60 protein-coding genes (2 of these 60 running past the window's edge) are annotated in these 55,391 nt (G+C 56.9%); 26 read left to right on the forward strand and 34 right to left on the reverse strand.

Annotated features, from left to right (window positions below):
• The 12 genes from AC2FNR_RS16290 to AC2FNR_RS16345 form a co-directional block, all read right to left on the reverse strand.
• On the reverse strand, positions 1-1,028 hold the 5' portion of the coding sequence (locus tag AC2FNR_RS16290; protein WP_496850092.1) for an SU10 major capsid protein. The gene continues 13 nt to the left of window position 1, outside the view; 1,028 of the gene's 1,041 nt are visible here — the first part of the coding sequence; it begins with the start codon at positions 1,026-1,028; the stop codon falls past the left edge of the window.
• Entirely contained in the window at positions 1,028-2,005 is a 978-nt protein-coding gene (locus AC2FNR_RS16295; protein ID WP_496850094.1) for a hypothetical protein, read from the reverse strand. Before AC2FNR_RS16295 ends, AC2FNR_RS16290 begins: the two co-directional genes overlap by 1 nt.
• Positions 2,002-4,047: a portal protein gene (locus tag AC2FNR_RS16300; protein ID WP_496850095.1), complete on the reverse strand. Its 2,046-nt coding sequence runs from the start codon at positions 4,045-4,047 to the stop codon at positions 2,002-2,004. The genes AC2FNR_RS16295 and AC2FNR_RS16300 overlap by 4 nt, the downstream gene beginning before the upstream one ends.
• A gap of 1 nt (position 4,048) precedes the next feature.
• Positions 4,049-5,320: a terminase large subunit domain-containing protein gene (locus tag AC2FNR_RS16305; protein WP_496850097.1), complete on the reverse strand. Its 1,272-nt coding sequence runs from the start codon at positions 5,318-5,320 to the stop codon at positions 4,049-4,051.
• Positions 5,321-5,934: 614 nt separating this feature from the next.
• On the reverse strand, positions 5,935-7,272 hold the full coding sequence (locus AC2FNR_RS16310; RefSeq protein WP_496850099.1) for an AAA family ATPase: 1,338 nt from the start codon (positions 7,270-7,272) through the stop codon (positions 5,935-5,937).
• Positions 7,273-7,914: 642 nt separating this feature from the next.
• Positions 7,915-8,217, reverse strand: a complete 303-nt coding sequence (locus tag AC2FNR_RS16315; RefSeq protein WP_496850101.1) for a hypothetical protein — start codon at positions 8,215-8,217, stop codon at positions 7,915-7,917.
• On the reverse strand, positions 8,214-8,675 hold the full coding sequence (locus tag AC2FNR_RS16320) for a hypothetical protein (protein ID WP_496850103.1): 462 nt from the start codon (positions 8,673-8,675) through the stop codon (positions 8,214-8,216). The genes AC2FNR_RS16315 and AC2FNR_RS16320 overlap by 4 nt, the downstream gene beginning before the upstream one ends.
• A gap of 1 nt (position 8,676) precedes the next feature.
• A complete protein-coding gene (locus tag AC2FNR_RS16325; RefSeq protein WP_496850105.1) occupies positions 8,677-8,967 on the reverse strand; it encodes a hypothetical protein in 291 nt (96 codons plus the stop codon).
• Between the two features lie 470 nt (positions 8,968-9,437).
• Positions 9,438-10,157, reverse strand: coding sequence for a helix-turn-helix transcriptional regulator (locus tag AC2FNR_RS16330; protein WP_496850107.1), 720 nt, complete (start codon positions 10,155-10,157; stop codon positions 9,438-9,440).
• Positions 10,096-10,314, reverse strand: coding sequence for a hypothetical protein (locus AC2FNR_RS16335; RefSeq protein ID WP_170772339.1), 219 nt, complete (start codon positions 10,312-10,314; stop codon positions 10,096-10,098). The genes AC2FNR_RS16330 and AC2FNR_RS16335 overlap by 62 nt, the downstream gene beginning before the upstream one ends.
• A gap of 206 nt (positions 10,315-10,520) precedes the next feature.
• A complete protein-coding gene (gene ccrA, locus AC2FNR_RS16340; protein WP_496850109.1) occupies positions 10,521-11,807 on the reverse strand; it encodes a crotonyl-CoA carboxylase/reductase in 1,287 nt (428 codons plus the stop codon).
• A 112-nt stretch (positions 11,808-11,919) separates the two neighbouring features.
• The gene (locus AC2FNR_RS16345) at positions 11,920-13,308 is read right to left on the reverse strand and encodes a 1-acyl-sn-glycerol-3-phosphate acyltransferase (RefSeq protein ID WP_496850110.1); all 1,389 of its coding nucleotides are present in this window, start codon (positions 13,306-13,308) and stop codon (positions 11,920-11,922) included.
• Positions 13,309-13,451: 143 nt separating this feature from the next.
• On the opposite strand from AC2FNR_RS16345, the gene AC2FNR_RS16350 reads away from it, so the two are divergent.
• The 3 genes from AC2FNR_RS16350 (at position 13,452) to deoD (ending at position 16,587) form a co-directional block, all read left to right on the forward strand.
• Entirely contained in the window at positions 13,452-15,416 is a 1,965-nt protein-coding gene (locus AC2FNR_RS16350) for a methylmalonyl-CoA mutase family protein (RefSeq protein ID WP_496850111.1), read from the forward strand.
• Between the two features lie 125 nt (positions 15,417-15,541).
• Positions 15,542-15,859: an H-NS histone family protein gene (locus AC2FNR_RS16355; RefSeq protein WP_170353506.1), complete on the forward strand. Its 318-nt coding sequence runs from the start codon at positions 15,542-15,544 to the stop codon at positions 15,857-15,859.
• Positions 15,860-15,876: 17 nt separating this feature from the next.
• Positions 15,877-16,587, forward strand: coding sequence for a purine-nucleoside phosphorylase (deoD, locus tag AC2FNR_RS16360; RefSeq protein ID WP_496850113.1), 711 nt, complete (start codon positions 15,877-15,879; stop codon positions 16,585-16,587).
• A 249-nt stretch (positions 16,588-16,836) separates the two neighbouring features.
• Here the strand turns inward: deoD and AC2FNR_RS16365 are convergent, their stop codons facing one another.
• From AC2FNR_RS16365 to AC2FNR_RS16375, 3 genes are all read right to left on the reverse strand, one after another.
• Positions 16,837-16,983 carry a hypothetical protein gene (locus tag AC2FNR_RS16365; RefSeq protein WP_496850115.1) on the reverse strand — a complete coding sequence of 49 codons (147 nt, stop codon included), beginning with the start codon at positions 16,981-16,983 and terminating at the stop codon, positions 16,837-16,839.
• 152 nt (positions 16,984-17,135) lie between these two features.
• Complete coding sequence (locus AC2FNR_RS16370; RefSeq protein WP_496850117.1) at positions 17,136-17,384, reverse strand: hypothetical protein; 249 nt, start codon at positions 17,382-17,384, stop codon at positions 17,136-17,138.
• 88 nt (positions 17,385-17,472) lie between these two features.
• A complete protein-coding gene (locus tag AC2FNR_RS16375) occupies positions 17,473-18,252 on the reverse strand; it encodes a succinate dehydrogenase iron-sulfur subunit (RefSeq protein WP_496850119.1) in 780 nt (259 codons plus the stop codon).
• Positions 18,253-18,415: 163 nt separating this feature from the next.
• Here AC2FNR_RS16375 and AC2FNR_RS16380 point away from each other — a divergent pair, with 163 nt between their 5' ends.
• On the forward strand, positions 18,416-19,471 hold the full coding sequence (locus tag AC2FNR_RS16380; protein ID WP_496850121.1) for a glycosyltransferase family 4 protein: 1,056 nt from the start codon (positions 18,416-18,418) through the stop codon (positions 19,469-19,471).
• 68 nt (positions 19,472-19,539) lie between these two features.
• On the opposite strand, the gene sdhA is transcribed toward AC2FNR_RS16380, so the two are convergent.
• The 8 genes from sdhA to AC2FNR_RS16420 all read right to left on the reverse strand — a co-directional run bounded on the left by sdhA (position 19,540) and on the right by AC2FNR_RS16420 (position 25,714).
• On the reverse strand, positions 19,540-21,345 hold the full coding sequence (sdhA, locus tag AC2FNR_RS16385; RefSeq protein ID WP_496850123.1) for a succinate dehydrogenase flavoprotein subunit: 1,806 nt from the start codon (positions 21,343-21,345) through the stop codon (positions 19,540-19,542).
• An 18-nt stretch (positions 21,346-21,363) separates the two neighbouring features.
• Positions 21,364-21,735 carry a succinate dehydrogenase, hydrophobic membrane anchor protein gene (gene sdhD, locus AC2FNR_RS16390; protein ID WP_170353513.1) on the reverse strand — a complete coding sequence of 124 codons (372 nt, stop codon included), beginning with the start codon at positions 21,733-21,735 and terminating at the stop codon, positions 21,364-21,366.
• A gap of 12 nt (positions 21,736-21,747) precedes the next feature.
• Positions 21,748-22,134: a succinate dehydrogenase, cytochrome b556 subunit gene (gene sdhC, locus AC2FNR_RS16395; protein ID WP_353391213.1), complete on the reverse strand. Its 387-nt coding sequence runs from the start codon at positions 22,132-22,134 to the stop codon at positions 21,748-21,750.
• A gap of 198 nt (positions 22,135-22,332) precedes the next feature.
• Entirely contained in the window at positions 22,333-22,995 is a 663-nt protein-coding gene (locus tag AC2FNR_RS16400) for a DUF1194 domain-containing protein (protein WP_170353515.1), read from the reverse strand.
• A gap of 55 nt (positions 22,996-23,050) precedes the next feature.
• Positions 23,051-24,079 carry a MaoC family dehydratase gene (locus AC2FNR_RS16405; RefSeq protein WP_480866863.1) on the reverse strand — a complete coding sequence of 343 codons (1,029 nt, stop codon included), beginning with the start codon at positions 24,077-24,079 and terminating at the stop codon, positions 23,051-23,053.
• Positions 24,079-24,285, reverse strand: coding sequence for a DUF1737 domain-containing protein (locus tag AC2FNR_RS16410; protein WP_170751789.1), 207 nt, complete (start codon positions 24,283-24,285; stop codon positions 24,079-24,081). The genes AC2FNR_RS16405 and AC2FNR_RS16410 overlap by 1 nt, the downstream gene beginning before the upstream one ends.
• A 10-nt stretch (positions 24,286-24,295) precedes the next feature.
• Positions 24,296-24,850 carry an NnrU family protein gene (locus tag AC2FNR_RS16415; RefSeq protein ID WP_496850126.1) on the reverse strand — a complete coding sequence of 185 codons (555 nt, stop codon included), beginning with the start codon at positions 24,848-24,850 and terminating at the stop codon, positions 24,296-24,298.
• A gap of 6 nt (positions 24,851-24,856) precedes the next feature.
• Positions 24,857-25,714 carry an HpcH/HpaI aldolase/citrate lyase family protein gene (locus AC2FNR_RS16420; RefSeq protein ID WP_496850128.1) on the reverse strand — a complete coding sequence of 286 codons (858 nt, stop codon included), beginning with the start codon at positions 25,712-25,714 and terminating at the stop codon, positions 24,857-24,859.
• A gap of 171 nt (positions 25,715-25,885) precedes the next feature.
• Here AC2FNR_RS16420 and AC2FNR_RS16425 point away from each other — a divergent pair, with 171 nt between their 5' ends.
• On the forward strand, positions 25,886-26,185 hold the full coding sequence (locus AC2FNR_RS16425; RefSeq protein WP_170353520.1) for a hypothetical protein: 300 nt from the start codon (positions 25,886-25,888) through the stop codon (positions 26,183-26,185).
• Here AC2FNR_RS16425 and AC2FNR_RS16430 read toward each other — a convergent pair.
• A complete protein-coding gene (locus tag AC2FNR_RS16430) occupies positions 26,182-26,937 on the reverse strand; it encodes a sulfite exporter TauE/SafE family protein (RefSeq protein ID WP_170751795.1) in 756 nt (251 codons plus the stop codon). The two genes, AC2FNR_RS16425 and AC2FNR_RS16430, sit on opposite strands and share 4 nt — an antisense overlap.
• Before the next feature lie 146 nt (positions 26,938-27,083).
• Between AC2FNR_RS16430 and mdh the strand changes: the two genes are divergently transcribed.
• From mdh to lpdA, 11 genes are all read left to right on the forward strand, one after another.
• Entirely contained in the window at positions 27,084-28,046 is a 963-nt protein-coding gene (gene mdh, locus AC2FNR_RS16435; RefSeq protein ID WP_170353522.1) for a malate dehydrogenase, read from the forward strand.
• 318 nt (positions 28,047-28,364) lie between these two features.
• On the forward strand, positions 28,365-29,558 hold the full coding sequence (gene sucC / locus AC2FNR_RS16440) for an ADP-forming succinate--CoA ligase subunit beta (RefSeq protein ID WP_170353523.1): 1,194 nt from the start codon (positions 28,365-28,367) through the stop codon (positions 29,556-29,558).
• A gap of 82 nt (positions 29,559-29,640) precedes the next feature.
• Positions 29,641-30,522, forward strand: a complete 882-nt coding sequence (sucD, locus tag AC2FNR_RS16445) for a succinate--CoA ligase subunit alpha (protein WP_170353524.1) — start codon at positions 29,641-29,643, stop codon at positions 30,520-30,522.
• A 1-nt stretch (position 30,523) separates the two neighbouring features.
• Positions 30,524-30,949 carry a hypothetical protein gene (locus AC2FNR_RS16450; RefSeq protein ID WP_496850130.1) on the forward strand — a complete coding sequence of 142 codons (426 nt, stop codon included), beginning with the start codon at positions 30,524-30,526 and terminating at the stop codon, positions 30,947-30,949.
• Between the two features lie 24 nt (positions 30,950-30,973).
• The gene (locus tag AC2FNR_RS16455) at positions 30,974-31,516 is read left to right on the forward strand and encodes a DUF805 domain-containing protein (protein ID WP_170751803.1); all 543 of its coding nucleotides are present in this window, start codon (positions 30,974-30,976) and stop codon (positions 31,514-31,516) included.
• A complete protein-coding gene (locus AC2FNR_RS16460) occupies positions 31,513-34,470 on the forward strand; it encodes a 2-oxoglutarate dehydrogenase E1 component (protein ID WP_496850131.1) in 2,958 nt (985 codons plus the stop codon). Before AC2FNR_RS16455 ends, AC2FNR_RS16460 begins: the two co-directional genes overlap by 4 nt.
• Positions 34,471-34,472: 2 nt before the next feature.
• Positions 34,473-35,978, forward strand: coding sequence for a 2-oxoglutarate dehydrogenase complex dihydrolipoyllysine-residue succinyltransferase (odhB, locus tag AC2FNR_RS16465; protein WP_496850133.1), 1,506 nt, complete (start codon positions 34,473-34,475; stop codon positions 35,976-35,978).
• Positions 35,979-35,980: 2 nt separating this feature from the next.
• The gene (locus AC2FNR_RS16470) at positions 35,981-36,250 is read left to right on the forward strand and encodes a hypothetical protein (protein ID WP_170751809.1); all 270 of its coding nucleotides are present in this window, start codon (positions 35,981-35,983) and stop codon (positions 36,248-36,250) included.
• Positions 36,251-36,379: 129 nt separating this feature from the next.
• Positions 36,380-36,772, forward strand: coding sequence for an MAPEG family protein (locus AC2FNR_RS16475; RefSeq protein ID WP_209195342.1), 393 nt, complete (start codon positions 36,380-36,382; stop codon positions 36,770-36,772).
• A gap of 87 nt (positions 36,773-36,859) precedes the next feature.
• Entirely contained in the window at positions 36,860-37,249 is a 390-nt protein-coding gene (locus AC2FNR_RS16480) for an MAPEG family protein (RefSeq protein WP_496850135.1), read from the forward strand.
• Positions 37,250-37,328: 79 nt separating this feature from the next.
• Positions 37,329-38,717 (forward strand): dihydrolipoyl dehydrogenase, encoded by a 1,389-nt coding sequence (gene lpdA / locus AC2FNR_RS16485; protein ID WP_496850137.1) that lies wholly within the window; start codon positions 37,329-37,331, stop codon positions 38,715-38,717.
• Between the two features lie 18 nt (positions 38,718-38,735).
• On the opposite strand, the gene AC2FNR_RS16490 is transcribed toward lpdA, so the two are convergent.
• Complete coding sequence (locus AC2FNR_RS16490) at positions 38,736-39,302, reverse strand: TetR/AcrR family transcriptional regulator (RefSeq protein ID WP_496850138.1); 567 nt, start codon at positions 39,300-39,302, stop codon at positions 38,736-38,738.
• A 101-nt stretch (positions 39,303-39,403) separates the two neighbouring features.
• On the opposite strand from AC2FNR_RS16490, the gene AC2FNR_RS16495 reads away from it, so the two are divergent.
• Positions 39,404-39,997: an NAD(P)H-dependent oxidoreductase gene (locus AC2FNR_RS16495; RefSeq protein ID WP_170353534.1), complete on the forward strand. Its 594-nt coding sequence runs from the start codon at positions 39,404-39,406 to the stop codon at positions 39,995-39,997.
• Between the two features lie 8 nt (positions 39,998-40,005).
• Here the strand turns inward: AC2FNR_RS16495 and AC2FNR_RS16500 are convergent, their stop codons facing one another.
• Genes AC2FNR_RS16500 through AC2FNR_RS16515 form a run of 4 tightly spaced genes read right to left on the reverse strand, consistent with a single transcriptional unit; the run spans position 40,006 to position 42,911 of the window.
• Complete coding sequence (locus AC2FNR_RS16500) at positions 40,006-40,611, reverse strand: pyridoxamine 5'-phosphate oxidase family protein (RefSeq protein WP_170751817.1); 606 nt, start codon at positions 40,609-40,611, stop codon at positions 40,006-40,008.
• Positions 40,598-41,338, reverse strand: coding sequence for a lysophospholipid acyltransferase family protein (locus AC2FNR_RS16505; protein ID WP_496850140.1), 741 nt, complete (start codon positions 41,336-41,338; stop codon positions 40,598-40,600). Before AC2FNR_RS16505 ends, AC2FNR_RS16500 begins: the two co-directional genes overlap by 14 nt.
• On the reverse strand, positions 41,338-42,237 hold the full coding sequence (locus AC2FNR_RS16510) for a cell division protein FtsX (protein ID WP_496850142.1): 900 nt from the start codon (positions 42,235-42,237) through the stop codon (positions 41,338-41,340). Before AC2FNR_RS16510 ends, AC2FNR_RS16505 begins: the two co-directional genes overlap by 1 nt.
• Positions 42,234-42,911, reverse strand: a complete 678-nt coding sequence (locus tag AC2FNR_RS16515; RefSeq protein WP_496850144.1) for a cell division ATP-binding protein FtsE — start codon at positions 42,909-42,911, stop codon at positions 42,234-42,236. The genes AC2FNR_RS16510 and AC2FNR_RS16515 overlap by 4 nt, the downstream gene beginning before the upstream one ends.
• A gap of 183 nt (positions 42,912-43,094) precedes the next feature.
• Between AC2FNR_RS16515 and AC2FNR_RS16520 the strand changes: the two genes are divergently transcribed.
• Positions 43,095-43,841 (forward strand): zinc-ribbon domain-containing protein, encoded by a 747-nt coding sequence (locus AC2FNR_RS16520; RefSeq protein ID WP_496850146.1) that lies wholly within the window; start codon positions 43,095-43,097, stop codon positions 43,839-43,841.
• Positions 43,842-43,849: 8 nt separating this feature from the next.
• Here AC2FNR_RS16520 and AC2FNR_RS16525 read toward each other — a convergent pair whose 3' ends face one another.
• The 5 genes from AC2FNR_RS16525 to argH all read right to left on the reverse strand — a co-directional run bounded on the left by AC2FNR_RS16525 (position 43,850) and on the right by argH (position 49,529).
• Positions 43,850-46,390, reverse strand: coding sequence for a TIGR02302 family protein (locus AC2FNR_RS16525; RefSeq protein ID WP_496850148.1), 2,541 nt, complete (start codon positions 46,388-46,390; stop codon positions 43,850-43,852).
• A gap of 40 nt (positions 46,391-46,430) precedes the next feature.
• Entirely contained in the window at positions 46,431-47,696 is a 1,266-nt protein-coding gene (lysA, locus tag AC2FNR_RS16530) for a diaminopimelate decarboxylase (RefSeq protein ID WP_170751826.1), read from the reverse strand.
• A 65-nt stretch (positions 47,697-47,761) separates the two neighbouring features.
• Positions 47,762-47,911, reverse strand: coding sequence for a hypothetical protein (locus AC2FNR_RS16535; RefSeq protein WP_170751828.1), 150 nt, complete (start codon positions 47,909-47,911; stop codon positions 47,762-47,764).
• 47 nt (positions 47,912-47,958) lie between these two features.
• On the reverse strand, positions 47,959-48,141 hold the full coding sequence (locus AC2FNR_RS16540) for an argininosuccinate lyase (RefSeq protein ID WP_170353542.1): 183 nt from the start codon (positions 48,139-48,141) through the stop codon (positions 47,959-47,961).
• A complete protein-coding gene (argH, locus tag AC2FNR_RS16545) occupies positions 48,141-49,529 on the reverse strand; it encodes an argininosuccinate lyase (RefSeq protein WP_496850151.1) in 1,389 nt (462 codons plus the stop codon). The genes AC2FNR_RS16540 and argH overlap by 1 nt, the downstream gene beginning before the upstream one ends.
• Positions 49,530-49,550: 21 nt before the next feature.
• Here argH and AC2FNR_RS16550 point away from each other — a divergent pair, with 21 nt between their 5' ends.
• From AC2FNR_RS16550 to AC2FNR_RS16585, 8 genes are all read left to right on the forward strand, one after another.
• Positions 49,551-50,117, forward strand: a complete 567-nt coding sequence (locus tag AC2FNR_RS16550) for a TlpA disulfide reductase family protein (RefSeq protein WP_209195353.1) — start codon at positions 49,551-49,553, stop codon at positions 50,115-50,117.
• Between the two features lie 132 nt (positions 50,118-50,249).
• Positions 50,250-50,636, forward strand: coding sequence for a hypothetical protein (locus AC2FNR_RS16555; RefSeq protein ID WP_496850153.1), 387 nt, complete (start codon positions 50,250-50,252; stop codon positions 50,634-50,636).
• The gene (locus AC2FNR_RS16560; RefSeq protein WP_480483079.1) at positions 50,633-51,604 is read left to right on the forward strand and encodes a sterol desaturase family protein; all 972 of its coding nucleotides are present in this window, start codon (positions 50,633-50,635) and stop codon (positions 51,602-51,604) included. Before AC2FNR_RS16555 ends, AC2FNR_RS16560 begins: the two co-directional genes overlap by 4 nt.
• A gap of 90 nt (positions 51,605-51,694) precedes the next feature.
• Positions 51,695-51,883: a hypothetical protein gene (locus tag AC2FNR_RS16565; RefSeq protein ID WP_170751840.1), complete on the forward strand. Its 189-nt coding sequence runs from the start codon at positions 51,695-51,697 to the stop codon at positions 51,881-51,883.
• An 84-nt stretch (positions 51,884-51,967) separates the two neighbouring features.
• Complete coding sequence (locus tag AC2FNR_RS16570) at positions 51,968-52,801, forward strand: EAL domain-containing protein (RefSeq protein WP_496850155.1); 834 nt, start codon at positions 51,968-51,970, stop codon at positions 52,799-52,801.
• Positions 52,802-52,983: 182 nt separating this feature from the next.
• Positions 52,984-54,159 carry an acetyl-CoA C-acetyltransferase gene (locus tag AC2FNR_RS16575; protein ID WP_170751844.1) on the forward strand — a complete coding sequence of 392 codons (1,176 nt, stop codon included), beginning with the start codon at positions 52,984-52,986 and terminating at the stop codon, positions 54,157-54,159.
• A 185-nt stretch (positions 54,160-54,344) separates the two neighbouring features.
• Positions 54,345-55,067 (forward strand): acetoacetyl-CoA reductase, encoded by a 723-nt coding sequence (gene phbB / locus AC2FNR_RS16580; RefSeq protein WP_170353550.1) that lies wholly within the window; start codon positions 54,345-54,347, stop codon positions 55,065-55,067.
• Between the two features lie 297 nt (positions 55,068-55,364).
• On the forward strand, positions 55,365-55,391 hold the 5' portion of the coding sequence (locus AC2FNR_RS16585; RefSeq protein ID WP_496850157.1) for a transcriptional regulator GcvA. The gene runs 921 nt beyond the window's last position; only the first 27 of its 948 coding nucleotides appear in the window; the start codon lies at positions 55,365-55,367; its stop codon lies off the right edge, out of view.

Raw genomic sequence — 55,391 nt, forward strand, 5'->3', positions numbered from 1 at the left:
GCGGCTTCTGGATTGATATCCAGAAGGACACGTCCAGCGTCACGGTTAAGAGCGCATACGGTGCCGTTAGCGTGCATCAGACGCTTATCGGCAAGTCCGGTTTTGGAGAGTTCATCGACGGTGTAGCCAGTCAACCAGCTAATATCGACGTACATCGGATCGAACACGTAGACCGCTGCGGCTACGTCTGTCCCTACGTCTTGGTAGGTCAGTTGCAGACGGTTCGCGATCATGTCCAGAGTGACACCGAAGTCCGTGATAAAGACGTTGACGCTGCCCATTGCTGTACCAGCACCGCCTTTGTCTACGCCGACCGTTTCGCGGGTCAGAGTGGCAATGCGGCTTGAGCTTGTGAACATATATTCACTGAATGCCCTGATCACTGACGGAACAGACATGATAACGTTCGGGTTTGCCCCATCTTCCCACGCCTCTTGGCAAGCATCGCGTACCAGAGTTTCAGTAAGCGGCGTCCGCGTACCGGGAGTGATAGCGGTCCAAGAACCAGCGGCGAAACCACCACCAGTAGCACCGGAACCTGTATCTACCTGGGTCAACTGACAGGCCAAACCAGCGGCTACGCCAGCGGTAACTTGGTCGCCGCTATCTGCGGTGTTGCCCTGAATACCAAGGAAGTTGGCCTCATAGTTGCGGCGAAGTTCTTTTTGGCGCTGCATCACTTGGTAGCCAAGGGACGCAATGTTGCCAATGCTGTTGGCGTCCTGTGCAGCCTGAGATACTTTGACCTCTTTGGTCAGAATACCCGTGTGGTTGCCCAGACGTGTACCAAGTTTGCTGTCGTCTTTGTCGCTGTCGGCACCGTCTGCAACCCAACCACCCGCTACAGGGTCGGCTAGTTTGTCCTCTACCCACTCGTGATAGTGGTTTTCGGCGGTGCTTGAACCGACCAAATCAGTGAACGGAAGCGGGTAATCTGAGATATCCCAGATAGCGTCCATCACGTCTTCGTGGATTGTGCCGTTGAAGTCTACGTTGGCAAAATCCTGATGTGTTGAAGGATTAGGCATTATCTTTTGGCCTCTTGTAAGATGGCGTTAGCGGCTCTGGCCTTGTCTTGCGGCCTGACGCTCTGACGCCCTGTTGCGATTGTCTCGGCCATGTTTGACTGTCGGCGTTTTTTACCCTGCGGCTTGTGCGGCTTTGGCGGCTCTTGGTTCGGCTCAAAGTCCATGAGCTTTTGCAGTTGCCGCTTTGTCTGGATTAAGTCCCTGATCGCTAGCGCAATCCGATGGTCACGAATGACCAATTCGTTAGGACGGAACCCGTAAGCCTGCATCGTTTCCGCCACTTCTGTACGGAACGTATCAAGCTGCGCTGCATCCTTTAGCTCTGGCATGGTTTGCAGCATCATCTGACGCTCTCGCGCCTCTGTATCTGCGGTCCTCTGCTGTAGCTTCTGGATGGTCTGAGGGTTTAGTTTGCCTTTCAGGTCGCCCATGACCTCTTGAAGAAGTTGCATGTTCTGCAACGTCGCGCTCTCGCGCTCACTAATCGCGGTCTCACGTTGCACGATCTCTCGCGTGGCCGCTTCCTGCGTCTGGATACGGTCTTTGACCGCACCAAGCGTCAGGGTTTCCCCGTCTTGGGTTGTAATCTGTATGCTGTCATACAGTTTCTTAGGTGAAGTCCCCAACCGCTCGGCTAGTTCTTTCACAGATAGATCGCCAACGTCCCCGGCAGCGTCGCGTGGCGGCGATTGAGAGCTATCACCGGGGACGTTGGCTTCACCATCACTGGTAGGGCTGGTGAGGCTACCAGTGTCGGTTTCTTGGTCCCCGCCGTTAGGGGAGGAACCATTAGCTAGAAGATCGTTTACCGCTGCCAGCCTGTCTTGCTGGCTCTGGCGTCCCTTTCTCCGGCCCTTTTTCGATTGCGAAGTAGAGGCTTCGGAAGGCTGCGCGGCTTCCGGTGATTTGTTGTCTGAGTTGTTCGGCTGTGTTGGCGTCTGCGCTAGCAAGCCACCGTTCATAGAACTCTCGTTCATGCTGTTCCTCTATCTTCTGGATCGTTGCCGACGCCTCTTTGAGCGCCGTTAAGTGCGATACGTTCACGGGTCTCCCCCTCTAGCTGCACTTTCTCTAGGTCAATCACGCCCTTAGCGGTGATTTCCGCTTCTTTGACTTCGGCGTTGAGGCGGTCTGACCAGTATTTGTAGGCCAGTTCGTCTTGGCTCTCTTTCGCCGCTTGTTGCAGCTTTTGCAGTTCAAGCTGGTAGATAGCTTGCTGGATTTGCTGCTGTGCTTGCTGCTGAGCTTGTGCAGACTTCGCGTTGTTCTGCGCTGCTTGCTGCGCTTGCTGCGAATTGGGATTGATTGAGTAGCTATCAGGCTCATCTAGACCAGCCATCACCGCCCAATCATGGATCGTGTTGTAGACCGTGTTCACGTCAGCAAGCACACCGTTCATGCCTTGCTGCATTGCTTGCATCTGGATTTGAAGCATCTGCGCCAAGGTGCGCTGAATGTGGCTGCGCTCCCCTGCGCTCATTCCCGCTTTCACGTTGCAGCGTATACGCTGCGGCCATTGTGACGGGTCAATCTGTACCCAATCACCGTTGAACTTGAGGCTAATTGGCGCGTTGCTGTACTTGCGCATGTAATGGTGCATGAGCAGGTAAGCGGGTCTGATTAGTGTCTCAGCTAGGTTACGTGCCATGAACGACACGAGCAGTTCACGCTGCCCATACTGACGCTCAATACCGTAGGCGGTTTCGCCCACTAGTTGCGCGTCTGCGCTCATCATGTCCAGTGCTGCACCGCCACGCTCTGTCCGCATCTTGTCTTGGTAAGTCAAGGCGTTCAGGATTGAGCCGCCTATGTCAGTCTCATCAATCCTGAGTGGCGGTCTGGTCGGGTCTTTCGTCTTGATAATCTTACCGCCGTTCATGAAGTCTTTCATGTCAACGGCCATCGGGTCAGCTACCCAGCGTCCTCCGCTCATGTAGCCGATGTTGTCCATCCAGTGACGCAGCAAATAGGTCTTATACACCTGCGTCTGTTGCAAATGGTCATACAGGCTTTCGCCCTGAATGCGGTGACTGCTAATAAACGCTGTCCCGATTGCATAAGGCGTTACGTCTACTTCCTCATAGTCAAGGACATAGCCGCCTACCCCGCCTGCGTAGAGAATGCGCAAGCGCTCTGACACACCGTCACCGTCAATGTCATAGCGTAGATAGACCTCATAGCACTCAATCACTTGCTGATCGTCTGAGTGTGCAAGGTTCGTGGTCTGGTTTGACTTGTTCCGCTTACGCTCAATAAGCTGGTGCGCGTCCACTACGTAACGCAGTTGCGCAACTTCGTTCTTATCAAAGCCCATTTCGACCAGATCAGACCGCGTGTAATACAGGCGTTCAGCTAGGAAACGCAGCTTTTGCACGTCGCTGGTCGTGGCGTTGGCTTCATAGATGATGTTGTCAATCGGCACCGCCTCAAACCTGAATTGACGGTTCGTGGTCGTGACTTTGACGCGCTTACCGACTAACTCGCGCACCTCTAACGGGGATCGTGGCTGCAACAACGCTGCAATCTGCTCTGGTGCTAGCTGCTCCGCTTCTCCCCCATCAGCGGGGACCAGTTCAGTGCGGATATACCGCACGTCTACTTCATCGTCGGTGTAGATTTTGATTGCGGCGTTACGCATCAACAGCGCGTCTTTGATCGCTTCCTCAAGCTCAATAAAGCCTTGGTTGCGTTCCATAATCACGTTGTTGACTGCGTTGCTTTCGGCTCTGGCGTTCTGCTCATCTGCTTTGCCGTTGCTCTCGAATGTGACAAGCGCATCTGTACTGAGCATCGGCGTCAGTTGAGCAAGCACCGCGTTTGTCATATCGGCTACGTCAGTCGATACGATAAAGTCCTCTGCCCCGTCTTCCTCTGGCGCGGGTCGCTTACCATCGTAATAGTCAAGCGCGTCCTGACGGTTCTGATACGTTTCTGACTGATTAGAGTTTTCGCCGTTCGCAATCTCTTGCTGAATGATTGAGCGTAGCTTCTGCTCTTTCTTTGACTGTTTAATAGCCATCTTAGAACCTCACTCGGCTAGGCCGCGCTGTCTGCGGGAAGCTGGACCAGTCAACCATGTGATCCGGCCTGCCTGTCGCGTATGTCTGGATTGCGTCAACGTAGTGGCTGGACCAGTCGTGTACTGGCGATAGCTTCACTACGCGCTTTGTCTCATCGTAGTCAGCGCGGTAGCTGAAACACGCCTCAACGGTTGTGCCGCACTCATCCTTGTCGAACCAGCAATGAGGCAATAGCGCTCTGACTTGCTCAATGCCTTCATGCTTTGACTTGACGCGCGGTGCTACTTTGACGTTGTGACCCATGTTGCGCACAACCTGTTCACGGGTCATGCCGCTTGTTAGCTCGTGCTGCACGGCGTCGTGCGGCATGATCACGGTATCAATGCTGAACGGTAGCTTTTTCCACTCGTTCACAACGTCCGGTAGCTTTGTCTCGGCATATGCTTGGGTAGTCAGGAACCTATGCTCGGTCCCAACTGGCTGTATGAAGTGACAGACCATCAGGTCTGACCACCCAAGGTCCATAGCGCAGTACACGGGCGCTATGGGATCGTACTTGATCTGCGTAATTTGCCCACGCTGATCAAGTGCCATCATTTCTTTGGCGTAGTATGCGCCTCTGATTGCCGCATTGAACGAGCACAGTAGCTCTTGCTCGTACTCTGACTGCGACATTTCCCGCTTCATCGCTTTGACTTCGGAAGCTGGCAATACGTCTGTATCGTTGACTGTCAGTAGATGCCGCGACCAGTCAGGATCGTTACCGCCTGCATACTCGTACAAGTCAAAGAGCAGGTTATGCCTACCCGCTGGCGTACCTTGAATGACTGCGCGTCCGCGCCTGTCTGCCAACATCGGGCGAATAACAGTTGACCAAGCCGCGCTTGGGATAAGCTGCGCCTCATCCAATACAACGTGATCGGCGTACTGTCCCCGCAAGCTGTCGTATGTCTCAGCGCCTAATAGCTGGATACGAGCGCCGTTCTGGAAGTCAACGCGCAACTCCTGCTCATTGAAGCCGACGCCGGGGATATCCCGGCAGAACTGCTTTAAGTAATCCCATGCAATGCGTTTGGCTTGCTTGAAGGTCGGCGCGACATAGAAGCCCCGCCAATCTGTGTGACGGGTCGTCAGCGCTCCAATAAGTAATTCTGTAATCGCTTGCCACGTCTTACCGAACCGACGATGCACTACACGCACCGCGAACCGTGCCGCCGTGTTATATAGACCCTCTTGCTCTGGTCGGAAGTCAATGTTGACGTGGATGCCCAATCACTCGTCCCCCACTTTAGGGGGCGTACCGCCGATGGTTACAGTGATGTTCGCGTCTGCTGCTATGTCGTGATCGACTGCCTTTAGTTTGGGCAGTTCATACTGCAATAGCTCAACGCATAAGGACCGCAACTCTTTCGAGTGCGGGTCATTCTTCTCTAGTGCCTTGGCTTGCCTAACCAGTGTGCGTATGGGCGAGAACTCCATAGCACCTAAGATTTGGCTGGCACTTGTTCTGCGCTGCCGTGCCATAGCTTACCTAATTGCTTGCAAACCGTTGATTTGTCTCGGTTTGTCGGGCGACCTAGCTAAGCTGTCGGGCGCGGTTTTGCTTATTCTGTTACTTTATCACACTTCGGAATGAATGTCAAGCAAAAAATTCAATGAAAACCGAGGGTTAAGTCGATTTGCCGACCCCGCTTACCCAAATCCGGCCAATTCGGGTAGGCGGTAGCAGTAGCAGGGTAGCAGCCCCCAAGGGGGGCGCTGCGCTTGCTACCCTGCTACCCCGGTAGCTACAGTAGCTTGCTACCCCTTTGCTACCCCTTGCTACCCTCGCTACCCCTGCTAAGCTATTGTTTTTATTGACTTTTATCTCCCCTCTCAGAGGGGATTTATTCGGCGGGATCATCCGGTACAGGGCGTGGCTGATTTTGCCAGTAGCGGTGAAACTCTAGTGCCAAGCCAATCATTGTCCCGTCCTCTGCCAGCACACCTTTCTTTATCAAGGAAGCCAACGTCCTATTGACCGACAAACGCTTAGTCTTTGGCTTACCCTCACCCGGCCAGATAGCAACCATACGCTCTACAAACTCTTCCCGCTCTGGCTTGCCTCGCTTGGCGATAACGCGCCCGTATAGCTGGTCTACTATCTTGTGTTGGTTCTCGGTAAGCGCTGACCATTTGCTATAGTCGGCGGTGCCATCCTCTTGGCCGCTTAGATTGCCTCGGAACATGAACACAGGCGAAGATACAGCGCGGTTGCGGTTATTCGTGCCTATCTCGTGGCTGATGATTTCGCCCTTGATACCATCGCCTAGAACACCGTCGCGGGACGCGCTTGACTTAACTTTGACTTGGCTTCCCGTGTTCTCGATTTTCAGCACGATATCCATAGCGCCCTCGTAAGCGGTGCTGCCTCGTGCGCCTCTGGATTGATCCATGCCAGTGTGATGCGGGATTATGACAACGCCATCAATCAGCTTGGCTATCTTGTGGGCGTTATCTAGGAACCTGATCATGTCCTCTGAACTGTTCTCATTGCCTCTGAAATTCTCAATCAGCGGGTCAATGATAACCACGTCAACGCGGTCAGCACCGCCATAGAAGATAACGTCTTTCTCTAGTTCCTCGTGACCGTCAGTCAGGTTGTACTTGTAAGAAAGCGGTATGTACCTGCCTAGAATATCGCAGGTTTCTACGCCGTTTTCGCGACACCATGCTAAGACGCGGTTCTTGTTCCTTTGGGCGTCACCTTCTGACATTACGTGGATCACAACGCCCTGCTCTACGAACCTGTCGCCAATGTCCTTGCCTGTCGCAATGTGCAAGCCAAGCGCTGTAGAGATAACCGACTTGCCTGACTTGTATTTGCCAAGGATACCGACCCTACCGCGCATAGGGATTAAGCCCTCTACCAAGTCAAAGTTGTCTAGGATGAACGCATCGTCAGACAGGTCGATTAGCTTGCCTTGGTCTTTGACAAACTCATCTACCGCTAGCTGCTTCTGGTATTCCTCGCGCTTGCGCATGAACCCCGGCAGGATTTGTTGGTAGAGCCAATCTTCCTCAAACGGGATTTGCGGCCCTTGGTAGTCGTTTAGGCAAGCGGTGACTTGCTCTGTAGCTTCCCGTGCTTCTTCCTCGGTCCAGTCGCTAAAGTCGATATCGTCAGACGCCCAGACCCCGCCCTCAAACGGCCATTCTGTACCGTCTAGTTTCTTATCTGCCATGTCCGTTACTCCGCTGCGGTAGCGGTGTCGGTCGCTTCCTCATCCCCGCTCTTAGGGGAGGAAGGCGGAAACACTGGCGCGGCTCTCATAGCGCGTTCAAAATTGTCCTTAACATCAGGACCGAATGAACCGTCAGGATAGAACCGCTGTTCTTCGGCCATCCAGTCTACGATATCGACTTGGCGGTAAAAGATATGCCCCGCGCCCGTCCGTATGTACTTAGGTCCAGTCCCCGCGCTGCGCATCTTTGCAAGCGTGATATACGCAAGCCCTGTTAGCTGACACGCGCGCTCACAGTTCATCAGAGCAGAATTTTCCGGCAAGCTTGGTTTTGGATTAGCCATAACACCCCCACTATTATTTTACAGCCCGTTTATTATAGCATATGTATATACAAATGTCAAGCTTTATCTTGCGTTTTCAATGGGTTAGCTGTTATAGTAGGTGCATAGCAGACCCCCATGTCTGTACAGCCAAAGAAAACCCCGCTCTAGTTTCTGACGCTAGGCGGGGTTTTCGGGTTTTTAGCGATGCTTACGCAGTATGCGCCATCGCTCTATGTGAATTAGAAGTAAGGCACCGAGCCAAGGCACTACGAAGAACAGCGACATAATGCCTAGAAAGATTAGAATAGCAGTCATGTCAGTAGTCCTGCACACAGACTAAAGCGCCTAATATCATCGCGTCATACTCAGTGCCTTTACCGTTCAGCACCGCCAATTCTCTGACAGCAGACTTGCGGCTTTCTTGTAAACGCTCATAGAAATGCTGTTCTGCATTATCCCCGAGTAAATTTGCCGTGGATTCCAAAAGACCAGCGTAGCTATCCAGCCCTGCTAAGTCTGAACCGAAGTAGTCCTTAGACATATCGTAGAAACACTGTCGGCGTTGTTCACCTGCGGTAAGCGGTGTCGCTAGCAGTATAGCAAGTATCGCTGCCTTCATTTCTTGTTCTCCAGCCTGTCTAGCTTCTGATGCGCTCTGGAAGCTTTACCGTCGATTATACGTGCGAAGTCCCAAATGTCCTGAACGGATTTGATAATCTCGTTAAACGCCGCTGGAACCGACTTAGGATCGCTTTCGGCGTGTTCTGGTATCAGCCCCGCCTCTATGAAGGTGTGAATGATCCTGAACCGGAACATTTCTTGAGTGTCTAAGCGTCTGTCAAAGTCGCCTAAGCGCCCTTCTACCGCCTTCACCATGACGTTTAGAGCGTTCTCTAACTTGTCGATACGCGCATCTTGTGTAGCTCTGTCGTCCTCTAGCTGCATGACACGCAAGCGTAGCTGCGCGGCGGTGTCTTTCTGGATCAAGTCAGAGAATGGGATAGCACCGCCACCTAGCGGCGGCTTTAGCGCGTCCTCAAGGTGCGGTAGGTCCAGCATATTGCTCAGATTGTTCATGTTAGTGCTTCCTCTCTGCAAACATGCCTTCAAAGGTTTGACGGAAGATTTCGATATCTTTCCGCATATCTACTAGGTTGTCGTACATGGTGTTCTGGTTCGCTTGCAGCGTGTTCTGATTTTCCGCGATACCGATAGCATCATGCGCCATGCGCTGATGGTTTTCCGCTAGTAGCTGTATCTGACGCTGAATGTTGTCCAGCACCTTAGCCGCGTTCTGCATGACTGTGTGCAACTCGCCCTTGGTGCATGGTGCGTCTGGGTCTTTTGGTCCCGGTCCCGCTTCAATCATGCTGCACCGCCTTGTATGTTGGCTTGCTCATAAGCCAGCACGTCAGACAAGCGGTAGCGCACTACCTTGTGGCTGATTTTGATGAATTGACAACCGACGCCCCTAGACCGCTGCATAGCTAGGCCGTGGTAAGTCATACCCCATCGCTGCGCTAGCTGATCGGGTGTTAGTAGCTTGTCGTTCTCCGACATAATAACGCCTTCAACTCCCCTCTAAAGGGGGATCAAACCTGTCCTACGGGTTTGGGTTGCCATAAGTTTAACCAAGCAGTATCGGCGTTATCTCTGCTACAGAATTTCTCGAATTATCACGTAGTATCATATACTTAACAGATTGTCAAGTGAAAAATTTAGTGTTTTCAGCGGGTTAGTCAAGTTTTGACTTCGGCCTAGTCAAATTGCGCCCTATCTGCCACAGGCACATAATGGGCACATATTGGATCCAGCATACTGTTTTTATTAGATGTTTTCTTAAACGACTATTAATCCCCTGCTTAACGCTGTTGCGATCGCATGGGTCGTGTTCTGTGCCCCAAGTTTGGCACGGGCACTTTCGATATAGACCCTCAGTGTATGCTCAGAGATCGACAGAGAATGCGCCACCTGTGCGCGACTGTAGCCCCGCGCAAGTAGGGTCATGGCGTCCACCTCGCGGGGTGACAATCCACGCGGCGCGTCTGGTTGGCGGTCGGTCTCAAATTCCAGCGCTTTGCGATTGAAATAATGAGCAATCAAAATCAGCTCGCGCCCATGCGCATCAATAAATCTTTTCCAGCTGTTATCGTCGCAGGAATGGTTAACGGTGAACAAGGCAAACTGACCATTAGGACCTCGAATCGGGATAGAATAGCCCTGATTGCCCACCCCGTGTTCGAGCGCATCCTGAAGAAAACTCTTCGCCACCTTGCCCGACCAGTCCAAGGACTTCCAATCCACCGGGTGAAAGCGTTGGAAACAGCCCAGAATTACCGGATCAATACGGTGGTAATTCCGCTCGCGGTATCGTTCTGCCCAGGCGTCGGGATAGGTGGTATAACCGTATTGGTCACCTGCCCCATCAACCCAATGATATATAAGATGTTCAACCTGTAGCCGGTCGCGCAACCTGACGGCAACATCGCTTAGTTCATCAAGCGTGCTGGTGTTTTCCAAGTCCTCCAGGACCTGAGCCATATCCGGTGTTGTTCCCATTCGCGGGCGTCCGAGCCTCATCCTTCAAGGACGCAATCTCAGCCGCTGCGATCAGCTTGGTGTCATCCAACTGCTCGGCAAGCGCGGTCAAACCGTTCTCAACGGCGAATGCGTTGAGATCCGACAAAACGTCCAGTATCCACTCATTTTTCGCCATCTAGAGTCGCTCCGAAACGGTTAACGAAGGGTTAACACAACCATAACATGTGCAGTGTTTTTGCGACTATTCACTGGTTTCTACTCCCCAAAAATAGCGGGGTCGGGTTTTGCAAGTCGTTGAAAACGATCACCCGCGCCCAAAACGCAGCGCACCCGCGAACCGAATTAACGATTCGCGGGCGCAATTTCTAGGAAGCAGGCCGGTTACCCGCGTGCGTCCAGAACCTCTTCGAGGGTGCGCATTCCGGTGCGCGGTGCCTGAACCAGAACCGACATGTTGCCGGGCTTATGCTCGTTGCGCAACATTTTCATGTGGGCTTCGGGCAGCTCGTTCCACGCAAAGACTTCAGACATGCAGGGGTCCAGACGACGCTCGACCATCAGCTGGTTTGCCGCCGATGCCTGCTTCAGATGTGCAAAGTGCGAACCCTGAAGACGCTTCTGGTGCATCCACATATAACGCACGTCGAAGGTCAGGTTGTATCCGGTGGTGCCAGCACAGATCACGACCATGCCGCCCTTTTTCACCACGAAGGTCGAGACAGGGAAGGTGCTTTCGCCGGGGTGTTCGAACACCATATCGACATTGACGCCCTTGCCGGTGATGTCCCAGATGGCTTTGCCGAATTTACGGGCCTCTTTGAACCACTCGGCATATTCCGGCGTGTTGACTGTAGGCAGCTGACCCCAGCAATTGAAATCCTTGCGGTTGATCACGCCCTTGGCACCCAGACCCATCACAAAGTCACGCTTGCTTTCGTCCGAGATCACGGCGATCGCATTCGCACCTGCGGTGTTGATCAGCTGGATCGCATACGATCCCAGACCGCCTGACGCGCCCCAAACCAGAACGTTCTGCCCCGGCTTCAGGTCATGCGGCTCGTGACCGAACAGCATCCGGTAGGCGGTGGCCAGCGTCAGCGTGTAGCAGGCGCTTTCTTCCCAGGTCAGGTGCTTGGGGCGCGGCATCAGCTGCTGGGCCTGTACGTTGGTGAACTGCGCGAAGGAACCATCGGGCGTCTCGTAGCCCCATATGCGCTGGCTGTCAGAATACATCGGGTCGCCACCGTTGCAGTGTTCGTCGTCACCATCGTCCTGATTACAATGGATCACGACCTCGTCGCCCACTTTCCAGCGGGTGACTTTCTCACCCACGGCCCAGACAATGCCCGAGGCATCCGAACCCGCGATGTGGAAGGGCTGGCCATGGCCGTCAAATGGGCTGATCGGTTTGCCCAGCGACGCCCAGACGCCGTTGTAGTTCACACCAGCCGCCATCACCAGAACCAGCACCTCGTGGCTGTCCAGTTTGGGCACATCGACCACTTCCAGCTGCATGGCCGTGTCCGGCTCGCCATGGCGTTCCTTACGAATCGCCCACGCATACATTTTCTTAGGTACAAATCCCATCGGAGGGATTTCACCCATCTCATAGAGGTCTTTTTCCGGCGCGTCGTAGGACGCGATACCGCTTTCGGTGTCCAGAGCCATGTTGGCCTCCTTTTATCTAACCCTTCGCCGCGATGCAGAATCGCCTGCGTTACCAGATGAGATATTTGGACCTGAGCAATATTGCAATAGAATTTGCATCTATTTTGTAATTTTATGACCCAGCGAGTGCAGAAATTTCTTTTGCTGGCGCAGCATCTCCAAACTCGATATCTTCTCGTGCAGAGGCCGCGTAGTAGTTCAACAAGTCAACCCGTTGACCAGATTGGGATATTTTTCCATCCACCTGCTTCAGGATCCGCCTCTGCACGAGTTGGTCCAGAGCCTGGGTAATCACAGTGTCATCGGGATCTGCCAAAGTTCCGTCGCGTCGCATGGAATCCGAAACAATACGTCGGACGTCATCTTCCAACAATTCACCACGTTCCTGGATCAGCTTGCAGATCGCCGGCAGAGGGACAAGCGGGATAGCATCTTTGATACGGCCCATCAGGGCACGCGCCAGATCCGTCATGACGTCCCGCTCATGCTCGGTACGAAACTCCTGCAAAGAGATCGGTTTCCCATACCGCACCGACGCTAGTCCGAACCGAGTGTATCGCCCGATCAGACGGCGACCGATCTGCTTGAGAATCCAACCCGTAATCACCCCAATACGGGCGCGAAAACGCCTTTCATTCCCCAGCGCAGCCTTTGTCAGGATCGTATCTTCAAGAACCCGGTCGTAATTCAGCGCGACAGGCACAAAGACCACATCTCGTCCATCCGGTTTGGTTCCATCCAGAATATACTTCAACAGACCCAGCTTAGGACGCCCCAGAGCACCACTTAGGCTTAATCCCCCTTCAGGGAACATAGCCTGCGTTACCCCTGCTTCGGTCGCGTGACGCACATAACAGGCTAGGACCTGTCGGTAGAGCTCGCTGCCCGATCTGCGACGGATAAAGTAAGCGCCCATGGCCCGGATCAAGCGGCTGAGCGGCCAGACACGCGCCCACTCGCCCACCGCATAGGACAATGCCGAGTGCTGCGCGGCCAGATACGTGACCAAAACGTAATCCATGTTGCTGCGATGGTTCATCACAAACACAACGGTTGCGTCGTGGTCGATGTTTTTTATCGCCTCCTCATCCTGATAGCTGAGGCGCACATCGTAGAACGCATTGCTCAGCATGCGGGCGACCCGAATTGCAAAACTGAAATACGCCACCGCCGAGAAAGATGGCACGATCTCACGCGCGTAACGGCGGGCGGTTTCGAAAGCCACCGCTTCGGGGACGCCGGTTTCATGTGCATGATCCTGAACCGCTTGTCCCACTTGGGGGTCGTAAATCAGGCGCTGGATCATGTCGTGCCGCTCGGCCAGCTTGAAAGGCTGAATCGGGCGCTGCAGCCGCGTATTCAGGCGCTTCACCGCACGTTCAAGGCGACGACGAAAGAACCATCGCACGGACGGAAACAGAAAATGCGAAGCAAATGTGACCGCGGCAAACACCAGGATCAGCAAAAACAGCCAAAGCGGAAGCTCCACGGTCTCAGTCATGCGCGCACCCTGACAGCAAACGTTGCGTCCTACAATCACAAGAACTGCATATGCCGCATCGCAGCGAATTGACATATCCCGAAAATTGCGCTTTAGAAGCCTTCAAAGTAATTTTATTGCCCACCAAGGACACGAGGCCCGCTATGACGCAGACGCAGAAAGATCGCCCCTGGCTCATCCGAACCTACGCCGGTCATTCCACCGCAAAGGCGTCGAACACATTGTATCGCGGCAATCTGGCAAAGGGTCAGACCGGGCTGTCAGTGGCCTTCGATTTGCCCACTCAAACTGGCTATGACAGCGACCATACGTTGGCACGGGGCGAGGTCGGGAAAGTCGGCGTACCGATAAGTCACTTGGGCGACATGCGAGTTCTGTTCGACCAAATTCCGCTGGAACAGATGAATACCTCGATGACCATCAACGCAACGGCACCATGGTTGCTGGCGCTTTATATCGCCGTGGCCGAAGAACAAGGCGCGGATGTCTCCAAGCTGCAAGGCACGGTTCAGAACGATCTGATCAAGGAATATCTGAGCCGCGGCACTTACGTGTGCCCGCCGAAACCGTCGCTGAAGATGATCGCGGATGTGGCCGAGTACTGCTATACCAACGTGCCAAAATGGAACCCGATGAACGTGTGTTCCTATCACTTGCAAGAAGCTGGCGCGACACCTGAACAAGAGCTGTCCTATGCCCTTGCAACAGCAATCGCTGTTCTGGACGAGCTGCGCCCGCGCGTACCGGCCGAAGATTTCCCCGCGCTCTGCGGTCGGATTTCGTTTTTTGTGAACGCGGGCATCCGTTTTGTCACCGAGATGTGCAAGATGCGCGCCTTCGTGGATCTTTGGGACGAGATTCTGAAAGACCGTTACGGGGTCGAAGATCCCAAGTTCCGCCGCTTCCGCTACGGCGTGCAGGTGAACTCGCTCGGCTTGACCGAGCAACAACCAGAAAACAACGTCTATCGCATCCTGATCGAGATGTTGGCCGTGACTCTGTCGAAAAAGGCCCGCGCCCGCGCGGTTCAGTTGCCTGCCTGGAACGAGGCGCTGGGTCTGCCCCGCCCATGGGATCAGCAATGGTCGATGCGGATGCAGCAGATTCTGGCCTATGAGACCGATCTTCTGGAATACGGCGATCTGTTCGACGGCAACCCCGCTGTCGACGCTAAGGTCGAAGATCTGAAAGCAGGCGCGCGCGCCGAGTTGGCAAATCTGGATTCGATGGGTGGTGCTGTCGCTTCGATCGAATACATGAAGTCCCGTCTGGTGGACTCGAACGCCGAGCGCCTGAATCGCATCGAACGTAATGAAACCGTTGTCGTCGGCGTGAACAAGTGGACCGAAGGTGAACCCTCACCGCTGCAGACCGAGGACGGCGGCATCATGGTTGTCGATCCAGCGGTCGAGCAAGAGCAGATCAGCCGTCTCAACGAATGGCGCTCCGAGCGCGATGACGCGGCCGTTACCGCGGCGTTGGCGTCATTGCGCGAAGCGGCGCAGACAGGTGCGAACGTCATGGAGCCTTCGATCGCAGCTGCCAAGGCCGGTGTCACCACTGGCGAATGGGCCGAAGAAATGCGCAAGGTTTATGGCACCTATCGTGGGCCGACCGGTGTGTCCGGGTCGGTATCGAACAAAACCGAAGGTTTGGAAGACCTGCGCGCCGCTGTGGATGCGGTCAGCGACAAGCTTGGTCGTCGTCTGAAGTTTCTGGTCGGCAAGCCAGGGTTGGACGGCCATTCAAACGGCGCGGAACAGATCGCTTTCCGCGCCCGCGATTGCGGTATGGACATCAGCTATGAAGGCATCCGTCTGACACCCGAAGAAATTGTGACCGCGGCGATGGAAGATCAGGCTCATGTGATTGGCCTTTCAATCTTGTCGGGCAGCCATATTCCTCTGGTGCAGGATGTCATGGCGCGCCTGAATACCGCCGGCTTAGACGTTCCGGTAATTGTCGGCGGGATCATCCCCGAAGATGATGCGGAAAAGCTGAGGGCAATGGGCGTCGCGCAGATCTATACCCCCAAGAACTTTGAGCTGAACGCAATAATGGGGGATATTGTTACGCTGGTTAACCCTCAAAACATCGCCGCTCAATAACAGTCGCATTACCTGTTCTTTTTCCATATCTATTCCATGGTAAATTGGGATAGATATCGCCCGTTGTTGGATTTACGGCATTGCTTTGTAAACGCCGTAATAAAACTTGGGCTGGGAGAACACGAATGGCGATTAACCTTGAAAAAATGTCGCGCAAAGAGCTGATTGACCTGCGCGGACAGTTAGATAAGGCATTGATAAAAGCAGAAAAACGCGAACGGCAAGAGGCTTTGAAAGCTGCAGAAAAAGCTGCGGCAGAATTCGGCTTTTCCTTGTCTGAATTGTCGGATGGCGGCATCGGATCGGGCAGTAAACCAAAAGCAAATGCCAAATATCGCAACCCATCTGAGCCAACTCAAACGTGGTCTGGACGCGGACGCAAACCGCAATGGGTTCATGACGCGCTCAATTCCGGAGCGGATATAGCCGATTTGGAAATCTGATAGGAATTAACTTTGACATGACAATTCATATTGGTGCCGAAAAAGGCGAAATTGCAGAAACGGTTCTTTTGCCCGGCGACCCATACCGGGCAAAATGGGCGGCCGAAACGTTTCTGGACGACGTAAAACAAGTCAACAATGTGCGCGGCATGTTGGGGTTCACCGGGACGTGGAAGGGCAACCGCGTAACCATTCAGGGCAGCGGGATGGGTATGCCATCGCTCTCGATCTACGTGAACGAGCTGATCCGCGATTATGGAGCCAAGACCCTGATCCGCATCGGTTCATGCGGCGGCATGCAGGATAAGGTCAATATCCGCGACGTGATCCTTGCCATGACATCGACCACGCTTAGCACGCCGTCCCGCGGGATCATGAAAGAGCTGAATTTTGCCCCGTGTGCGGATTGGGACCTGTTGCAAGACGCCGCGACGGCTGCAGCCGCAAAGGGTACGCCGACCCATGTTGGGGGCATTTACTCGTCCGACGTTTTTTATGATGAACGCCCCGACTTGAATGAACAGATGGTGCGTCACGGTATCCTGGGCGTCGAAATGGAAGCTGCCGAGTTGTATATTCTGGCCGCCCGCCATCAATGCAGGGCACTGGCCGTTCTCACCGTCTCGGACCACTTGCTGACCGGAGAGGCTCTGCCCTCTTCCGAGCGTGAAAGCAGCTTTGGCGATATGGTCGAGATCGCTCTGCACGCAGCCTTTCCCGCAGCATAGATTCAAGCAGGGCGAAACTGCCCTGCTTGTTTAGCGCTCTCTAAGACATATTTTCGGCGCGTCTTTGCCCTCATGCTGGGCGCCGCAAAACGCGCAGACCCAGATGCCTTCCTTTCGATGTTGACGCCACCGGCAATCGCGGGACAGTGACGTCGTTCTGGACCGCCAATAAAGGTAGGCGAAAACACCGGCGGCAAGTAAAAGCAACAGAACAGGCATGGCTATCCATTGCCCATTCCGCCCATCGCATCAAGCCGCGTTCGCGTATTCAAAAAGCTCAGGTTCGCGCAGCTCTGCAGTTTCGGTGGGTTCAGGCATGTAGTAAGCCCACGCCTGTTCCAAAAGCGCCAGCGCCTCAGCTGCGTTCGATTTGTTTTCAGATTCCTGCATTTGCATCGGAGCGATCCCATTCCGGTTCCATCACTCCTCCCTGTGCGGAAAATAGGCTGTCAAGCTGCGGGGGTCACCTCATCTTTTTGCAGTCTCGCCATTCCTCATTTGCATGCAAGGCTGGCATATGGTTTTGCCAACCTTGCAGGTCATCTGATTTACGCGGTGACACAGGCATTCGCTTGGGCGGCCTGCGCTTCGCTAACCCCGTTGTCCGGAACAAACACCTCGGTGTGTTTGCCATCCTTACGGACAATCTGAGTGGTGAATTGGCCTTCAATCCCGGCTTGATTTGCGCAATCCACCTGTTTGAAAACAAGGTCCGCCCGGCTGCCACTTGATCCGCTGCATGCGGACACAACCGCAAGCGCAACGAGGGGAAAAACCTTTGTCAGCATTCTAGTCATTGAGGTACTCCGATACTTCAATACCCGCATGACACGAAAAACCCCGGGAGGTTTCTATCCCAGGGCTTGTCATTTTTTGAAACTGTGATCAAACTGCCCGTTCGACCATCATCTTTTTGATTTCGGCAATCGCCTTGGCCGGGTTCAGACCCTTGGGACAAGTCTTGGCGCAGTTCATGATCGTGTGGCAACGATACAGTTTGAAGGGATCTTCTAACTCGTCCAGACGTTCACCCGTGGCCTCATCACGGCTGTCGATGATCCAGCGATAGGCGTGCAACAATGCTGCGGGCCCAAGGTAGCGATCGCCATTCCACCAATAGCTGGGGCACGAGGTCGAGCAGCTTGCGCACATCACGCACTCGTACAGACCATCCAACTTTTTGCGATCTTCGATGGACTGCTTCCACTCTTTCGCAGGGCGGTTGGTCTTGGTTTCCAGCCATGGCATGATCGAGGCATGCTGAGCATAGAAATGCGTCAGGTCCGGTATCAGGTCCTTGACGACCGGCATATGCGGCAGCGGGTAAATCTTAACATCGCCCTTGATCTCATCCATACCATAGATACAGGCCAACGTGTTGATCCCGTCGATGTTCATCGCGCAGGATCCGCAAATGCCTTCGCGGCAGGACCGGCGGAAAGTCAGGGTTGGGTCAGTCTCGTTCTTGATCTTGATCAGCGCGTCCAAAACCATTGGACCACAGTTGTCCATATCAACGAAATAGGTATCAACCCTAGGATTCTGACCATCATCCGGGTTCCAGCGATAGATCTGAAACTTGCGCACGTTGGTTGCGCCATCCGGCTTGGGCCAGGTTTTTCCGGTTGTGATCCGGGAATTCTTTGGCAGGGTGAGCTGTACCATTTCCGACCTCGCTAAATTCCTGCGTATTGATACACTCAGAACCGCTGAAAGCCAACCATTTAGCCTTGAAAACACCCAATAAAATTAGGCAAATTCGCCTATGCACCGGGATTTAGCAATCAGGCAAGACCCCGCAAATGATGAGCAGCATCCGGGACCCTAAATGCAAACCAAAGTCGCCAATTTCCCATACGGCACGAAGAACCCTTATCAGGATATGATGTATTCGGCTTGCAGCCCCGAATTCACTTTGTCCGCCCCACGCGAGGTTTCGTTTGCGCAATTCGCAAACCCCGATTTCAGAGCAGCACACAGGATTATTCATCTTCATTGGGATGACCGCCTGTTCCGTATCGTCGAATCCGATGACACAAGTCCGCTTTTTCAAGAAGTCAAACAAGGGCTAGAGCGCTACCGGGAAAACGGCGGGCGTCTGATTTGGACCATCCACAACCAGGCAGCGCATTCGCAGGCCGAGCTTACCGACAATTTTCGGCAGATTCGCCAGCAACTGACTCAGATGTCTGACCTGATTCATGTGCATACACCCCACGCGGCGCGTCACATGATCTCGGAATATGGTGCAGATTCAGAGAAGATTCGATTGATTCCCCATCCAAGTTACCTTGGCGTCTATGAGCCGACAGAGGTCACGCTTAACCGGTCAGCGCCCGCAAACCAACCGATCCGATTCCTGGCTTTTGGTGCAATGCGTGGAAATCGTGACCTGGACAAGCTGCATGAAGCCGCCCGCAAATTGACCAATCGCGGACATTCGTTCGAGCTATCGGTGGTCGGGAAAGTCTTTCGCTCGGGACGCAGGCTAATGCGTCGAATGCAGGTGAATCCGAATGTGACCGTGATTTCCGACCGTGTTCCGGACGACGAAATTCCCACGATTTTCTCGCAATCGCATGTCTACACCTTGCCATCAATGAACACGTTTACGTCGGGAACTGCCATGCTGGCCCAAACCTTCGGGCTTCCGATCATTGGACCGGACATTGATCCGCACAAACACACGACCCCCGAAGCCTGTCATGACCTGTTGTATCCGGCGCAGAACCCGCGCGGATTGATCCGGACGATGATGCGGGTGATGGAAATGTCAAAAGACGAACTGAACGAAAAACGCCAAGCCTGCTTGCAATTCGCTGTTGCCCGCCAACCAGCCCATATTTCTGGTCAGTTGAAGCAAGCTCTTGCAGAACTCACATAGGGAGACTGTCTCATAAAAAAGCCACCCAGCTTATGGGTGGCTTTTTTTGTGGTTTTTAAACAAATGCGTCAGAAAGTCCGCGCCTTCGGTGCGATTTTCTTGAGGCTGATTCCGCCTTCGGCTTCGGTCGTCAGCGGGTCCGCAATCACAGGACGATAGCTGAGCTCAACCTTATTACCCTCGACCCGGCTGACGGTGTGAACACGCCAGTTCTCATCATCGCGCTCGGCAAAATCCTCATGGGCATGGGCACCACGAGATTCCTTACGCGCTTCGGCTCCGACGATCGTTGCCAATGCGCTCGGCATCAGGTTGCCCAGTTCCAGCGTCTCCATCAGGTCGCTATTCCACACCAACGAGCGGTCGGTGACTTTCAGATCATCCATCTTAGCCGCAATGGCCGTCATCTTTTCGACGCCTTCGGTCATGGTCTTAGCGGTACGGAATACTGCCGCGTCAGCCTGCATGGTTTTCTGCATCTCAAGCCGCAGGTCGGCGGTCGGAATCGAACCATTGGCGTTGCGTGCCGCATCGAACCGGTCAAAAGCCTTATCGACCGACGCCTGATTCAGCACCGGATTCGCAGCCTCGGCATCTACAACCTTACCGGCCCGGATCGCGGCCGCGCGGCCAAAGACCACAAGGTCGATCAAAGAGTTCGAGCCCAAGCGGTTTGCCCCATGAACTGAGGCACAACCGGCCTCGCCCACAGCCATCAGGCCGGGAACCACGGCGGTTGGGTTATCGGCGGTGGGGTTCAGAACCTCGCCCCAATAGTTTGTGGGGATACCGCCCATGTTGTAGTGAACCGTCGGCAGAACCGGGATCGGTTCCTTGGTGACATCCACGCCCGCAAAGACGCGCGCAGATTCTGAAATGCCCGGCAAACGCTCGGCCAGCGCCTCGGCAGGCAGGTGGCTGAGGTTCAGGTGGATATGGTCGCCATTGTCACCGTGGCCACGGCCTTCGCGGATTTCCATAGTCATCGAACGGCTTACATAGTCACGGGGCGCCAGGTCTTTGTACTGGGGCGCATAGCGCTCCATAAACCGCTCGCCTTCCGAGTTGGTCAGGTATCCGCCCTCTCCTCGCGCGCCTTCGGTGATCAAGCAGCCCGAACCGTAGATGCCGGTGGGGTGGAACTGCACGAACTCCATATCCTGCAAGGCCAGGCCTGCACGGGCCACCATGCCGCCGCCGTCGCCGGTGCAGGTATGGGCCGAGGTTGCGCTGAAATAGGCGCGACCGTAACCGCCGGTCGCCAGCACAACCATCTTGGCATTGAAAACATGCATCGTGCCGTCGTCCAGCTTCCAGCAGACGACGCCCTGACACTGCCCATCGTCGGACATGATCAGGTCGATGGCGAAGTATTCGATGTAGAACTCGGCGTTGTTCTTCAGCGATTGCCCGTACAGAGTATGCAGGATCGCGTGGCCGGTCCGGTCAGCAGCCGCACAGGTGCGCTGCACTGCAGGGCCTTCGCCAAATTCGGTGGTGTGGCCACCGAACGGGCGCTGATAGATCTTACCTTCCTCGGTCCGGCTGAAAGGCACACCGTAGTGCTCCAGCTCGTACACGGCCTTGGGCGCCTCACGCGCGAGGTATTCCATTGCGTCAGTATCGCCCAGCCAGTCCGAGCCTTTGACGGTGTCGTACATGTGCCACTGCCAGTGGTCCGGACCCATATTCGACAGTGACGCGGCAATGCCGCCCTGCGCCGCCACTGTATGCGAGCGGGTCGGAAAAACCTTGGTTACACAGGCGGTGCGCAACCCTTGTTCGGCCATGCCCAGGGTGGCCCGCAGACCCGCCCCACCGGCGCCGACAACGACCACGTCATATTCGTGCGTTTCGTATTCGTATGCAGCCATTTCTTTCAGCTCCGGGAATTAGAGGGCAATGCGGGCGATGGCGAATAGGCCCGCCGCAGCCGCGCCGTAGGACAAGCAGGTGGTCAGGATGATCAGGACCTTCTCGGTCGTGCCGTGGGTATAATCCTCAAGCATCACCTGCGCCCCTTCGGCGAAGTGTTTCATGCCGATCACAAGCGTCAGTGCCGCAACAATTGCCGGGAACGGGCGCGAATAGTAGTCCAGCACCACATCATAAGGCTGCCCCAGCATGGGACCAAAGGTGAAGATGAACAGCGGAACAAGGATCAGCAATGCCACCGAGCTGACCTTCATCCGCCAGAAATGAGCTGTGCCTGCCTTGGCCGATCCAAGGCCACTGGCGCGTTTGCGGTCTGTCAGATAACGCATGTCTGGCCTCCTTTACGCAACGATGATCAGGGTCAGCAGGGTCAGGACAACCGACCCGATGACAACCGCCCAACCCAGCTTCTCCGCGACCGGCAACTCCAGCCCCTTCGCGTTGTCCCAGATCAGGTGCCGAACACCTGCCAGCGTGTGGTACCACAACCCCCACAGGGACAGAGCCATCACAAGATCACCCAAAACCGATGTCAGCCACCAATTCGCACGCTCGTATGCTTCGGGCGAGGTTGCGGCGGCCAGAAACCACCATACGATCAGCAAGGCCGCCACGATCATCGCGTTCCCGGTGATACGGGTCAGAATAGAGGTGACCGAGGTCAACTGCGGGCGATAGATCGACAGATGCGGCGATAACGGGCGATTGCCCCGGTTAACATCGGCCATGGCGGCTCCTTTTCGGTTGGCTACCGAACGTTTTACTGTTTTTTGCGACTCTGTCACGTGCTGCAGATGCAAAAAAGCCTAATATTGGAGCAAAATGACGCATATTTGAGAATTGTGATCACACAAAATAATGACGTGATCACAAATGAATTCAAGTCCATCGAGTGTTAGCGCCGCGACTTCCGAATCTGCATTCACTCAGTCCAGACCTGCGGTTTGCTGCGTCACTTCCCGCAACAATTTCTTGCGAATACGTTCGGGGTAATCTTCAAACCCCGCAGCCGAGACCACAAAGGCCCCTTCGCCCACGATCACGTTTTCAAAGAAGTAGGCAGTCAGGTCTGGTTCGCTTTCTTCGATCGCAATCGCGTTCACTGTTACACCTTGGCTACGCAAAACTTCATGTATCTCGCTAGGCTCAACCCCTTCGTTAGAGGTTCCATCGCCCGAGATATCGATAAGATGCCTTTTGCAGGTGGCGACTTCGTCAAAACTCGACAGCGTCATTTCCAGGGCCTCGCCTATTGCGGTCGAGAAATTACGCCAGACGCGCGGGTCAGCAGCCACCTGATCTGCAAACAGATCCAGCGTTTCGAAACTGTCGATATTGGTCCAGGGGATTGTGATCTTCTGCCGCGAGGCGCCTGTCCATTGCACAAGCATCAAGCGGGCCTGACCACGCACCAGTGCTTCAGACACGATGGGATCGCGCAAACCAGCAGCCAACCCGTCCATCTGAATACGGTATTCCGAGGAATCAACCGATCCAGAGACATCCACTGCCAACGCCAGCGCAAGATCGCAGGCCATGGCGGGTGAAGCCAGGCAAAAACTCAAAGCTATGGATCGGAACGCGCGCATGACCGCAGCCTAGCACGAATGACGCGGGCTGCGATCACATGAATGTGGGTAGGTATCAAACAGGCATCAATGCCCAGTAGTCCAGATCAAGCAACACGTTGGGCATATAGCGCCCGTCTTCGTTTTTCAGCAGGAAGGGTTCGCCGCACTTTGTTGCGACCAAGCGTAGACGGATCGCCCCCACGCCGGGCACGCCGGTTTCGGCCTTGTCCAGAACCTCGGACCACGACTTGATCGTATCACCCGCAAAACACGGGTTGGCGTGCGCGCCGCCATTCAGGCCCACCACCATCTGCGCATTGGCCAGACCATTGAAAGACAATGCCCGCGCCATCGAGATCACGTGACCGCCATAAATCAGGCGCCCCTCCGGGCGGAAGGTCAGGTCGAAATGCACTTTGGCGGTGTTCTGCCAAAGGCGGGTGGCCAGCATATGCTCGGCCTCTTCTATTGTGACACCGTCCACGTGGTCGATCTTTTCGCCGATCTCATAATCGCCCCAGCGATGCGCCTCACCGGCTTGGGCAAAATCGTAGTTCGAGAAATTCAAACCCTGCGGAATGACCAGATCGCTTGGCTCCAACGCCTTTTTCAACTCGGGCACCACTGCGTCGGGTGCGGGGGCGGACAGGTCTGATTTGCGGACCATCACCCAGCGGACATATTCCATGACCGCCTCATCGCGCTGATTCAGGCCACGGGTGCGCACATAAACCACCCCGGTTTTGCCGTTCGAGTTCTGCTTGACCCCAATCACCTCGGATTCTGACCGCAGCGTGTCACCAGCATAGACCGGTTTCAGCCAGCGCCCCTCGGCATAGCCCAGATTGGCAACTGCATTCAGAGAGACATCCGGCACTGTCTTGCCGAACACCACATGAAACGCCGCCAGATCGTCCAACGGGCTTTGTGGCAAGCCGGATGCCCGGGCGAACTCGTCCGAGGAATAGAGCGCATGACGCGCAGGATAGAGCGCGTGATACAGCGCCCGCTCACCATCGGTAACGGTGCGCGGCACCGCGTGTTGCAGCACCTGCCCGACGGAATAGTCCTCGAAAAAGCGGCCCGGATTGGTCTTTGCCATTATTGCTGTCCCAGTTTCATATCGGGTGAATAGTCGGCCGCGACCTCTTTGGTCACAGCCTGCGCACAGCGCATCACGTTATTGGCGGCGTCAAAGGCATAAGACGGGTCGCCATACAGCTCCCACCCTTTGGCCAGAGCGTCGGACACTTTGTGGCAAAAGGCCGAGGTGTCCTCTTCCGTCAGCAGACGATAGAGTTTTGCCATTTTATTCCCCTCACGATCCGAACGGAGACGGGCCGACCAGCCCGTGAATATAGCCGATGACACCCAGCAGAACGATCGAGGCCACAAAGAACATCGCGTCTTTGCCGTAGGTTCCGGGTTCACCGGGTGTCCAGTCAGGCTCGGACTTGTTGATCACGATCACTTCGACCACGGCCCAGGCCAGCAATCCGCCGAACAGGATGATCGAGGCCAGATCGCCATTCACCAGCAGATGCGCAAAGGCCCACAGCTTGAACCCGCCCAGCATCGGATGGCGCAGCTTGTTCAGCAGGCGGCCTTTCTTGGGTGCGGGGCTCATCAGGAAGATGGCGATCAGCACCAGCAGGTTGTTGACGTGGATCAGGAATGTGGGCGGCGCCCAGACATAGATGAAATCGGTCATGCGATAACCGAAAATCATCAGCAAAATCGCCGCCACCAGCGCCAGTGCCACCGCACCTTTGCCGCCATCGCCCATGGCCGCCCGCCGTGCGGGCGCGACGCGTTTGAACAGATGTGCGGCCCACCAAAGCGCCACACCAAGGATCAGAAGAACAAAGCCCATGCTGGCTTACCCCGCTTGCAAAGCTGAAATCGCCTCTGCTTTTGCCAGAATTTCGCGGGCGGTTGCAACGTGCAGGTTCTCAACAATTTTGCCATCCACGACAGCGACGCCCTGCCCCTGCGCTTCGACCTCTTCAAAGGCCGCGATCTGACGTTGGGCCAGATCGATTTCCGCATCCGAGGGCGCATAGGCCGCGTTGGTGATTTCGACCTGAGCCGGGTGTATCAGCGTCTTGCCGTCAAAGCCCATATCGCGGCCCTGCGTACATTCTGCGGCTAGCCCCTCGTCATCCTTGAAGGCGTTATAAACGCCGTCCACGATGATCAGGCCCTCGGCCTTGGCGGCCAGCAGACACAGGCCCAGCGAGGTCATCAGCGGCAGGCGATCGGGACGGAAACGGGTCTGCAATTCCTTGGCCAGGTCATTGGTGCCCATCACAAAGCCTGCCATCAGCGGATGCGCCGCGATTTCGGCGGCGTTCAACATTCCGCGCGGTGTCTCCATCATCGCCCAGGTCGGCATATCTCCTGTGATCGCCGCCAGAGCGTCTACATCAGCGGCCGAGTTCACCTTAGGCAACAGAACCACATCGGCATCCATGTCCGGCACGGCCTCGGCATCAGCACGGCCCCATTCGGTGTCCAGCCCGTTGATGCGCACGATCTTGACCCGCGCGCCGTATCCGCCAGCAGCCAGAGCGGCCTTGAGCGTTTCACGCGCGTTCTCTTTTTCATCCGCTGCGACGGCATCTTCCAGATCAAAGATGATCGCGTCGACCGGCAGGCTGCGCGCCTTGTCCAGCGCCCGATCTTTCGAGCCGGGGATATACAGAACAGAACGATAGGGGCGCTGACGGGGGTCCATTGGCCTCTCCCTTAAGAAATAAAGTTGCGCGGAATGGGGCATTTTTTGCCGGAAAGTTCAAGAGCAAAATCGCCGCATTGCAGCATAAGCGACGCAACGTGCGTTGGCTTAACCGGATTTCGGTGCCTCGCCTGCACCCTTTGGGGCAGATGGAATCGAAAGGGTGCACGGATGAAAAAGACGCTGTTCAAGATGACGATGGGGCTGGGCATCATGGTGCTGGCCGCCCAGCAGGTACAGGCCCGGAACTGCGCCCCGCGCGAAGACGTGGTCAAGCGGTTGACCGAAACCTATGGCGAGACCCGTCAGGGCATCGGCATCGCGCGCCGAGGCGCGGTGATGGAGGTCTATGCCTCGGACACAAGCGGTAGTTGGACGATCACGGTGACGATGCCAGACGGAATGACCTGTCTGATCGCGTCCGGTCAGTCTTATGAGGACATGGCCGAGGCGCTGCCGCCCAACGTCTAGGTCAGCGCATCCCAGATCAGTTTGCTGCCGGTCAGGGTCAGCAGGACATAAGCGATGCCAAAGAACAGGCGCTCTGACAGCATGAAATGCGCCCGGACGCCCAGCCACGCGCCAAGAATGGCGAAAGGGGTCAGTAGTAGATCCGCCAGCGCCGTGTGCCATGTGAACAGGCCCAAATAGGCGAAGGGCACGAATTTCGCTGCGTTGATGACCCAGAAAACCAGCACGGTGCTGGCCTGAAACTCGGTCTTCGTCAGGCGTTGCGACAGCAGGTATACGGCTGCGGGCGGGCCGCCGGCGTGGCTGACAAAGCTGGTGAACCCGGCCACCAGCCCCGCAAACAGCCCGGCCGAGGGTGGCAGCCGGTTGGCAAAGCCGCGAATCCAGCCCTTGCTTTGCGCCACATGCCAGACCACGAACCCGACCGAGATCCCCCCGATCAGCAGACGCAGCAAATCGTCATCTGTCACGCGATACAGCCACGCGCCCAGCGCGATACCAGGCACAGCGCCAAGGATCAGCAGGCGCGAATCCGGCCAGCTCCAGCGTTTCCAATAGGGTTTCAGCGTGGCGACGTCGATCACCATCAGGATCGGCAGCATCAGCGCCAGCGCCTGTCCCGGCGTCAGGATCAGCGCCAGAATCGACGAAGACGCGAAGGCCACGCCCGACCCGAACCCGCCCTTGGAAATGCCGGCGAAGATCACGGCCGGGATCGCCACGGCAAAAAACATCAGGTCCAGTTCGAACATTTAGTCTTCCGAATACTTCAGGAATCGCGCCCCTCGGACAGCACAAATACGGTATGCGGTTGTATGCCACGCAGCACAACCCTTGCACAAATCCGTTTTACCGACTAGCACAACCGCGATTTCTAACCCCATCGGAGATTTTCCACATGGCCAGACCCAAGATCGCGCTGATCGGCGCAGGTCAGATCGGCGGCACGCTCGCCCACCTCGCTGCAATGAAAGAACTGGGTGACGTCGTCCTGTTCGACATCGCCGAAGGCACCCCCGAAGGCAAGGCGCTGGACATCGCAGAATCCGGCCCCTCCGAAGGGTTCGACGCCAAGCTGAAGGGCACCCAGTCCTACGAAGACATCGCAGGCGCGGACGTCTGCATTGTGACCGCCGGTGTACCCCGCAAACCGGGCATGAGCCGCGACGACCTGCTGGGCATCAACCTGAAGGTCATGAAATCCGTGGGTGAAGGCATCGCTGCCAATGCTCCTGATGCGTTCGTCATCTGCATCACCAACCCGCTGGACGCAATGGTCTGGGCGCTGCGCGAATTCTCGGGCCTGCCTCACAACAAGGTCTGCGGCATGGCCGGCGTTCTGGACTCGGGCCGTTTTGCCCATTTCCTGTCGGAAGAATTCAACGTCTCGATGCGCGATGTGACCGCATTTGTGCTGGGCGGCCACGGCGACACCATGGTGCCGTCGGTGCGCTACTCGACCGTTGCCGGTATCCCGCTGCCCGATCTGGTCGAGATGGGCTGGACCACGCAGGAGAAACTGGACGCCATCGTTCAGCGCACCCGTGACGGCGGTGCCGAAATCGTTGGCCTGCTGAAGACCGGCTCGGCCTTCTATGCTCCGGCCACCTCGGCGATCGAAATGGCCGAAGCCTATCTGAAAGACCAGAAGCGCGTTCTGCCCTGTGCCGCCTATTGCAATGGCGAGCTGGGCGTAGATGGCATGTATGTCGGCGTCCCCACCGTGATCGGCGCAGGCGGCATCGAACGTGTTGTCGACATCAAGCTCAACGAAGAAGAGCAAGCCGGTTTCGACAACTCGGTCAACGCCGTGAAGGGCCTGATCGAAGCGTGCAAGGGTATCGACAGCTCTCTGGCCTGATCCTTCCACAGCACAAAATTCAAAAAAACCGGTCCTCTTTGGGCCGGTTTTCTTTTGCAATCAAGGCTGATGTTAGACGTGTCGCCAATGTTGGCGCAAACGTCGCAAATCCTTTATTTGTTGGCACCAATGGCCATGCGCATCCAGATATCGAATCAACATACACCGCCCACAAAATTTGTGATCACACCAGAAAATACTGTGATCACAAATGCTGAAAATCTTTGCTAAAAACTGCGTCGGCGGCAAAAAAACCTTTAAACTTGTCCCCTAGACACCCCTATAACGATCTAATCGTAGTCAGACGGGACAATTTCGATGAATATTCACGAATACCAAGCCAAGGCTCTTCTTCGCAGCTATGGCGCTCCGGTCTCCGAAGGTCGCGCGGTTCTGCGCGCCGAGGAAGCCAAAACCGCAGCCGGTGAACTGGATGGCCCCCTTTGGGTTGTCAAAGCCCAAATCCACGCAGGTGGCCGCGGCAAGGGCTCGTTCAAAGAGGCCGACGCCGGTGAAAAGGGCGGTGTCCGTCTGACCAAATCGGTCGAAGAGGCCGCCGAAGAAGCCAAAAAGATGCTGGGCCGCACGCTGGTTACACATCAGACCGGCCCCGCGGGCAAGCAGGTCAACCGCATTTATATCGAGGCCGGGTCCGGCATCGAGCGTGAGTTGTATCTGGCGCTGCTGGTGGATCGCCAGACCAGCCGCATTTCCTTTGTCTGCTCGACCGAAGGCGGCATGGACATCGAAGAAGTCGCCGAGTCCACGCCCGAGAAAATCCTGTCCTTCTCGGTGGACCCTGTGACCGGCTATCAGGCCTATCACGGTCGTCGCATCGCCTTCTCGCTGGGTTTGCAAGGCGCGCAGGTCAAGCAATGCGTCAAGCTGATGGGTCAGCTGTACCAGGCCTTCGTCGAGAAGGACATGGAGATGCTGGAGATCAACCCGCTGATCGTGGCCGAAGGCGGCGACCTCAAGGTGCTGGACGCCAAGCTGGGCTTTGACGGCAACGCAGTCTACCGCCACCCCGACATCGCTGAACTGCGCGACGAGACCGAGGAAGACCCCAAAGAACTCGAAGCCTCGAAATACGACCTGAACTACATCGCGCTGGATGGTGAGATTGGGTGCATGGTGAACGGTGCCGGTCTGGCGATGGCGACCATGGACATCATCAAACTGTATGGTGCCGAGCCTGCCAACTTCCTCGATGTAGGTGGCGGAGCCACCAAAGAGAAAGTGACCGAGGCGTTCAAGATCATCACCTCGGACCCGAACGTCAAAGGCATTCTGGTCAACATCTTCGGCGGCATCATGCGCTGTGATGTGATTGCCGAAGGCGTAGTCGCCGCGGTGAAAGAGGTCGGCCTCAAGGTTCCCCTGGTCGTGCGTCTGGAAGGCACGAACGTTGAGAAGGGCAAAGAGATCATCAACACCTCTGGCCTGGACGTAATCGCAGCGGACAACCTGAAAGACGGTGCCGAGAAGATCGTGAAGGCCGTCAAAGGCTGATGTCATCCCGTTGGATGGGCTTCGGCCCATCTTTCCCAAGATTTCGGTGGGCTGAGGCCCGCCCTACAAAGGAGAACGCCAGATGGCAGTCCTCATCGACGAAAATACCAAAGTGATCTGTCAGGGCTTTACCGGCTCGCAGGGCACATTCCACTCTGAACAGGCCATTGCTTATGGCACCAAGATGGTCGGCGGCGTGACCCCCGGCAAAGGCGGGATGACCCATCTTGACCTGCCCGTGTTCAACTCGGTCCACGAGGCCAAGCATGTGACCGAAGCCAATGCCTCGGTTATCTATGTGCCACCGCCCTTCGCAGCTGACTCGATCCTCGAAGCGATTGACGCCGAGATGGAAGTGATCGTCTGCATCACCGAAGGCATCCCGGTTCTGGACATGATGAAGGTAAAGCGCGCGCTGGAAGGCTCCAAATCGCGCCTGATCGGCCCGAACTGCCCCGGTGTCATCACGCCGGATGCCTGCAAGATCGGCATCATGCCCGGCCACATCCACAAGCGCGGCTCGGTCGGCGTTGTGTCTCGTTCCGGTACCCTCACTTATGAGGCTGTCAAACAGACCACTGACGTGGGTCTGGGCCAGTCAACCTGCGTCGGCATCGGCGGCGACCCGATCAAAGGCACCGAACATATCGACGTGCTGGAATGGTTCCTGGCCGATGACGAGACCCACTCGATCATCATGATCGGTGAGATCGGTGGCTCGGCCGAGGAAGAGGCCGCTCAGTTCCTGGCGGATGAAGCCAAGAAGGGCCGCAAAAAGCCGGTTGCCGGTTTCATCGCTGGGCGCACAGCCCCTCCGGGCCGCCGCATGGGCCACGCGGGCGCGATCGTCGCTGGCGGCAAAGGCGGTGCCGAGGACAAGATCGAAGCCATGCGCTCGGCCGGTATCGTCGTGGCAGAAAGCCCGGCAACGCTGGGTGAGGCCGTGCTGGAAGCAATTGGGTAAAATGGAACAGGCGCTGATCTCAGAACTGAGGGCAGCGCCCGCCCAAGGGGTGGGCAAAAAGCACCCGCCCTCTGGGGCGGGTTGGGCGATGCCCGGCGGTGCCCACCGTGCGGGTCTCTTAATTTTGCTCTCCTTTCTAGGAACATCTGTTGCATCCCAAAACTCTGGTATTGTTCCAATGGATCAATTCGTTGTTCGAGCTATTCCAGGCCTCGATGGTGCCGAAACAGATTTACTAGAGAACGACAAGATCGCTTTCACCTATCTGAACATTCGAGTTGACGACGCCGAAATGCGTGCAGCGGCCGAATTATGGTGTTCACAGTTTGACGGAAAAGCGCGTTTGGTTTCAGACGTGCAAGTGGGACGTTACTACTGGTTGCTCGAACGTCGTCAAACTACGTTTGATTGCACCGGTGTAAACTAAAGAGGAGGAAGAGTTTAAATCGCCATGACCTTCTCCGATGCCATCCGCACCTGTTTCTCCAAGTTCTTCACGTTCTCTGGTCGCGCCTCGCGGCCTGAATACTGGTTCTTTTTCCTGTTCATCGTGATCTGGAGCCTCATCGCAGGTTTCATCGACCTTCAGTTTTTCACGCAAGTCGCCACGACCGAGACCGAAACGACGAAATCCGTCGCTGCCACATCGAGTCAACCGGTGCAGAGCATTGTCAGCCTAATCGTCTTCTTCCCGCATCTCGCGGTCGCATGGCGGCGAATGCATGATACCGGACGCAGCGGGCTTTATGCTCTGTTTCCGCTGCTCCTGATGGCCGGGGCCGTTGCGGTGCTGGTGTTCGGTATCGGCATGGCGTCCAGCTTCCAGCATGGCGGCAACCTGGATGTCCTGTTCACCCGCGCGACTTTACTGATTGTTATACCCACCCTTCTAATCCTGATGATCTCGCCGCTTCTGGTGCTGTGGTGGCTGACCCGCCCCAGCCAGCCAGGCACCAACAAATACGGTCCCAACCCATATGAGGTAACCCAATGACCGAGCACTCGCCCAACTCCGCCTTTCATGCCTCAAGCTTCATGCAGGGGCACAACGCCGAATACCTGGAGCAGCTTTACGCTCAATACACGCGCGACCCGAACGCGGTTGATGCGGCCTGGGCCGAGTTCTTTCGCGCCATGGGCGATGCCTCGCCGGATGTGCAGCGCGAGGCCGAGGGGCCATCCTGGGCGCGCACCGACTGGCCGCCGATGCCGGCGGATGACCTGACCGGGGCGCTCACGGGCGAGTGGGCCGAGATTGACGCCAAGGCGGCGGGCAACAAGATCAAAGATAAGGCGGCGGCCAAGGGCGTTGAGGTCAGCGAAGACCAGATCAAGCGCGCGGTGCTGGACAGCCTGCGGGCCTTGATGCTGATCCGGGCCTATCGGATTCGGGGCCATCTGGCCGCTGATCTCGACCCGCTGGGGATGCGCGCCGCAACAAACCACCCCGAGCTGGATCCAAAGACCTATGGCTTTACCGAGGCCGACATGGACCGGCCGATCTTTATCGACAACGTGCTGGGCCTGCAGATGGCCTCGATGCGGCAGATCGTTGATATCGTGAAACGCACATATTGCGGCACCTTTGCGCTGCAATACATGCATATCTCAGATCCAGAACAGGCTGCTTGGCTGAAGGAACGGATCGAAGGCTACGGTAAGGAAATTGCATTCACCAAGGAAGGACGCAAAGCCATCCTGAACAAGATGGTCGAAGCTGAGGGCTTCGAGAAATTCCTTCACGTCAAATACATGGGCACCAAGCGGTTCGGCCTGGACGGCGGTGAGGCTCTGATCCCCGCGATGGAACAGATCATCAAGCGCGGCGGCGCGCTGGGTGTGCGTGACATTGTTATCGGGATGCCGCACCGAGGCCGTCTTAACATTCTGGCCAACGTGATGCGCAAACCCTATCGCGCGATCTTTAACGAATTCCAGGGCGGCAGCTTCAAGCCCGAAGATGTGGATGGCTCAGGCGATGTAAAATACCACCTCGGCGCCTCGAGCGACCGCGAGTTTGATGGCAACAGCGTTCACCTGTCGCTGACGGCCAACCCCTCGCACCTTGAGGCGGTGAACCCCGTCGTTCTGGGCAAGGTCCGCGCTAAGCAGGACCAGTTGAAAGACAGCGAGCGTACCGCTGTGATGGGCATCCTGCTGCATGGCGACGCGGCCTTTGCTGGTCAGGGTGTTGTGGCCGAAGGGTTTGGCCTGTCGGGTCTGCGCGGTCACAAAACCGGCGGCACCATGCATATCGTGGTGAACAACCAGATCGGGTTCACCACTGCGCCGCATTTCAGCCGCTCCAGCCCCTACCCAACCGATATCGCGCTGATGGTTGAGGCACCGATCTTCCACGTGAACGGTGACGACCCTGAGGCCGTGGTTCATGCCGCCAAGGTCGCGACCGAGTTCCGCCAGAAGTTCCACAAGGATGTGGTCATCGACATCTTCTGCTACCGCCGGTTTGGTCACAACGAGGGCGACGAGCCCATGTTCACCAACCCGATCATGTACAAGAAGATCAAGACACATAAGACGACCCTGTCGCTGTATACCGAGCGTCTGGTCAAAGACGGCCTGATCCCCGAAGGCGAGATCGAGGATATGAAAGCCGCCTTCCAGGCGCAGCTGAATGACGAGTTCGAAGCCGGGAAAGACTATAAGCCCAACAAGGCCGACTGGTTGGATGGGCGCTGGTCACATCTGGACAAGAATAAAGACGAATATGTCAGGGGCGATACCGCGATCACGCCAGAAACTATGGCCGAGGTCGGCACAGCCCTGACCCATGTTCCTGCGGATATTGCTTTGCACAAAACAGTGGGCCGTCTTTTGGACCACAAAAAGCAGATGTTCGACAATGGCAAAGGCTTTGACTGGGCTACGGGTGAGGCGCTGGCCTTCGGGTCGCTTTTGACCGAAGGCTATCCGGTGCGTCTGTCTGGCCAAGACGCGACACGCGGGACGTTCAGCCAACGCCATTCTGGCTTTGTCCATCAGGAAACAGAAGAGCGGTACTATCCGCTGAACAACATCCGGGCCGGTCAATCACAGTACGAGGTGATCGACTCGATGCTGTCGGAATACGCGGTGCTTGGGTTCGAATATGGCTATTCGCTGGCCGAACCCAACGCGCTGACCCTGTGGGAAGCGCAGTTTGGCGACTTTGCCAACGGCGCGCAGATCATGTTCGACCAGTTCATCAGCTCGGGCGAAAGCAAATGGCTGCGCATGTCTGGTCTGGTCACGCTGCTGCCGCACGGGTTCGAAGGGCAAGGCCCCGAACACTCGTCAGCGCGTCTGGAACGGTTCCTGCAGATGTGCGGTCAGGACAACTGGATCGTGGCAAACTGTACGACGCCTGCGAACTATTTCCACATCTTGCGCCGTCAGCTGCACCGGACCTTCCGCAAACCGCTGATCCTGGTGACGCCGAAATCGCTGTTGCGGCACAAGCTGGCCGTCAGCACGGCTGCGGATTTCACCACCGGCTCCAGCTTCCATCGGGTGCTGTGGGATGACGCGCAGCATGGCAATTCTGACACCAAGCTGGTCAAGGATGACAAGATCAAGCGAGTCGTTCTGTGTTCGGGCAAGGTCTACTATGACTTGCTGGAAGAACGGGACGCGCGCGGCATCGACGACGTCTATCTAATGCGGATCGAGCAATATTATCCTTTCCCGGCGCACTCGCTGATCAACGAGCTTGAGCGTTTCAAGGGCGCCGAGATCGTCTGGTGTCAGGAAGAGCCCAAGAACCAAGGTGCCTGGACCTTTATCGAACCCAACATCGAATGGGTTTTGACCCGGATTAAAGCCAAACATACACGGCCCCGCTATGTCGGTCGCGCCACTTCGGCCTCGCCCGCGACGGGTTTGGCCAGCCAACACAAAGCCCAACAAGAAGCGCTGGTGAACGAAGCGCTGAGCATTGAAGGAAAGTAATGATGTCCATTGAAGTTCGTGTTCCCACGCTGGGCGAGTCGGTCACTGAAGCCACGGTTGCCACATGGTTCAAAAAGCCTGGAGATGCGGTGGCAGTTGACGAAATGCTCTGCGAGCTAGAGACCGACAAGGTCACCGTCGAGGTCCCCGCCCCCGCTGCAGGTGTAATGGGTGAAATCGTCGCCGCCGAAGGTGAAACCGTTGGCGTTGACGCGCTGCTGGCCACGATCGCGGCAGGCGAAGGCGCTGCCCCCGCCCCAGCGGCGGCGGCGGCCCCTGCGGCAGACGCTCCGGCAGCATCAGGCGACAGTGTCGACGTGATGGTTCCCACGCTGGGCGAATCCGTAACCGAGGCAACCGTGTCCACATGGTTCAAACAGGTGGGCGACGCCGTCGCGCAGGACGAAATGCTGTGTGAGCTGGAAACCGACAAGGTTTCGGTCGAAGTTCCGGCCCCGGCGGCGGGCGTTCTGGCCGAAATCACCGCCCCCGAAGGCACCACGGTGGATGCCTCGGCCAAGCTGGCCGTGATCTCGGGCGCGGGTGCTGTAGCGGCTCCGGCGGCTGCTCCGGCAGCGGCGGCCCCTGCGGCTGCGGCCACCGGCAAGGATGTGTCCAACGCGCCTTCGGCTGAGAAAGCGATGGCCGAGGCCGGTCTGTCCGCAGGTCAAGTCACAGGCACAGGCCGCGACGGTCGCATCATGAAAGAGGACGTGGCCCGCGCCGTGGCAACGGCTGCAGCACCTGCACCTGCTGCTGCTCCGGCTCCGGCCCCTGCGCCGCGTGCCCCTGTGGCCGCTGACGATGCCGCGCGCGAAGAACGGGTCAAGATGACCCGCCTGCGTCAGACCATCGCCAAACGCCTGAAAGACAGCCAAAACACCGCCGCCATGCTGACCACCTATAACGAGGTGGACATGACCGAGGTGATGGCCCTGCGCAGCCAGTACAAGGACCAGTTCGAGAAGAAGCACGGCGTGCGTCTGGGCTTTATGTCCTTCTTCACCAAGGCCTGCTGCCACGCGCTGAAAGAAGTGCCCGAGGTGAATGCCGAGATCGACGGCACCGACATTGTCTACAAAAACTTCGTCCATATGGGCGTGGCCGCCGGTACGCCGACCGGTCTGGTGGTTCCGGTCATTCGCGACGCTGACAGCATGTCCTTTGCGGCGATCGAAAAAGCCATCGCCGAGAAAGGCAAACGGGCCCGTGACGGCAAGTTGTCGATGGCGGAAATGCAGGGCGGCACCTTCACCATCTCGAACGGTGGTGTTTACGGCTCTCTGATGTCCTCGCCGATCCTGAACCCCCCGCAATCGGGTATTCTGGGCATGCATAAGATTCAGGACCGCCCGATGGCGATCAATGGTCAGGTTGTGATCCGTCCGATGATGTATCTGGCGCTGTCCTATGACCACCGGATCGTCGACGGCAAAGGCGCGGTGACCTTCCTTGTCCGCGTGAAAGAAGCGCTGGAAGATCCGCGCCGCCTGCTGATGGATCTGTAATCATGGCAACACATGTTCTGTGGCAGGCCGATGTGGCCGATTTTGACGCCTGGCTGACCGTGTTCCGCGAAGATCAGCCTATGCGCAAGGCGGCAGGCATCTACGACCTGCACGTTTGGCGCGACCCCGATCAGCGCGACCACGCCATCGCGATGTTTGAGGTGCGCGATCTGGACAAGGCCCGTGCTTTTCTGGATTCGCAGGAATTGGCCATGCACCACGAACGCGGCGGCGTTGCCCATATCCAGGTGAAACTGCTGCAGCCTGTCTGACTCTGAAACAGCCCGTGTGCGGGACGATCTCGCACACGGGCACGCACATACCTGTGAACCCAGCCTGCCTTCACCCCCGGCGGATGGTAATCGCAAGACCGGACTGAGATTTACAAAAGGATAAACATCATGTCTTCCGAGCTTTCGATACTTGCCCTCTATGGCCTTGTGGTCATCGTTGTGGTGCTGCTGAATGTCCTGACTGCAATGTCTCAGGTCGGGCTGATGACGCTGGGTGGCGCGCGCGATGACATGCCGCCTTTGACCGGAGTTGCCGGACGAGTGGAACGCGCACTAGCAAATTCCGTCGTGGCCATGGCCCTGTTCGCCCCTGCAGTTTTGATCCTGTCTGCCAAAGACGCCTTTACCGGTGGTACGTTGTTTGCGGCACAGATCTTTCTGCTCGCACGGATCGCCTTTGTGCCGATCTACGCCTTTGCCATCCCTGTTCCGTTCCTGCGCACCACTGTCTGGCTGGCAGGATTCCTGGCAACGGCTTACCTTTACCTTCAAGCGCTTTAAGGCGCGACTCGCCGCGCCCTGCACAATGGCGCGGCTCTGACACAGTTTGCCGCGATCAGGCTCTGCAACGAATACCGGATGGTAGACATGACCCCCGAAACCACAGTTCTTACCCTGGCCGCCCTGCTTTGGGCCGTTCAGTTCATCGCATATCTGGCCGTCGGCCACGGCAAGATCGACCTGAACAAAGCCATTGGCCCCCGCGACACAGAGGTTGATCGCCCCGGAGCGTCGGGCCGGATGCACCGCGCGCTCAGCAACATGACCGAGGGGCTGACCCTGTTCGCCGTTGCCGCCCTTGTCATTACCGTGACCGGACAATCGACCTCATTCACCGCCACTGCCGCCTGGATTTTTCTGATCGCGCGCGTTCTTTATGTTCCGGCCTATGCGCTGGGCTGGACACCGTGGCGCACAATCATCTGGATGGCCGGCTTTTTAGCAACCGTCGCAATGCTGCTTGCGGCGCTGTTTTAACCGTGTTTCTCAGGTTAGAATAACACGCCAAGGGATCAGGGCGCACGCCCACACCATAGAACAACAAAGGACCATTTGAATGGCAAACTATGACGTCATCGTAATCGGAGCCGGCCCCGGCGGCTATGTCTGTGCCATCCGCTGCGCCCAGCTGGGCCTGAAAACCGCCGTTGTCGAAGGGCGTGACACGCTGGGCGGCACGTGCCTGAATGTGGGCTGTATTCCGTCCAAGGCGCTACTGCACGCCAGCCATCAGCTGCACGAGGCCGAGCACAATTTTGCCAAGATGGGCCTCAAGGGCAAAAGCCCCTCGGTCGACTGGAAGCAGATGCAGTCCTACAAGGATGAGGTGATCGACGGCAACACCAAGGGTATCGAGTTCCTGTTCAAGAAGAACAAGATCGACTGGCTGAAAGGCTGGGGTTCGATCCCCGCTGCCGGTCAGGTCAAAGTGGGGGATGAGGTTCATACCGCCAAGAACATCATCATCGCATCTGGGTCCGAGCCGTCCTCGCTGCCCGGAGTTGAGGTGGATGAAAAGGTCGTCGTGACCTCGACCGGCGCGCTGTCGCTGGGCAAGATCCCGAAAAAGATGGTCGTGATCGGCGCGGGCGTAATCGGGCTGGAACTGGGCTCGGTCTATCAGCGTCTGGGGGCCGAGGTGACGGTGATCGAATTCCTCGACGTGATTACGCCGGGCATGGACCCCGAGGTTCAAAAGACCTTCCAGCGTATCCTCAAGAAGCAGGGCCTGAAATTTGTCATGGGCGCCGCCGTGCAAAAGACCGAGGCCACCAAGACGAAGGCCAAGGTCACCTACAAGCTGCGCAAAGATGACAGCGAGCATGTGATTGAGGCTGACACCGTGCTGGTCGCCACCGGGCGCAAGCCATTCTCGGACGGTCTGGGACTGGAGGTTTTGGGAGTCGAGATGACCCAGCGCGGTCAGATCAAAGTGGGGGCCGACTGGCAGACCAACGTGCCCGGCATCTATGCCATCGGCGATGTGACCGAGGGCCCGATGCTGGCCCACAAGGCCGAGGATGAGGGCATGGCCGCAGCCGAACAGGTCGCGGGCAAGCATGGCCATGTGAATTATGGAGTCATTCCGGGCGTCATCTACACCTGGCCGGAGGTCGCCAATGTCGGTGAGACCGAGGAAACCCTGAAAGCTGCAGGTCGCGCCTATAAGGTCGGCAAGTTCATGTTCATGGGCAATGGACGTGCCAAGGCGAACTTCGCCGCTGATGGGTTCGTCAAGATTCTGGCCGACGAAGAGACCGACCGCATTCTTGGCGCCCACATCATCGGCCCCGCAGCGGGTGATCTGATCCACGAGGTCTGCGTTGCAATGGAATTCGGGGCCTCAGCCGAGGATCTGGCCCTGACCTGCCACGCGCACCCGACCTATTCCGAGGCGGTACGCGAAGCGGCGCTGGCCTGCGGCGACGGTCCGATCCACAGTTAAGTTATGTGACCCCGGCGACTACTTTGCCGGGGTCAACCACGCTATCAAATATCCCTCTAGTCGGTCTGTAAACGTGCTGGCCGAGTGTAGCGCGCAGAATTTCAGCGACATCGCTTGCAAGGCAAAGGCCTGAACCCCTTCGGCCTGTAGGTCCGCCGAAATATCCTGACGCAATTGGGCGGTTTTCAACCAATCGGAAACCAGACGGAAATACCTTTCGAAACACTGCGCAATCGGGCCTATTTCAGCGATCGCCGCCGCCCCTGAATAACGCAGTATCAGATCGAACACATAGCGTTCGGACATCATAAAACTGTGTATCGGCTCCAACGCTACCACAATTTGGTGCACGTTTTGCGGGGACGATCCAGCTTCGACAGAATCAAAACACGCGCTTAGCTTTTCGCCAATCAGGATTTCCATCAAGGCGTCCTTGTCCTTGAAATGCGCAAAGAACGTGCCCTTTGCGACGCCGGCAATCTGCACCACTTCCTCAACACGCAGAGCTTCAAACCCGCCGCTCTCAACAACTTCTGCCGCAGCAGCCAACAGACGCGCTCGAGTTTTCAAAGTACGTTTTTGCATAAGGTTCTTTCGCACAGTTTTTGACCGTGGTCAAATTTTTATTGACCACGGTCATTTTTGATTCTAAATAAATGACCGTGGTCACTTTTAGGAGAAATCAAATGAAACTCAAAAAGATCCTCATCCTTGATGGGCACCCGGCTGAAAACAGCCTGTCCCGGACTTTCGCACAGACCTACGCAGACGCTGCACGCGCCAAAGGACATGAAATACGAATGGTTCATCTGAGCGAACTGCAGTTCGATCACGACTTTGGCCAGGGCAATTACCAGAATTTCAAACCGTTGGAGCCGGTGTTGGAGCAGGTTTTGCAAGACGTCGAATGGAGTGATCATCTGGTTTTGACGACACCGATGTGGTGGGGTGGTCTTCCCGCCAAGCTGAAGGGATTGATAGACCGGATGTTCATCCCGGGCCGAACCTTTGACACCAGAAACACCACCCTGGCAGGCTTGCCCGCACCCTTACTTTCCGGCCGCACAGCGCGCGTGATCCTGACGTCAGACACACCTGGCTGGTTTATGCGGCTTGTCTACCGGCAGGCTCTGGTAAGGCAGATCAAAGGTCAGATTCTTGGATTTGTCGGCTTTAAACCGACCCGATTCACTTATTTCGCCGGGGCGAGCCAACCCAAAGAAGGCCTCGTGGAACAATGGATCTCACATATCGCTAAGATCGGAGCAGCCGCAATTTGACATTCTGCTTACCACATCGTTTGTGCGGCGCGTGCGCCCCACTCCCGGTCATAGCGCAAGCCGCCCTCGTCTCCATCTGACGCTTCGGCCAGAAGTTCACCAACTGTGGGCAGATCGGCCGTCTCGTCCCCGTTGTTCCAGGTTCGAGCGCGCATCAAGGCGCGGGCGCATTGCGAATAGATTTCGGCGATCTGAACGACAATCACGGTGGTCGGTCGTTTACCCTGTTTTTCGAACCGAGCTACCAGATTCTCGTCAGCAGTCACTTTGGCGGTTCCGTTCACGCGCACGACGTTGTTGGAACCGGGCACCACGAACATCAGTGATACGCGAGGATCGCGGACTATGTTGCGCAGGCTATCGAGGCGATTATTTCCGCGCCAGTCCGGCATGGCAATTGTGTGCGGATCCAATTCAAGAACCACCGGGCCGTCATCCCCGCGTGGACTGCCATCTACGCCTTCGGGGCCCACAGTGCTGAGAACGCATAGGCGTGAGGCCATTATCCACTTGCGATACAATGGCGTCATCCTGTGCACCACCTTGCGCAGCGAAGGTGCCGCCGGCGTACCATACAATCCCTTTAGGGTTTCGATATCCTCAACGAAATTCATCAGGATCAAACCCCACTTCTTTCATCAACGTGTTCGAGCGATCCTCTATCACATCTTCTAGGCGTTCCAAAAATGAACCCCGTTCAACACCCGGTTCGATCCGATCAAGAAAGTCGACAATCGCCAGGCCGGGTCTACGCATGATGCCCGAGCGTGGCCAGAACACACCTGCATTTGTGGCGACAGGTACACAGGGAAAACCCAGCCCCTCGTACAGGACCGCAGTGCCCACCTTATAAGGTTTCTGCACCCCAGGCGCGACGCGCGTTCCCTGGGGATAGATGACCAATTGACCGGGTTCGGAGAATTCTTTCGCGACGTCCTTAACCATCTTTGCCACCGCCGCACCTTTTTTACCGCGGTCCACCGGAATGCACCCCAAACGACGCGCGTAAACTCCGATGATCGGGGTCCACATAAGCTCTCGTTTCATGATGAACTTGGCCTGCGGCATCGCGTTGAAGATCATGATGATATCTAAGAAAGACTGGTGCTTCGCGCCTACGACAACCTCATCTACTGGCGCGGTTCCACGCACTTCGCATCGAATACCAACCATCCAACGCGCCAGCCACATAGTAGACCGCGCATAGGACTTGCACGCCTTCCGAGCCCCCTGCTTTGCAAAGATGGCGTAGGGCGCGAAGATGATACCAAGGATCAGCATCCAAACATAGATGACGATCATGAAAACCAAAGAGCGAAACCACTGAACCGCTGTTGCCATCAAGAAAGCTCCTTCAGTTTTCGGCTGGCGGCGCTCCATGTCGCCAGAAACGCGACAGTGGCCCCCAGTATCGGAATCAGGATTGGCAGTAGCCAGCCGACCCCTTTGAAACCAAGCCCAGTCAAAAAACCACCTTCATCCGAAGCCTCGGGCAACAGCAGAACACCGGTCATACCAAGAAACATTCCAACCATCGCCCCAAAGAACGCACGATACGTGAACCGTCTGACAAACGCATTGGCAATAAACCGGTCCTGCGCCCCAACAAGACGCAGAACCTCGATGATCTGGGCATTTGCGGCAAGCGACGCATTGGCCGCCAGCGTGATCATCGCCGCTGTGGCGCCCCCGATCAGCAGGATCGAGACCCACCCCAGCCTGCGTAAGGACATCGCCGCATCGACCAAAGGCTCGCGCCATCGGGTATGATCATCCAACACCGCTCCGGGCACCTCGGCCCCCAGGCGCAGACGCAAACCTGCGGCATCCATACCGGGCTCGCCTTCGATCACTTCGATCAATTGCGGGACCGGCAGCGTGTCCAGTGGCAGATCAGAACCGAACCAAGGAGATAGCAGGGCGATTTGTTCCTCGGCCGTCAAAGCACGGGCTGACGCCACGCCAGGTGTTTGCGACAGAACGGCCAGCGCAGCCTTGGTTTGGGCCGCAAGCTGATCTGCGGGCGCGTTGATGCGCAGGGTCGCCGCCCCGGCCAGCTCGGTGGCCCAACGATCCGCCAACCGTCCCGAAGCTAGTGACAAAGCCAAGGCAAAAACGGCCAGGAACGCCATAGCGCCTGACACGAACACGGTCAGTTGCGCAGTGTAGCCGGTGGGCGGGACAACACGATCAGCGCTGGTGTCCCGCGTCAACAGGTTGCGGATGGCTCCGTTACTCATAGATCCGCCCCCGCCAATTGCACTTGTCGCTGAGAAATACGCAACACCCGTGCCTGAACCTGACTTTTGGCCGCCCGTATCAGGCTAAGGTCATGCGTAGCGATCAGCACCGTCTTACCCATCTTGTTCAACTCGACCAACAGGCGCAGCAGTCGTTGAGACATTTCCCAATCAACGTTGCCGGTGGGTTCATCTGCCAAAACGACGTCGGGAGACAGGATCACCGCACGCGCCAGTGCCGCGCGTTGGCGCTCACCCCCGGACAGTTCCGGCGGAAGCGCGTCCTTGCGGTCGCCCAAACCAACCCAGTTCAGCAGCTCCGAAAGGTCCTCTTGTTGCGCAGCTTCACCGCGCCCTGACACCATCAGCGGCAGCGCTACGTTTTCGGCAAGGGACATGTGATCCAGAAATCGGCAATCCTGATGCACTACACCAATCCGGCGGCGCAGCAGCGCCATCTGATCCCGGTCCAGCCCGGCAATGTCTTGTTCAAATGCGGACAACCGACCCGACGTCGGCAACAAAGCGCCATAGCAGAGTTTGAGCAGCGTCGTTTTCCCTGCCCCCGAGGGACCGGTCAAAAAGTGGAATGATCCGGACTGCAACCGTAAGGATACATCGCTCAGCAGGTCGCCACCACCATAAGTATAGCTGACATTTTCCAGCTCGATCACGAAAGCCCCCAGTTTGCTTACCGCTCTTCTTGCCCGAGCGTCGTTGTTGTTTCAATGCCTGCACCGGGTCGAATTGGTGACACTTAGTTGGCGAAACCGAAAACACCCTTTGCTGTCAGGTCTTAACGGAATATCATCCCTGAAAAAACTATTATCAGGCCAGTTCCCCGGCCCGGAGGCAGCATGCGTCTTACATGTCCGAATTGCAGTGCCCAGTACGAGGTTCCAGATGAGGTCATTCCCGCCGAGGGTCGGGATGTGCAGTGTTCGAACTGTGAAAAGACCTGGTTTCAAAGCAAACACCCCGTAGCCGATACGGCAGAGGTTGAGTCAAAGGTTGAGCCCGAGACCGTTCCGGTTGCTCCGCCGGTCGACGAACCGGCTCTGGCCCCTGCGCCACAAAAACCCGACGTGGCGGCTGAACAACCGGCCAAATCGGAAGACACGCAGAAATCTGTCCATGTCGATCCTGACGTTGCCAGTATTCTTAAGGAAGAGGCCGCACGCGAGGCTGATCTACGCGCAAAGGAAGCCGAAAACCTTGAGACCCAGCCCGATCTGGGCCTGGATCCTCCGCAAGCGCCCGATCCCGAGGAACGTATCAAGGAACTGACCCGCACCGAGGCAGCAAAGGATGCAGCCGAAGTCGAACCGCTACCGGATGTTGAGGCTATAAACTCGAGCCTGCGCAGCGATGAACCTGCAGCGAAGAAAAATGAGGTTCAGCCTCTGCCACGCAGCTCGGGCAGCGGCTTCAAGCGCGGCTTTGTGATCGCCATCGTCATCGGTGTTGTTTTGCTGTTGCTCTATGCCAACGCGCAACAGATTTCCGAAGCCGTACCGCAAGCCGATCCGGTTCTGGGCAGCTATGTTTCGCTGGTCGACCAAGCCCGTTTGTGGCTCGAGGCACAGACGGGATCAGGAAGCTAATCCTGTAATCAGAACCGTTCGAGAAGCCGCTTGAGGTATTCCAATTCGATATCGGGGCGATCCGACTCACCCGTGCGGCGGCGGATTTCGTCCAGCAACTCGCGCGCGCGGCGATAGACATCTTCGCCCTGCAACAGGCTGTCATCAGTCGAAATCGTGCCTGAAGAACCGGGGCTGCGACCAAGGGGGTCACGATTGTTGGCTTGCATGTCGCCTTCCTGCGCGCCCTGACCCGGTTGGTTCTGTTGGTTCTGAGCCAGCGCTTCGCCAAGCGAACGCATTCCCTCGCGAAGAGCTTCCATAGCTTCGGACTGGTTGTCGATTGCATCGGCCAATTCATCATTGCGCAACGCTTGCTCGGCCTCATCCATGGCGCGTCCAGCGCGTCCCAACGCATCCCGCGCGGCGTCACCCTCGGGCGTTCCTGCACCGGGCAGGTTTTGCTGTTGCCGTCCCAGCTCGTCTCTCAGAGCCTGCTGGCGATCGGCCAGCGACCCTTGGCCCTGCTGGCCCTCACCAGCCCGATCCGAACCTTGACCCTGACCCCCTTGGCCTTCGTGGCTTTCACCGCGGCCCTGACCACCATTGCGGCCCTCGTTGCCCTGGTTTTCACCGGCCTGCGCGCCGGGGTTGAACTGTTCCTGCAAATCCCGGAATGCCTGATCGCTGAGGCCCTGCTGCTCGCGCAGAGTCTCGGCCAAACCTTCCATGGCCTGTTGGCCTTCGGATTGCTGCCCCTGACCCTGGCCTTGGGTGACTCGCATATTTTCCATCATCTGTTGGAACTCTTCCAGAGCTTGCTGCGCCTCGGCCATGCGGCCCTGTTCCATCAGCTCCTGAATGCGATCCATCATCCGTTGCAGATCGTCCTGCGTCATTTGCATGGTCTCGCCGTTCTGACCTTGCTGGTTTTCACCACCTTCGCCATTTTCCTGCGCCAGGCGCTGCAGCTGGCGCATATAGTCCTGCGTCGCCTCGCGCAGTTCTTGCATCAGCTCGGCAATTTCTTCGTCCGACGCGCCGTTCTGCATCGCTTCGGTCAGACGTTCCTGCGCGCGGCGCATACGCTCCAGCGCATCAGCCAGCGTCCCATCTTCGATCAGAACCGCCAATTCCCACAGCGATTGCGCGATCTCTTCCTGCTGTTTCGGCTTCAGATCATATTCGGTAAATGTTTCGAGCCTGCGCAAGGTCACCCGCAGGCGCAGATATGCGGTATCCGAACGAAAGAACCCCTCGGGAAGATGCGAAATGGCCCGCAACAGCTGGGCCACTCTGGGCGCGTTCTCACGCGACCACAACAGATCTCGCCGCTGCTCTATGATCGCCGCGGCCAACGGATCAAAGAACCGACGAGCTGGCAGAGCGGTCATGTAGGGTTCTGATTGCCCCTCTTGATCCGCAGCGTCACGCGCTGTCAGAGAGATTTTGACCGGAAGATGTGCCCATGGATGCTGTGAAAAATCCTCAATCAGGTCTTCGACAAAATCCGCACGATCACCGGTGATCGGCATGGGGAGCTCGACCTGAATGGATTCGCGCGACTCGGGGTCTGTTGTCAGGCCGTAACGACGATCAACCGAGGCCAGATCCAACTCAATCACGGCCGCACCGGACACGACGCCATAATCATCGCTGGCTGCGAAGGGCAGCTTCATCTGCCCCCCGGCCTCGGCCTCGGCACTGTCGGCAACGCTGATCAGCGGCGGGGAATCGGCAATGACGTTCAACGCCCAGTCCTTGCCCGCAGGGCCTTCGATCTTCAGTTCGCCCGACCGGTCCACAACAAATTCCTGTTCGGGTTCGGTTGCAGCTTCGGTGCCAAGCGCAGTGGTCGTCTCGGTCAGGCTGTGCGCGCCGACTTCACCATAAAACCGCAGGGTGATGCGGCTGCCTTGTGGAACAGACAGTGTCGCATCGGATTGGTCCGCCAAATAAAGCGTCGGCAATCCGGTATAGCGCGGAGGTTCCACCCAGCCTTCCCAAGTCGGACCCTGCCCAGCGACGGCCGCGCCGGGCGCCATCTCGGCCACCGACCCAATTCGCCAGAACGACCCGAACAAGGCAGCGACAACCAAAGCCAGCAAAGCAGAATAGCGCAACGCATAGGGGTCGCGATCTGCCAGACGCAGGTTGGGTTTGACCGGATCAGCCTGCGCCGCCCGTTGCGCCATTCGCTGCTGATGCGCATGCCACAACGCCACAGAATCCGCATCCATCGCCCCAATGGCCTGATCGTCCATCAGCGCCTGAATTGGGCGACCAGGCAGAGTCTCGTCCAAACGCGCAAGCGCCTCGGCCCGAGTCGGCAGGTGGAATCGCTGCACCCCAAACGCCAAGGCCGCCATAAGGCCAAGCACGGCCAGAGAACCGATAATCCATACGGTCTCAACCGATACGAGATCTTGCAGGCCCAGCATCAAAGCGGCCAAAACGGCCATAATACCCGAGAAAAGAGGCCAAAATGCGCGCCAAACCCGTTCGGCCAGCATACCCGCATGCGTCAGCCACAGGGACAGTCTTGGGATCGGCAAGGTCTGTTTGGCCATAAAGGCGAGCCTCCGTCAGCAGGCCCGCGCGCCAATCGCGTCAAAGCCACTCGGGTATGGTATCGCGGTTTATGATTTCGTCAAAGCTTGGCCGTTCACGAATAACTGCAAATTGATCCCCATGCACCAGAACTTCGGGGATCAAAGGGCGCGTGTTGTATTCGCTGGACATCACCGCTCCGTAAGCTCCGGCACTGCGGAAAGCGACAAGATCACCAGCGGCCAGAGGCGGCATGTTGCGCTGTTTTGCGAATGTATCGCCCGTTTCACACACAGGGCCCACGATGTCATAGGGTTGCTGTTCTACTCCCGGCGCGGGTTCGTTCACGGCGACGATGTCGTGATGCGCCTCATACATCGCGGGACGGATCAGGTCGTTCATCGCACCATCAAGGATCAGGAAATCGCGGCCCTCGCCCGATTTCACATAGATCACCTTACTGACCATCAAACCCGCATTGCCCGCGATCAGACGGCCTGGTTCGATCTCAATCTCGCACCCAAGATGGCCCAGCGTTTTCTGGATAAGCGCGCCGTACTCCACCGGCAGCGGCGGCGCGTCATTGGCGCGGGTGTAGGGGATGCCCAGCCCGCCGCCCAAATCGAGACGGCGGATATTGTGGCCTTCGGCGCGCAGCTGTTCGGTCAGTTCGGCGACCTTGGTATAGGCCAGCTCGAACGGTGCCAGCTCGGTCAGTTGCGAGCCGATATGGACGTCGATGCCAATCACCTCCAGCCCCGGCAGGGTGGCGGCATGTGCGTAAACCTCGAACGCGCGCGCGATCGGGATGCCGAATTTGTTTTCCGACTTGCCGGTGGCGATCTTGGCGTGAGTCTTGGCGTCCACATCCGGGTTCACCCGCACGGTGATCGGTGCGATCACGCCCAATTCCATAGCGATGGCGTTGATCACTTCCATCTCGGGCTCAGATTCCACGTTGAACTGGCGAATGCCGCCGGTCAGCGCAATGCGAATCTCATCCGCTGTTTTACCAACACCCGAGAACACGATCTTGTCGCCCGGCACGCCTGCGGCTTTGGCCCGCAGATATTCCCCGCCCGAGACCACATCCATCCCCGCGCCCGCCTGCGCCAGCGTCTTCAGAATCGCCTGATTGCTGGCGGCCTTCATCGCATAGCAGACAAGGTGATCCATCCCGTCCAGCGCATCGTCAAACAGCTTGAAATGCCGCAGCAGAGTTGCTGTCGAATAGACATAGAACGGGGTTCCGACCGCGGCTGCGATCTCGGAAATCGGGACATCCTCGGCGAAAAGCGCGCCGTCGCGGTAGAGAAAGTGATCCATACCTGCGCGCTTAGACCAAAAGAGGTCTGCGGATCAATGGATTCCGTGCGACTTGCAACGTTGCCTTAGTTGGATGTCGACACACCCACCCGACCATAACCGGAAATCGAAATGCCCGAACCGCTGGGTTCGGGTTCTGGTTCTGGGCGTGGTGCATAATTCGGGTCACATGCCGCAAGCACGACAAGGGTCAGGATAAGGCCGGTCAGTTTCATTCTGCTCTCATTTGAAAAACGTTGTGCGTCAAGTAAGGCCGTCGCAGTTACAGCCCCAAAAAGACACCAAGGCCGCCTTTGCGCAGCCCAACGCCTACGCCACCATAAGTACCGCTGCTTCCGACACCGATATTCGCGCTCATTGTGGGTTGGATTGGCTCGCCATCCGCTCCGCAGGCCGCAAGGCCGAAACCGGTAGCAATCAAAACCAGAACTTGCACAATCCGCATTACAGCCGCGCCTTCCATCGCTTGATCTGGGTACGAACCTGATCGGGGGCCGTACCGCCGTAGGATTGTCGCGAGTTTACCGAATTTTCGACCGTAAGGACAGAATAGACATCATCGGTAATATCGCCGTGGACCGATTGCATGTCGTCCAACGTCAGATCAGGTAGATCGCAGCCCTTGGTTTCGGCCATGGCCACAAGCGACCCGGTGACATGGTGCGCGTCGCGAAATGGCAGGCCCAGAACGCGCACCAGCCAGTCGGCCAGATCAGTTGCGGTCGAGAAGCCCGAGCCTGCTGCAGCCGCCAGACTGTCGCGATTGGCGGTCATGTCCTTAACCATCCCCTCCATCGCGGCCAGTGCCAGCATCCAGTTGTCAGCGGCGTCAAAGACCTGCTCCTTGTCTTCCTGCATGTCCTTGGAATATGCCAGCGGTAGGCCCTTCATCACCATCATCAGCGCGGTGTTCGCGCCGTAGATTCGGCCGACCTTGGCGCGGATCAGTTCGGCCGCGTCGGGGTTTTTCTTCTGCGGCATAATTGAAGAGCCGGTCGAGAACCGATCCGACAGCGTCACAAACCGGAACTGAGCCGACGACCAGATCACCAGCTCTTCTGCGAAGCGCGACAAGTGGATCGCGCAGATCGAGGCCGTCGAAAGGAATTCCAGCGCAAAATCCCGGTCGCTGACTGCATCCAACGAGTTTGCGGCGGGACGGTCAAAGCCCAATACCTCAGCCGTCATCTGGCGGTCGATCGGGAAAGATGTGCCTGCCAGCGCCGCCGCACCCAGTGGGGATTCGTTCATCCGGGCACGCGCGTCGCGGACGCGGGACAGATCGCGGCCAAACATCTCGACATAGGCCATCATGTGATGGCCCCATGTGACGGGCTGCGCCGTTTGCAAGTGCGTGAATCCGGGCATGACCCAGTCGGCCCCAGCCTCGGCCTGTGTCAACAGCGCTCGGATCAGGGCCAGAAGGCCGGTTTCCGCAGCGTCGAACTGATCACGCACCCAAAGTTTGAAATCGGTCGCGACTTGGTCATTGCGGCTGCGGCCTGTGTGCAAACGGCCCGCGGGTTCTCCGATGACTTCTTTCAGGCGCGCCTCGACATTCATGTGAATATCTTCCAGCGCGGTCGAAAACTGAAACGAACCGGACTGGATTTCTGACAAGACTGTGAGCAGCCCTTCCCGAATAGCATGCGCATCACTATCACTTATGACGCCTGTGGCCGCTAACATGGCGGCATGGGCGCGCGAGCCTGCGATGTCCTGGGCTGCCATCCGCTGATCGAACCCGATCGAGGCATTGATTGCCTCCATGATCGCGTCTGGACCGGCGGCAAAGCGGCCGCCCCACATCTGGTTCGAGGATTGATCGGTCATGTAAGAAAACCCGGAGTTGATATGCGCCTATTTCGTCTGATCCCCCTTTATATGGCCCTTGCGTTAGGTGCAAATGCCGCTTTGGCCGCAGATGCCGAAACTCTGGCGCCGCTGCGCGACGGCACTCTAAAACGCCTGATCTTGCACAAGGAACCCAAGCCCAAGGCCCCCATTGAGTTCCAGTTGGAAGATGACGGCGGCACCGCAACGTTGGCTGATTACAAGGGCAAATACGTTCTGGTGAATTTCTGGGCCACGTGGTGCGCACCCTGCCGCAAGGAAATGCCACAGATTGCTGAGCTGCAGGAAGAGTTCGGCGGCGACAAGTTCGAGGTCGTGACGCTGGCCACCGGCCGCAATTCGCCCGCCGGGATCAAGAAGTTCTTCGAGGAAAACGGCATCGACAACCTGCCCCGCCATCAAGACGCGGGCTCGGCTGTGGCGCGAGAATTTGGCGTGATTGCCTTGCCGATCACTGTGATCCTTGATCCCAACGGGGATGAAATAGCCCGCCTGATCGGCGATGCCGAATGGAACTCCGACAGTGCCAAAGCAATTGTCGGCGCATTGGTGGGCGGCGAAAGCTAATCGCAGTCGACTTTGAAAATGCGGTAACCGGTCCGTGCCTCGCGGGCCGGTCTTTTTCGGCGAGAAGCTTACGCAACGCCACCTTTGACACTGCCGCAACCGACTTGCACTCTGCCCTGCGGGAGGATGGCCATGCCGCTTGGAATATTGCTGGTTCTGGTGATCGGGGGGATCGCGGGGATCACCTTGATGATGCATCTTGCGGGCAAGTCTCGTATCACGCATCTAACCCCGGACAGCGCAAAAGCCGCTTGGTTGCGACACGTACCCGGCGACGATGTTGTTGATGTAACAATCACCAATGACTGCCATACGGCGTTGATCCGAACACCTGCGGGCAACGGCCTTGTCTGGTCGTTCGGCGCCGACACCGTGGCGCGTCACCTTCTGGATTTTGACAGGCTTGACCGCGCCGAAGGGTTTGAAATCCGGTTTCACGATTTCGCCACACCCAAAGTTCTTATCCGTCTTGACGATTTCGAGCGCCCGCACTGGCAAAACCTGATGGAGCCCGTATGACCGACCAAGTAACCTTCCCCGACGCCGTTCAGTGGGCCGTTCCATTCTTTATCGCCGCCATTCTGGCCGAGTTCCTTTGGATCGCCGTCAAAGGCAGAGGTGGCCGGTACGAGACGCGTGACGCGGTGACCTCGTTGATCATGGGTGCGGGGAATATCGCCTCGGGCCTGTTATTGGGCTTTATCGCCTATGCTTTCTTCATGTGGCTGTGGCAGGTGACGCCCTTGAACCTGGGCACCTCGATTCCGGTCATCATTCTGTGTTTTGTACTGGACGATTTAAGGTACTATTGGGTTCATCGGTTCGGTCATCGCATCCGCTGGGTCTGGGCCAGCCACGTCAATCATCACAGCTCACAGCACTACAACCTGACGACTGCGCTGCGGCAAACTTGGACTTATACTTTCACCTTCATGATGGTGGTGCGCGCGCCTCTGATCCTGTTGGGGTTCCACCCGGCTATGGTGCTGTTCGTGGGCGGACTGAACCTGATCTATCAGTTCTGGATCCACACCGAAGCGATTGGCAAAATGCCGCGCTGGTTCGAGGCGGTGATGAACACACCCAGCCACCACCGCGCCCATCATGGCCGAAATGCGCGCTATCTGGATTGCAACTATGCTGGTGTCTTCATCATCTGGGACAAGATGTTTGGTACATTTGTACCCGAGCAAGAGGATGATCGCGTCGATTTCGGGCTGGTCCATAATATTGGTACGTTTAACCCGCTTCGCGTGGCCTTCCATGAATGGGTAGGAATCTGGCGCGACGCAACACAACCCGGCCTGAGCCTTCGTCAGCGAATGGCCTATTGCTTTGCCCCGCCCGGCTACAGTCATGACGGCAGCCGTGACAACTCGGATCAGATCAAAGCCAAGCACATCGCATTGCATCCCGAAGATCGCGGAACGCCCGGATTCGAGCGTTTCCAGCCCGAAGCGCCTAATTCTGAGGCAAAACAGGCTTGAACCCGCCGACCGACCTGGGGTCGTTCCTTGAAAACCGGTCACCTTCGCCCATATCACTTTGATATGTAGCCGTCCGACAGGAGACCCGAAATGACCCGTTTAGTGACCATATCCACAGTGTTGGGTTTGACGGGTCTTGTGATCGCCATGATGACCGCTTTGAGCGGCGCAGCGTCTCCGATCGTGGCACTCGGTTTTGCCATGATGGCCCTCGGCTTTGCCGGAGCGGTGATCGGGGCCGCCATTTCGGTCGGACGGATGTCGCCGATCGCGCGCTAACGTAATCGAGCGGCATTAACCGCAAATTCACAAGTTTGTCCTGAAATCCACCCATGACCGATGACGGTAAAAGGTGGACCACGCATGACGGACAAGAAACTCGCGGATTTGCCAGAAGGGTCCGACAGCCCGTTAAATGCGGCCGTGATCTCTCGAGATGCGTCAACCGTTCAAATGGCAACCGACGCTGTGAAGCACAAACAATGTAAACTGGCTTTTCAACCCGTGATCCAGGCGAACCCTCCGCATGGTGTCGCGTTTTACGAGGGGTTCATTCGGGTTCTGGATGAAACCGGCCGGGTGATACCGGCGCGAGACTTTATGCCTCAACTGGAAAACACGCCAATTGGCCGCGAGTTGGACTGTATCGCGCTGGAAATGGGGCTGCGCGCTTTGGCCCGGAATCCGGAGATACGCATGTCCGTCAACATGTCGGCACGATCAATTGGATACAGCAGATGGTCGCGCGTCCTCGAAAGATTCCTGAAGAAAGACACCAGTATCGGAGAGCGGCTGATCCTGGAAATCTCGGAAAACTCTGCCATGACAGTTCCAGAACTGGTCATGGACTTCATGGACCGTATGCAGCCGCGCGGCGTCGCCTTTGCACTGGACGACTTTGGCGCCAGCAATTTCAGCTTTCGGCATTTCCGCGAGTTTTTGTTTGATGCAGCCAAGATTGACGGCCAGTTCATACGTGGGATCAGCGTGAATCCGGACAATCAAGCCCTGGTTCGCGCGCTTATTGCCGTCGCGCGCGAGTTCGAAATTCTGGTTATAGCCGAATCGGTCGAAACCAAAGAAGATGCAGAATTTCTGGTCGCTAACGGCGTCGATTGCCTTCAAGGTTTCTTGTTCGGCGCCCCCACGGTGTCCGCCCCTTGGAAGACAAAAAACGAAATAAAAACAGCGGGGTGAACTCCATTACCTAGCGGCACCCTACCTGAGACAAGCTGACCGTTGCTGCAGCAGCAGCATTGCGTTATTCCAATATCAGTTGGAGCGGGGGATCATGAGGCGCTCTGAACCGATAGGGACCTTTCCCTGTTGCCTGCGCCGTCACGTTTCCCACAGAACCTTGACGGTAAAGGATTGTCTTAATGACCAACGTAGTAATCGCATCCGCAGCACGCACTGGTGTCGGCAGTTTTGGCGGCTCGTTCGCAAACACACCCGCGCATGACTTGGGTACCGCCGTTCTCGAAGCCGTTGTCGAACGTGCAGGGATCGAAAAGGGCGAGGTCAGCGAGACCATTATGGGTCAGGTTCTGACAGCAGCACAGGGTCAGAACCCTGCGCGTCAGGCGCACATCAACGCGGGTCTGCCCAAAGAAAGCGCCGCATGGGTCATCAACCAGGTTTGTGGTTCGGGCCTACGGGCGGTTGCCCTGGGCGCACAGCACATCCAACTGGGAGATGCCGATATTGTCGCCGCCGGCGGTCAGGAAAACATGACCCTGTCGCCCCACGCCGCAGCACTGCGTGCCGGTCACAAGATGGGCGACATGAAATATATCGACACCATGATCCGCGACGGTCTGTGGGACGCATTTAACGGCTATCACATGGGTCAGACCGCTGAAAACGTAGCCGAGCAATGGCAAATCAGCCGCGACATGCAGGACGAATTTGCCGTCGCCAGCCAGAACAAGGCCGAAGCTGCGCAAAAGGCTGGTAAGTTCGCGGATGAGATCACGCCCTTCACCATCAAGACCCGCAAGGGCGACATCGTGATGGACAGCGACGAATATATCCGCCACGGCGCAACCATGGAGGCCATGGGCAAGCTGCGCCCTGCCTTCACCAAAGAGGGTTCGGTTACGGCGGCGAACGCATCCGGTTTGAATGACGGTGCGGCGGCGACACTTCTGATGTCGGCCGAGAATGCGGAAAAGCGCGGGATTGAGCCTCTGGCCCGCATCGCGTCCTTCGCCACTGTTGGTCTGGACCCGTCGATCATGGGCGTCGGCCCGATCTATGCCTCGCGCAAAGCGCTGGAGAAAGCGGGTTGGTCAGTTGACGATCTGGATCTGGTTGAGGCAAACGAAGCCTTCGCCGCACAGGCTTGTGCTGTGAACAAGGACATGGGTTGGGATCCGTCGATCGTGAACGTGAATGGTGGCGCCATCGCCATCGGCCACCCAATCGGTGCCTCGGGCTGCCGGGTTCTGAACACGCTGCTGTTCGAAATGAAGCGCCGTGATGCGAAAAAGGGGTTGGCGACCCTTTGCATCGGCGGCGGCATGGGCGTCGCCCTGTGCGTGGAGCGCGACTAAGCTTTTAAGCACTGAACATCGAAAGGGCGCCCCGCAGGCGCCCTTTTTTGTTACAGTGGGGCTGACTCAAAGATGCGACGATATTGCCCTATGGGTTTCGACGATTCTCAACGAAACAATATTGCGCAAGATTACCTATCAAAGTAACAGCATTACCAAGACGACTTAAATTGGAGGAAGCCTAAATGGCACGTACAGCACTCGTCACCGGCGGTTCCCGCGGCATCGGCGCAGCAATTTCCAAGGCGCTGAAAGCCGAAGGATACAATGTTGCAGCCACCTATGCCGGCAACGATGAAGCGGCCGCAAAATTCACCGAGGAAACCGGCATTGCCACATACAAGTGGAACGTGGCTGATTATGACGAATCCAAAGCGGGTATCGAAAAAGTAGAGGCCGAGGTTGGCCCCATTGACATCGTGGTCGCCAACGCGGGCATCACCCGCGACGCCCCGTTCCACAAGATGACCCCGGAACAGTGGCATCAGGTGATCGACACCAACCTGACCGGCGTGTTCAACACTGTGCACCCCGTCTGGCCCGGCATGCGCGAGCGCAAATTCGGTCGCATCATCGTCATCAGCTCGATCAACGGTCAGAAGGGTCAGTTCGCGCAGGTGAACTATGCGGCGACCAAGGCCGGTGATCTGGGCATCGTGAAATCACTCGCGCAGGAAGGCGCGCGGGCTGGTATCACCGCAAACGCCATCTGCCCCGGCTACATCGCAACCGAGATGGTCATGGCTGTGCCTGAGAAGGTACGCGAATCGATCATCGGCCAAATCCCCGCAGGACGTTTGGGCGAACCCGAGGAAATCGCACGCTGCGTGGCTTTCCTGGCATCGGACGATTCGCAGTTCATCAATGGATCGACCATTTCGGCCAACGGTGCGCAGTTCTTCGTTTAATCCCTGTGCAAAACGAAAAAGGGCCGGTCTTTTAAGACCGGCCCTTTTTTATTCCGTAAGAACGCGCGCGCTGCGCTCAGCGGGAACCGAATAGCCATTTCACCAAGTCACCGATCGCGCGGGACCGTTCGAAATGGGCACGCCGAAAGGCGCGGGCGACAGAGGGGCTGGAGGTTGCCTCGATCATGGAATATCTCCTTTCAGTTCAGCGTTGTTTGACTTGAGATCAATATGAGGCTTATTTTTACGGCTGACAAACGAGCTTTCTTCTGATCTCAGTTAAGGTATTCTTACCCTATGAGCGACTACCTACCGCCACTTACC

The sequence above is a fragment of the Ruegeria sp. SATB045 genome, assembly GCF_059613525.1.

Coding starts and splice junctions, on each gene's coding strand:
- AC2FNR_RS16550 (WP_209195353.1), top strand. CDS start 49,551: ATGCGCCTATTTCGTCTGATCCCCCTTTATATGGCCCTTGCGTTAGGT.
- AC2FNR_RS16415 (WP_496850126.1), bottom strand. CDS start 24,850: ATGGGCTTTGTTCTTCTGATCCTTGGTGTGGCGCTTTGGTGGGCCGCA.
- AC2FNR_RS16450 (WP_496850130.1), top strand. CDS start 30,524: ATGGAACAGGCGCTGATCTCAGAACTGAGGGCAGCGCCCGCCCAAGGG.
- ccrA (WP_496850109.1), bottom strand. CDS start 11,807: ATGGCTCTGGACACCGAAAGCGGTATCGCGTCCTACGACGCGCCGGAA.
- argH (WP_496850151.1), bottom strand. CDS start 49,529: ATGACCGATCAATCCTCGAACCAGATGTGGGGCGGCCGCTTTGCCGCC.
- AC2FNR_RS16505 (WP_496850140.1), bottom strand. CDS start 41,338: ATGGCAACAGCGGTTCAGTGGTTTCGCTCTTTGGTTTTCATGATCGTC.
- sucC (WP_170353523.1), top strand. CDS start 28,365: ATGAATATTCACGAATACCAAGCCAAGGCTCTTCTTCGCAGCTATGGC.
- AC2FNR_RS16470 (WP_170751809.1), top strand. CDS start 35,981: ATGGCAACACATGTTCTGTGGCAGGCCGATGTGGCCGATTTTGACGCC.
- AC2FNR_RS16400 (WP_170353515.1), bottom strand. CDS start 22,995: ATGCGCGCGTTCCGATCCATAGCTTTGAGTTTTTGCCTGGCTTCACCC.
- AC2FNR_RS16570 (WP_496850155.1), top strand. CDS start 51,968: ATGACGGACAAGAAACTCGCGGATTTGCCAGAAGGGTCCGACAGCCCG.
- AC2FNR_RS16405 (WP_480866863.1), bottom strand. CDS start 24,079: ATGGCAAAGACCAATCCGGGCCGCTTTTTCGAGGACTATTCCGTCGGG.
- AC2FNR_RS16300 (WP_496850095.1), bottom strand. CDS start 4,047: ATGGCTATTAAACAGTCAAAGAAAGAGCAGAAGCTACGCTCAATCATT.
- phbB (WP_170353550.1), top strand. CDS start 54,345: ATGGCACGTACAGCACTCGTCACCGGCGGTTCCCGCGGCATCGGCGCA.
- AC2FNR_RS16495 (WP_170353534.1), top strand. CDS start 39,404: ATGAAACTCAAAAAGATCCTCATCCTTGATGGGCACCCGGCTGAAAAC.
- AC2FNR_RS16320 (WP_496850103.1), bottom strand. CDS start 8,675: ATGAACAATCTGAGCAATATGCTGGACCTACCGCACCTTGAGGACGCG.
- AC2FNR_RS16410 (WP_170751789.1), bottom strand. CDS start 24,285: ATGGCAAAACTCTATCGTCTGCTGACGGAAGAGGACACCTCGGCCTTT.
- AC2FNR_RS16535 (WP_170751828.1), bottom strand. CDS start 47,911: ATGAAACTGACCGGCCTTATCCTGACCCTTGTCGTGCTTGCGGCATGT.
- AC2FNR_RS16375 (WP_496850119.1), bottom strand. CDS start 18,252: ATGGTACAGCTCACCCTGCCAAAGAATTCCCGGATCACAACCGGAAAA.
- lysA (WP_170751826.1), bottom strand. CDS start 47,696: ATGGATCACTTTCTCTACCGCGACGGCGCGCTTTTCGCCGAGGATGTC.
- AC2FNR_RS16430 (WP_170751795.1), bottom strand. CDS start 26,937: ATGTTCGAACTGGACCTGATGTTTTTTGCCGTGGCGATCCCGGCCGTG.
- AC2FNR_RS16325 (WP_496850105.1), bottom strand. CDS start 8,967: ATGATTGAAGCGGGACCGGGACCAAAAGACCCAGACGCACCATGCACC.
- AC2FNR_RS16560 (WP_480483079.1), top strand. CDS start 50,633: ATGACCGACCAAGTAACCTTCCCCGACGCCGTTCAGTGGGCCGTTCCA.
- AC2FNR_RS16350 (WP_496850111.1), top strand. CDS start 13,452: ATGACGCAGACGCAGAAAGATCGCCCCTGGCTCATCCGAACCTACGCC.
- AC2FNR_RS16370 (WP_496850117.1), bottom strand. CDS start 17,384: ATGACTAGAATGCTGACAAAGGTTTTTCCCCTCGTTGCGCTTGCGGTT.
- deoD (WP_496850113.1), top strand. CDS start 15,877: ATGACAATTCATATTGGTGCCGAAAAAGGCGAAATTGCAGAAACGGTT.
- AC2FNR_RS16475 (WP_209195342.1), top strand. CDS start 36,380: ATGTCTTCCGAGCTTTCGATACTTGCCCTCTATGGCCTTGTGGTCATC.
- AC2FNR_RS16295 (WP_496850094.1), bottom strand. CDS start 2,005: ATGAACGAGAGTTCTATGAACGGTGGCTTGCTAGCGCAGACGCCAACA.
- sdhD (WP_170353513.1), bottom strand. CDS start 21,735: ATGCGTTATCTGACAGACCGCAAACGCGCCAGTGGCCTTGGATCGGCC.
- AC2FNR_RS16425 (WP_170353520.1), top strand. CDS start 25,886: ATGAAAAAGACGCTGTTCAAGATGACGATGGGGCTGGGCATCATGGTG.
- AC2FNR_RS16540 (WP_170353542.1), bottom strand. CDS start 48,141: ATGCGGATTGTGCAAGTTCTGGTTTTGATTGCTACCGGTTTCGGCCTT.
- AC2FNR_RS16335 (WP_170772339.1), bottom strand. CDS start 10,314: ATGGCGAAAAATGAGTGGATACTGGACGTTTTGTCGGATCTCAACGCA.
- lpdA (WP_496850137.1), top strand. CDS start 37,329: ATGGCAAACTATGACGTCATCGTAATCGGAGCCGGCCCCGGCGGCTAT.
- AC2FNR_RS16380 (WP_496850121.1), top strand. CDS start 18,416: ATGCAAACCAAAGTCGCCAATTTCCCATACGGCACGAAGAACCCTTAT.
- mdh (WP_170353522.1), top strand. CDS start 27,084: ATGGCCAGACCCAAGATCGCGCTGATCGGCGCAGGTCAGATCGGCGGC.
- AC2FNR_RS16310 (WP_496850099.1), bottom strand. CDS start 7,272: ATGGCAGATAAGAAACTAGACGGTACAGAATGGCCGTTTGAGGGCGGG.
- AC2FNR_RS16500 (WP_170751817.1), bottom strand. CDS start 40,611: ATGAATTTCGTTGAGGATATCGAAACCCTAAAGGGATTGTATGGTACG.
- AC2FNR_RS16315 (WP_496850101.1), bottom strand. CDS start 8,217: ATGAAGGCAGCGATACTTGCTATACTGCTAGCGACACCGCTTACCGCA.
- AC2FNR_RS16575 (WP_170751844.1), top strand. CDS start 52,984: ATGACCAACGTAGTAATCGCATCCGCAGCACGCACTGGTGTCGGCAGT.
- AC2FNR_RS16520 (WP_496850146.1), top strand. CDS start 43,095: ATGCGTCTTACATGTCCGAATTGCAGTGCCCAGTACGAGGTTCCAGAT.
- AC2FNR_RS16460 (WP_496850131.1), top strand. CDS start 31,513: ATGACCGAGCACTCGCCCAACTCCGCCTTTCATGCCTCAAGCTTCATG.
- AC2FNR_RS16365 (WP_496850115.1), bottom strand. CDS start 16,983: ATGCAAATGCAGGAATCTGAAAACAAATCGAACGCAGCTGAGGCGCTG.
- AC2FNR_RS16555 (WP_496850153.1), top strand. CDS start 50,250: ATGCCGCTTGGAATATTGCTGGTTCTGGTGATCGGGGGGATCGCGGGG.
- AC2FNR_RS16510 (WP_496850142.1), bottom strand. CDS start 42,237: ATGAGTAACGGAGCCATCCGCAACCTGTTGACGCGGGACACCAGCGCT.
- sucD (WP_170353524.1), top strand. CDS start 29,641: ATGGCAGTCCTCATCGACGAAAATACCAAAGTGATCTGTCAGGGCTTT.
- odhB (WP_496850133.1), top strand. CDS start 34,473: ATGTCCATTGAAGTTCGTGTTCCCACGCTGGGCGAGTCGGTCACTGAA.
- AC2FNR_RS16330 (WP_496850107.1), bottom strand. CDS start 10,157: ATGGGAACAACACCGGATATGGCTCAGGTCCTGGAGGACTTGGAAAAC.
- AC2FNR_RS16525 (WP_496850148.1), bottom strand. CDS start 46,390: ATGGCCAAACAGACCTTGCCGATCCCAAGACTGTCCCTGTGGCTGACG.
- AC2FNR_RS16565 (WP_170751840.1), top strand. CDS start 51,695: ATGACCCGTTTAGTGACCATATCCACAGTGTTGGGTTTGACGGGTCTT.
- AC2FNR_RS16455 (WP_170751803.1), top strand. CDS start 30,974: ATGACCTTCTCCGATGCCATCCGCACCTGTTTCTCCAAGTTCTTCACG.
- sdhA (WP_496850123.1), bottom strand. CDS start 21,345: ATGGCTGCATACGAATACGAAACGCACGAATATGACGTGGTCGTTGTC.
- AC2FNR_RS16490 (WP_496850138.1), bottom strand. CDS start 39,302: ATGCAAAAACGTACTTTGAAAACTCGAGCGCGTCTGTTGGCTGCTGCG.
- sdhC (WP_353391213.1), bottom strand. CDS start 22,134: ATGGCCGATGTTAACCGGGGCAATCGCCCGTTATCGCCGCATCTGTCG.
- AC2FNR_RS16480 (WP_496850135.1), top strand. CDS start 36,860: ATGACCCCCGAAACCACAGTTCTTACCCTGGCCGCCCTGCTTTGGGCC.
- AC2FNR_RS16345 (WP_496850110.1), bottom strand. CDS start 13,308: ATGACTGAGACCGTGGAGCTTCCGCTTTGGCTGTTTTTGCTGATCCTG.
- AC2FNR_RS16420 (WP_496850128.1), bottom strand. CDS start 25,714: ATGGACCCCCGTCAGCGCCCCTATCGTTCTGTTCTGTATATCCCCGGC.
- AC2FNR_RS16355 (WP_170353506.1), top strand. CDS start 15,542: ATGGCGATTAACCTTGAAAAAATGTCGCGCAAAGAGCTGATTGACCTG.